General features: G+C 65.2%; 46 protein-coding genes and 1 tRNA gene. 23 read left to right on the top strand and 24 right to left on the bottom strand.

The window, feature by feature from the left end; genetic code table 11:
• The 4 genes from HMPREF0298_RS01400 to HMPREF0298_RS01415 form a co-directional block, all read left to right on the top strand.
• On the top strand, nucleotides 1-370 hold a 370-nt coding region (locus HMPREF0298_RS01400; protein WP_006839297.1), incomplete at its 5' end, for a type II secretion system F family protein.
• Nucleotides 367-570, top strand: a complete 204-nt coding sequence (locus tag HMPREF0298_RS01405) for a DUF4244 domain-containing protein (protein ID WP_006839298.1) — start codon at nucleotides 367-369, stop codon at nucleotides 568-570. The genes HMPREF0298_RS01400 and HMPREF0298_RS01405, both read left to right, overlap by 4 nt.
• A gap of 10 nt (nucleotides 571-580) precedes the next feature.
• Nucleotides 581-874, top strand: coding sequence for a hypothetical protein (locus HMPREF0298_RS01410; protein WP_006839299.1), 294 nt, complete (start codon nucleotides 581-583; stop codon nucleotides 872-874).
• Complete coding sequence (locus HMPREF0298_RS01415; RefSeq protein ID WP_006839300.1) at nucleotides 871-1,197, top strand: Rv3654c family TadE-like protein; 327 nt, start codon at nucleotides 871-873, stop codon at nucleotides 1,195-1,197. The genes HMPREF0298_RS01410 and HMPREF0298_RS01415 overlap by 4 nt, the downstream gene beginning before the upstream one ends.
• Here the strand turns inward: HMPREF0298_RS01415 and HMPREF0298_RS01420 are convergent.
• On the bottom strand, nucleotides 1,192-3,507 hold the full coding sequence (locus HMPREF0298_RS01420) for a DEAD/DEAH box helicase (protein WP_040422142.1): 2,316 nt from the start codon (nucleotides 3,505-3,507) through the stop codon (nucleotides 1,192-1,194). The two genes, HMPREF0298_RS01415 and HMPREF0298_RS01420, sit on opposite strands and share 6 nt — an antisense overlap.
• Nucleotides 3,508-3,692: 185 nt before the next feature.
• Here HMPREF0298_RS01420 and HMPREF0298_RS01425 point away from each other — a divergent pair, with 185 nt between their 5' ends.
• The gene (locus HMPREF0298_RS01425) at nucleotides 3,693-3,896 is read left to right on the top strand and encodes a cold-shock protein (RefSeq protein ID WP_006839303.1); all 204 of its coding nucleotides are present in this window, start codon (nucleotides 3,693-3,695) and stop codon (nucleotides 3,894-3,896) included.
• A gap of 46 nt (nucleotides 3,897-3,942) precedes the next feature.
• On the opposite strand, the gene HMPREF0298_RS01430 is transcribed toward HMPREF0298_RS01425, so the two are convergent.
• The gene (locus HMPREF0298_RS01430) at nucleotides 3,943-4,569 is read right to left on the bottom strand and encodes a DedA family protein (protein WP_006839304.1); all 627 of its coding nucleotides are present in this window, start codon (nucleotides 4,567-4,569) and stop codon (nucleotides 3,943-3,945) included.
• Between the two features lie 228 nt (nucleotides 4,570-4,797).
• Between HMPREF0298_RS01430 and topA the strand changes: the two genes are divergently transcribed.
• Nucleotides 4,798-7,686, top strand: coding sequence for a type I DNA topoisomerase (gene topA, locus HMPREF0298_RS01435; protein WP_050758238.1), 2,889 nt, complete (start codon nucleotides 4,798-4,800; stop codon nucleotides 7,684-7,686).
• On the opposite strand, the gene HMPREF0298_RS01440 is transcribed toward topA, so the two are convergent.
• Nucleotides 7,687-9,213, bottom strand: a complete 1,527-nt coding sequence (locus tag HMPREF0298_RS01440) for an adenylate/guanylate cyclase domain-containing protein (RefSeq protein WP_006839306.1) — start codon at nucleotides 9,211-9,213, stop codon at nucleotides 7,687-7,689.
• 57 nt (nucleotides 9,214-9,270) lie between these two features.
• Here HMPREF0298_RS01440 and HMPREF0298_RS01445 point away from each other — a divergent pair, with 57 nt between their 5' ends.
• Nucleotides 9,271-10,470 (top strand): DNA polymerase III subunit delta', encoded by a 1,200-nt coding sequence (locus tag HMPREF0298_RS01445; RefSeq protein WP_006839307.1) that lies wholly within the window; start codon nucleotides 9,271-9,273, stop codon nucleotides 10,468-10,470.
• Nucleotides 10,471-10,543: 73 nt separating this feature from the next.
• A tRNA-Thr gene (locus HMPREF0298_RS01450) sits at nucleotides 10,544-10,616 on the top strand.
• On the opposite strand, the gene HMPREF0298_RS01455 is transcribed toward HMPREF0298_RS01450, so the two are convergent.
• Together HMPREF0298_RS01455 and HMPREF0298_RS01460 are read right to left on the bottom strand one after the other, a co-directional pair.
• On the bottom strand, nucleotides 10,616-11,068 hold the full coding sequence (locus HMPREF0298_RS01455; RefSeq protein WP_040422344.1) for a DUF4442 domain-containing protein: 453 nt from the start codon (nucleotides 11,066-11,068) through the stop codon (nucleotides 10,616-10,618). The two genes, HMPREF0298_RS01450 and HMPREF0298_RS01455, sit on opposite strands and share 1 nt — an antisense overlap.
• 10 nt (nucleotides 11,069-11,078) lie before the next feature.
• Nucleotides 11,079-12,758: an AMP-binding protein gene (locus HMPREF0298_RS01460; protein ID WP_006839309.1), complete on the bottom strand. Its 1,680-nt coding sequence runs from the start codon at nucleotides 12,756-12,758 to the stop codon at nucleotides 11,079-11,081.
• Between the two features lie 178 nt (nucleotides 12,759-12,936).
• On the opposite strand from HMPREF0298_RS01460, the gene HMPREF0298_RS01465 reads away from it, so the two are divergent.
• The 3 genes from HMPREF0298_RS01465 to HMPREF0298_RS01475 are packed head-to-tail and all read left to right on the top strand — an operon-like array spanning nucleotide 12,937 to nucleotide 15,518.
• Nucleotides 12,937-13,770 carry a GDSL-type esterase/lipase family protein gene (locus tag HMPREF0298_RS01465; protein WP_006839310.1) on the top strand — a complete coding sequence of 278 codons (834 nt, stop codon included), beginning with the start codon at nucleotides 12,937-12,939 and terminating at the stop codon, nucleotides 13,768-13,770.
• A gap of 13 nt (nucleotides 13,771-13,783) precedes the next feature.
• Nucleotides 13,784-14,890: an S-(hydroxymethyl)mycothiol dehydrogenase gene (locus HMPREF0298_RS01470; RefSeq protein ID WP_040422146.1), complete on the top strand. Its 1,107-nt coding sequence runs from the start codon at nucleotides 13,784-13,786 to the stop codon at nucleotides 14,888-14,890.
• A 1-nt stretch (nucleotide 14,891) separates the two neighbouring features.
• Nucleotides 14,892-15,518 carry an MBL fold metallo-hydrolase gene (locus HMPREF0298_RS01475; protein WP_006839312.1) on the top strand — a complete coding sequence of 209 codons (627 nt, stop codon included), beginning with the start codon at nucleotides 14,892-14,894 and terminating at the stop codon, nucleotides 15,516-15,518.
• On the opposite strand, the gene HMPREF0298_RS01480 is transcribed toward HMPREF0298_RS01475, so the two are convergent.
• The 5 genes from HMPREF0298_RS01480 to rfbA form a co-directional block, all read right to left on the bottom strand.
• Nucleotides 15,515-15,877 carry a DUF2304 domain-containing protein gene (locus HMPREF0298_RS01480; RefSeq protein WP_006839313.1) on the bottom strand — a complete coding sequence of 121 codons (363 nt, stop codon included), beginning with the start codon at nucleotides 15,875-15,877 and terminating at the stop codon, nucleotides 15,515-15,517. The two genes, HMPREF0298_RS01475 and HMPREF0298_RS01480, sit on opposite strands and share 4 nt — an antisense overlap.
• The gene (locus tag HMPREF0298_RS01485) at nucleotides 15,874-16,572 is read right to left on the bottom strand and encodes a glycosyltransferase family 2 protein (protein WP_006839314.1); all 699 of its coding nucleotides are present in this window, start codon (nucleotides 16,570-16,572) and stop codon (nucleotides 15,874-15,876) included. Before HMPREF0298_RS01485 ends, HMPREF0298_RS01480 begins: the two co-directional genes overlap by 4 nt.
• A gap of 6 nt (nucleotides 16,573-16,578) precedes the next feature.
• Nucleotides 16,579-17,397: a glycosyltransferase gene (locus HMPREF0298_RS01490; protein ID WP_006839315.1), complete on the bottom strand. Its 819-nt coding sequence runs from the start codon at nucleotides 17,395-17,397 to the stop codon at nucleotides 16,579-16,581.
• An 11-nt stretch (nucleotides 17,398-17,408) separates the two neighbouring features.
• Nucleotides 17,409-18,755: an HNH endonuclease signature motif containing protein gene (locus HMPREF0298_RS11495; RefSeq protein WP_050758240.1), complete on the bottom strand. Its 1,347-nt coding sequence runs from the start codon at nucleotides 18,753-18,755 to the stop codon at nucleotides 17,409-17,411.
• Nucleotides 18,756-18,863: 108 nt separating this feature from the next.
• Nucleotides 18,864-19,727, bottom strand: coding sequence for a glucose-1-phosphate thymidylyltransferase RfbA (gene rfbA / locus HMPREF0298_RS01500; RefSeq protein ID WP_040422149.1), 864 nt, complete (start codon nucleotides 19,725-19,727; stop codon nucleotides 18,864-18,866).
• A gap of 64 nt (nucleotides 19,728-19,791) precedes the next feature.
• Between rfbA and HMPREF0298_RS01505 the strand changes: the two genes are divergently transcribed.
• Nucleotides 19,792-20,667: an SDR family oxidoreductase gene (locus HMPREF0298_RS01505; protein WP_006839318.1), complete on the top strand. Its 876-nt coding sequence runs from the start codon at nucleotides 19,792-19,794 to the stop codon at nucleotides 20,665-20,667.
• On the opposite strand, the gene HMPREF0298_RS01510 is transcribed toward HMPREF0298_RS01505, so the two are convergent.
• The 7 genes from HMPREF0298_RS01510 to HMPREF0298_RS01540 form a co-directional block, all read right to left on the bottom strand.
• Nucleotides 20,664-21,215, bottom strand: coding sequence for a carboxymuconolactone decarboxylase family protein (locus tag HMPREF0298_RS01510; RefSeq protein ID WP_245527424.1), 552 nt, complete (start codon nucleotides 21,213-21,215; stop codon nucleotides 20,664-20,666). The two genes, HMPREF0298_RS01505 and HMPREF0298_RS01510, sit on opposite strands and share 4 nt — an antisense overlap.
• Before the next feature lie 144 nt (nucleotides 21,216-21,359).
• Nucleotides 21,360-22,682, bottom strand: coding sequence for a dTDP-4-dehydrorhamnose reductase (gene rfbD, locus HMPREF0298_RS01515; protein WP_006839320.1), 1,323 nt, complete (start codon nucleotides 22,680-22,682; stop codon nucleotides 21,360-21,362).
• A 5-nt stretch (nucleotides 22,683-22,687) separates the two neighbouring features.
• Nucleotides 22,688-23,113: a hypothetical protein gene (locus HMPREF0298_RS01520; RefSeq protein ID WP_006839321.1), complete on the bottom strand. Its 426-nt coding sequence runs from the start codon at nucleotides 23,111-23,113 to the stop codon at nucleotides 22,688-22,690.
• Complete coding sequence (rfbB, locus tag HMPREF0298_RS01525) at nucleotides 23,094-24,083, bottom strand: dTDP-glucose 4,6-dehydratase (RefSeq protein ID WP_006839322.1); 990 nt, start codon at nucleotides 24,081-24,083, stop codon at nucleotides 23,094-23,096. Before rfbB ends, HMPREF0298_RS01520 begins: the two co-directional genes overlap by 20 nt.
• A gap of 11 nt (nucleotides 24,084-24,094) precedes the next feature.
• Nucleotides 24,095-25,285 (bottom strand): hypothetical protein, encoded by a 1,191-nt coding sequence (locus HMPREF0298_RS01530; RefSeq protein ID WP_040422153.1) that lies wholly within the window; start codon nucleotides 25,283-25,285, stop codon nucleotides 24,095-24,097.
• On the bottom strand, nucleotides 25,282-26,544 hold the full coding sequence (locus HMPREF0298_RS01535) for a M1 family metallopeptidase (protein ID WP_006839324.1): 1,263 nt from the start codon (nucleotides 26,542-26,544) through the stop codon (nucleotides 25,282-25,284). Before HMPREF0298_RS01535 ends, HMPREF0298_RS01530 begins: the two co-directional genes overlap by 4 nt.
• Nucleotides 26,545-26,652: 108 nt before the next feature.
• Nucleotides 26,653-27,804, bottom strand: coding sequence for an alpha/beta hydrolase (locus HMPREF0298_RS01540; protein ID WP_006839325.1), 1,152 nt, complete (start codon nucleotides 27,802-27,804; stop codon nucleotides 26,653-26,655).
• Nucleotides 27,805-28,275: 471 nt separating this feature from the next.
• On the opposite strand from HMPREF0298_RS01540, the gene lpdA reads away from it, so the two are divergent.
• The gene (gene lpdA, locus HMPREF0298_RS01545; protein ID WP_186366503.1) at nucleotides 28,276-29,688 is read left to right on the top strand and encodes a dihydrolipoyl dehydrogenase; all 1,413 of its coding nucleotides are present in this window, start codon (nucleotides 28,276-28,278) and stop codon (nucleotides 29,686-29,688) included.
• Nucleotides 29,689-29,760: 72 nt separating this feature from the next.
• Here lpdA and HMPREF0298_RS01550 read toward each other — a convergent pair whose 3' ends face one another.
• Both HMPREF0298_RS01550 and ramB read right to left on the bottom strand, forming a co-directional pair.
• Nucleotides 29,761-30,219, bottom strand: coding sequence for an SRPBCC family protein (locus HMPREF0298_RS01550; protein ID WP_040422155.1), 459 nt, complete (start codon nucleotides 30,217-30,219; stop codon nucleotides 29,761-29,763).
• A 21-nt stretch (nucleotides 30,220-30,240) separates the two neighbouring features.
• Nucleotides 30,241-31,644: an acetate metabolism transcriptional regulator RamB gene (ramB, locus tag HMPREF0298_RS01555; RefSeq protein WP_006839329.1), complete on the bottom strand. Its 1,404-nt coding sequence runs from the start codon at nucleotides 31,642-31,644 to the stop codon at nucleotides 30,241-30,243.
• Between the two features lie 355 nt (nucleotides 31,645-31,999).
• Here ramB and HMPREF0298_RS01560 point away from each other — a divergent pair, with 355 nt between their 5' ends.
• The 8 genes from HMPREF0298_RS01560 (at nucleotide 32,000) to HMPREF0298_RS11500 (ending at nucleotide 39,001) form a co-directional block, all read left to right on the top strand.
• Nucleotides 32,000-32,773: a succinate dehydrogenase cytochrome b subunit gene (locus HMPREF0298_RS01560; RefSeq protein ID WP_040422157.1), complete on the top strand. Its 774-nt coding sequence runs from the start codon at nucleotides 32,000-32,002 to the stop codon at nucleotides 32,771-32,773.
• 24 nt (nucleotides 32,774-32,797) lie between these two features.
• The gene (locus HMPREF0298_RS01565; RefSeq protein WP_006839332.1) at nucleotides 32,798-34,891 is read left to right on the top strand and encodes a fumarate reductase/succinate dehydrogenase flavoprotein subunit; all 2,094 of its coding nucleotides are present in this window, start codon (nucleotides 32,798-32,800) and stop codon (nucleotides 34,889-34,891) included.
• On the top strand, nucleotides 34,891-35,640 hold the full coding sequence (locus tag HMPREF0298_RS01570) for a succinate dehydrogenase/fumarate reductase iron-sulfur subunit (RefSeq protein WP_006839333.1): 750 nt from the start codon (nucleotides 34,891-34,893) through the stop codon (nucleotides 35,638-35,640). Before HMPREF0298_RS01565 ends, HMPREF0298_RS01570 begins: the two co-directional genes overlap by 1 nt.
• A gap of 77 nt (nucleotides 35,641-35,717) precedes the next feature.
• Nucleotides 35,718-36,089 carry a hypothetical protein gene (locus HMPREF0298_RS01575; protein WP_006839334.1) on the top strand — a complete coding sequence of 124 codons (372 nt, stop codon included), beginning with the start codon at nucleotides 35,718-35,720 and terminating at the stop codon, nucleotides 36,087-36,089.
• 75 nt (nucleotides 36,090-36,164) lie between these two features.
• Entirely contained in the window at nucleotides 36,165-37,466 is a 1,302-nt protein-coding gene (locus HMPREF0298_RS01580; protein WP_006839335.1) for a DUF445 domain-containing protein, read from the top strand.
• A 25-nt stretch (nucleotides 37,467-37,491) separates the two neighbouring features.
• Nucleotides 37,492-38,124, top strand: coding sequence for a CGLAU_01105 family protein (locus HMPREF0298_RS01585; protein WP_006839336.1), 633 nt, complete (start codon nucleotides 37,492-37,494; stop codon nucleotides 38,122-38,124).
• A gap of 27 nt (nucleotides 38,125-38,151) precedes the next feature.
• On the top strand, nucleotides 38,152-38,469 hold the full coding sequence (locus HMPREF0298_RS01590) for a DUF2516 family protein (protein WP_006839337.1): 318 nt from the start codon (nucleotides 38,152-38,154) through the stop codon (nucleotides 38,467-38,469).
• 4 nt (nucleotides 38,470-38,473) lie between these two features.
• On the top strand, nucleotides 38,474-39,001 hold the full coding sequence (locus tag HMPREF0298_RS11500; RefSeq protein WP_050758243.1) for a hypothetical protein: 528 nt from the start codon (nucleotides 38,474-38,476) through the stop codon (nucleotides 38,999-39,001).
• On the opposite strand, the gene HMPREF0298_RS01600 is transcribed toward HMPREF0298_RS11500, so the two are convergent.
• Genes HMPREF0298_RS01600 through HMPREF0298_RS01610 form a run of 3 tightly spaced genes read right to left on the bottom strand, consistent with a single transcriptional unit; the run spans nucleotide 38,985 to nucleotide 41,103 of the window.
• Complete coding sequence (locus HMPREF0298_RS01600) at nucleotides 38,985-39,761, bottom strand: LmeA family phospholipid-binding protein (protein ID WP_006839338.1); 777 nt, start codon at nucleotides 39,759-39,761, stop codon at nucleotides 38,985-38,987. The two genes, HMPREF0298_RS11500 and HMPREF0298_RS01600, sit on opposite strands and share 17 nt — an antisense overlap.
• A gap of 7 nt (nucleotides 39,762-39,768) precedes the next feature.
• A complete protein-coding gene (locus HMPREF0298_RS01605) occupies nucleotides 39,769-40,581 on the bottom strand; it encodes a hypothetical protein (RefSeq protein WP_006839339.1) in 813 nt (270 codons plus the stop codon).
• A gap of 30 nt (nucleotides 40,582-40,611) precedes the next feature.
• Nucleotides 40,612-41,103 carry a DUF2505 domain-containing protein gene (locus tag HMPREF0298_RS01610; RefSeq protein WP_006839340.1) on the bottom strand — a complete coding sequence of 164 codons (492 nt, stop codon included), beginning with the start codon at nucleotides 41,101-41,103 and terminating at the stop codon, nucleotides 40,612-40,614.
• Here HMPREF0298_RS01610 and HMPREF0298_RS01615 point away from each other — a divergent pair.
• Together HMPREF0298_RS01615 and HMPREF0298_RS01620 are read left to right on the top strand one after the other, a co-directional pair.
• Complete coding sequence (locus tag HMPREF0298_RS01615; RefSeq protein ID WP_050758245.1) at nucleotides 41,092-42,135, top strand: UDP-N-acetylmuramate dehydrogenase; 1,044 nt, start codon at nucleotides 41,092-41,094, stop codon at nucleotides 42,133-42,135. The two genes, HMPREF0298_RS01610 and HMPREF0298_RS01615, sit on opposite strands and share 12 nt — an antisense overlap.
• 8 nt (nucleotides 42,136-42,143) lie before the next feature.
• Nucleotides 42,144-42,767: a DJ-1/PfpI family protein gene (locus HMPREF0298_RS01620; RefSeq protein ID WP_006839342.1), complete on the top strand. Its 624-nt coding sequence runs from the start codon at nucleotides 42,144-42,146 to the stop codon at nucleotides 42,765-42,767.
• A 20-nt stretch (nucleotides 42,768-42,787) separates the two neighbouring features.
• Here the strand turns inward: HMPREF0298_RS01620 and HMPREF0298_RS01625 are convergent, their stop codons facing one another.
• Entirely contained in the window at nucleotides 42,788-44,491 is a 1,704-nt protein-coding gene (locus tag HMPREF0298_RS01625) for a long-chain-fatty-acid--CoA ligase (protein ID WP_006839343.1), read from the bottom strand.
• A gap of 38 nt (nucleotides 44,492-44,529) precedes the next feature.
• The gene (locus tag HMPREF0298_RS01630) at nucleotides 44,530-46,233 is read right to left on the bottom strand and encodes a long-chain-fatty-acid--CoA ligase (RefSeq protein ID WP_006839344.1); all 1,704 of its coding nucleotides are present in this window, start codon (nucleotides 46,231-46,233) and stop codon (nucleotides 44,530-44,532) included.
• Nucleotides 46,234-46,448: the final 215 nt, after the last annotated feature.

Raw genomic sequence — 46,448 nt, forward strand, 5'->3', positions numbered from 1 at the left:
CGACTCCTACGGCCCCGACAGCCCGGAGCCGCTCGCGCAGCAGTGGCGCACCGTCGCGGCTCTGTCCGCGCTCGGCGTCGAACCGGACAAGGCGTGGGCCGACTTCCACCGCGTGCCTGGTGGCGCCGAACTGGCCAGTCTCGTCGGGCTGTCGCACTCCTCCGGTACCGCCGTCGCCGCTGGCTGCGAGCGCATCGCTTCGCGCCTGCGCGACGCGGCCGCCGATGACGCGACAGCCAGAGCCGAACGCGCGGGCGTGCTCATCAGCATCCCGCTTACCGCATTTTTCCTACCCGCCTTCTTCGTCCTCGGACTCATCCCCACGGCAATCAGTCTGGGGACCCACCTCACTCAAGGAGCACAACCATGAACCGTCTTGCAGCATCACTTTTCACCCACATCCACACGAAACTGTCCAACGACAAGGGCATGAGCACCATCGAGTACGCCTTTGGCAGCCTCGCGGCCGCAGCCCTCGCCGGTGTTCTATACATGGTGGTCAACGGCAACGGTGTGACCTCGGCCATCGAGCGCGTCATCACCGACGCACTCAGCAACACCCCGGGCTAGGACTGCGCCCATGCTTTCCGACGACCGCGGCTCCGTCACCGTCGAAGCCGCACTCTCGCTCGCGGTGCTGGTGACGCTAGCGGCCGCGATTGTCGCAGGCATTGCCACCCTGGCCGCCTACATCTCCGCCGTCGACATTGCGGGCGCGGCGGCGCGCTCCCACGCCATCGGGGTCGATTTCACCCCGGGGCGCGGCACCGTCGAGGTGCACGAATCGGCGGGATTGGTGCACGTTACCGCGGTGGTCGACGCCCCGCTTACTCCGATGTCGGCCACGGCGACGTTCCCAGTGGAGTTCCGGTGAAGGCCCGGCACCTCGCTGGCGACGAGGGCTACGCCACGGTCACCTCCGCCGGGATCATCACCGCCGTGACCAGTCTTATGGTCCTCGTCGTGGGTGTCGGCGCGCGTGTTGCGGACAGCCACCGCGCCCAGCTCGCCGCTGACCTCGCCGCCACGGCGGGCGCGACCGCCCACTACAGCGGGGTCGACGCCTGCCGGGTGGCGGCGGAGACGGCAGCGCACAACTCCGCGCGCCTGCGCACGTGCGAGCTTATCGACGGCGACGTGACTGTCAACGTCAGCGTGTCCATGGCCACGGCGACGGCCCGCGCCGGGCCGCTATAGCGCCGACATGGTCACCAGCGCGCCGAGCAGCTTGATCGCCGCGGCCTTGTCCAGCGGCTGGTTGCCGTTGCCGCACTTCGGCGACTGCACGCAGGAGGGGCAGCCGGTGTCGCAGCCACAGGCGCGCACCGCCTCGTAGGTGGCGGTGATCCACTCGTGGAAGCGGGCGAAGCCCTCGTCGGCAAACCCGGCCCCGCCGGGGTGTCCGTCGTAGACGAACACCGTCGGCAAAAGGGTGTCCTGGTGCAAGGCGGTGGACACGCCGCCGATGTCCCACCGGTCGCAGGTCGCCAGCAGTGGCAACAGACCGATCGCCGCGTGTTCCGCGGCGTGCAGCGCCCCGGGGATCTCAGCGGGGGTGATGCCGAGCTTGTCCAACACCAGCGGGTCGATGGTGTAGGCGACCGCGCGGGTGATCAGGCGCTGCTCGGGCAAATCGAGCGGGATGTGTTCGGAGACCGTGCCATCCGACAGGCGCACCACGTAGCCGGTGACGCGGTCAACCACCTCGACGTCAACGCTGGCCAGCCACAACCCCGGCGAGAGCTGGCGCGGCTCGCTGGCCTGTGCCAGGATGCTGATCTCCGTGGTTGAGCGCGCGTGGGTGGAGTAGTCCGGCATGGCCGGGGAGGCCAGCGCGACGTAATCGTGCAGGTCGAGGGTGTCGATGACGTAGTACTCGCCCTGGTGGATGTACACCGCCCCGTCGTGGACCTGGCTCATTGCGCGCGATGCGTCAATGGTGCCCAGCAGGCGGCCGTCGGAAGTATCGACGATCATCACCTGCTCCCCAGCGCCACCTCGCAGGCTCACCGCGGCGTGCGCGGTCTCCGGGCTGAGCTCACCCTCGAGCCGCGGCACCGCGAACCACCCGGAATTTCTACGGCGCAACAAGCCGGCCGCGACGAGCTCGTTGACGACACCGGCGGCGTTGAACTCCTCAACGTCGGCCTCGGTCAGCGGCTTTTCCACGGCGGCGCAGTAAACGTGGTCGCGCAGGATGAAGGGGTTAGCGGGGTTGAACACGCTGTTTTCCACGGGCCTTCCCAGCAGCGCGGCCGGGTGGTTGACCAGGTAGGTGTCCATCGGCTCGTCGCGGGCGATCATCACCACCGCCGCCGACTGCCCGCGGCGCCCCGCGCGGCCCGCCTGCTGCCGGAAGGAAGCGACAGTGCCGGGAAAACCGGCCATGACCACGGCGTCGAGCCCGCCGACGTCGATACCCAGCTCGAGCGCGTTCGTGGTGGCCACGCCGAGCAAGTCCCCGTTGTCCAGCGCCCGTTCGAGCGCGCGGCGGTCCTCGGCAAGGTAGCCCGCGCGATACGACGCGATGCGCTCGGCGAAGTCTGCACGGCCCGCGACCACCAGGTCTTCGGCCGTGCGCATGGCGACGAGCTCCGCGGCGCGCCGGGAGCGCACGAAGGTAAGCGTCCGCGCGCCCTGCTCAACCAGGGTGGCCATCACGCCCGCGGCCTCGGTGGTGGCGGCGCGGCGCACGTTGTCCTCGATAAACCCCGGCTCCCACAAGATCAGCGTCTTGTCGCCGGTGGGTGCGCCGTCGTCCGTCACGGCCGTGACCTCGCGACCGCACAAACGCCCCGCCTGGCCAGCGGGATCGGCGGTCGTGGCCGAGGCGAAGATCAGCGTCGGGGAGCTACCGTAGGCACGGCACATCCGCAGCAGCCGGCGCAGCACGAGCGAGACGTGCGCGCCGAACACCCCGCGGTAGGTGTGGCACTCGTCGACGACGATAAAACGCAGGTGACGCAGCAGGCGCGCCCACCTGACGTGGTTCGACAGGATGCCCGCGTGCAGCATGTCGGGGTTGGTGAACACGAAGCGGGTCTGCTCGCGGATCCCGGAGCGCGCCTCGACGGGAGTGTCCCCGTCATAGGGGGCGGGGTTGACGCCGCCCAGGCCCGGCACCTCGCGCACCAGCCTGGAGGCGGACTGCAGCTGGTCGGAGCCGAGCGCCTTCGTCGGTGTGAGGTACATCGCGCAGGCCTGCGGGTCGGCGGCCAGCGTGGTCAGGACGGGGAGCTGGTAGCATAGCGATTTGCCTGACGATGTCCCCGTGGCGACGACGACATCGCGGCCCGCAAACGCCAGGTCCGCGGCCTCGCGTTGATGGGAATAGAGGTGCGTTATGGAGGCGTCGATAAGCGAGCTCTTAAGCTCGGGCGCAACCCAGCGCGGCCACGGCGCAGTGCGCGCTAAGGAGGCGGGGACCTGCTCGACGTGGGTGATGGTGGCGGACGGAAAACGCTCGCGGAGCTGGGCGAGGATTTCGGCGCCGAAGGAAAGAGACATCGGGACAAAAGAGTACGCCACAACATTCGACGGGGCGAACAATTCATGGCATAATGGTTGTTGGTCGCAGATTCTGTGCGCGCCTAGCTAGGTGCTCGCGAGTGTTTGTACGCGGGCACCAGGTCCATTTTTGGCCTGGTGGTTCCTCGACCGAGTTTCAACCACAATTTTTGAAAGGCACATCAATGGCTACCGGAACTGTCAAATGGTTCAACGCTGAAAAGGGCTTCGGCTTCATCGCTCCCGACGACGGCTCTGCCGACGTCTTCGTTCACTACTCCGAGATCCAGGGCAACGGCTTCCGTACCCTCGAGGAGAACCAGCAGGTCGAGTTCGAGATCGGCGACGGCGCCAAGGGCCCGCAGGCCCAGGCTGTCCGCCCGCTCTAAACGCTAGGCGCCTCTAACCCCCTCCGCGTGAGGGGGTTTTTGCATGTCAGAGCTTGGACACGCCGCGGCGCACGTCAAGCCACTCGAACAGCCGTACCTGGAGCTTCTGAATTCCGAAGCCAACTAGGGAGCCGAGTGTAACGCCTACGATCAAGGCCAGCAGCGGCCAGTCGGCGAACAGGGAACCGCCGAGGTAACCGACGCCGACGCTGAGGAACGCCCAGATGATCACGCCGATTGTGTCGTAGAAGAAGAAGGCGAACCAGTTGTAGCCCACCGAGCCGAGCACAATGGTTGCCACCCAGCGCGCCCAGGGAATGAAGCGCGCGACGATGATCGTGGCTCCTGCGCGGCGCTTCATGTTTCTGCGCACCCACGTGATCGCGGCGCCGGCCTTCGATTCCGGGTCGAGGCGGTTGACCACCTTGATAAGCCGGCTGCCGAGCAGGAAACAGATGTTGTCGCCGATGATCGCGCCGATCACCGCCGCGATGATCACCCCCACGGGGTTGGGCACGCCCACCGAGGCCGCGAACGCGCCCGCCAGGTTGAGCACCGTTTCCGAGGGAATGATGGGCGCGAGAGCGTCCCCGATGATAAGGAGCGTGACCAGCGGATAAAAGACAGGCATCTGCATCAGTTCCTCGAGGAAGCTGATGAAGGAATCGATCACCGTGGTTCTCCTTTCGGGCGGGTACACGCTGCGGGCTCGGTTAAACCTCCCAGCGATTCTAGTGTTCGGAGTTGACGTGTGCCTGGGAGGTTGCACCGAAGTCCCAAATTCTCTGATACAACTAAAAGAGTTTTACTCCTGCACTCGGCGCGGCCTGCCCGCCAACTCGCAAGAGACGTAATTAATAAGGTGCAGGTCGAGAAAGTGCGAAGTGAGGTGTCACCCAGCGTGGCGGAGAACGGCAAGACCCTCGTCATCGTCGAGTCGGCGACGAAGGCCAAGAAGATCCAGAAGTACCTGGGCAGCGACTACATCGTCGAGGCCTCCGTGGGCCACATCCGTGATCTCCCCGGCCGCGCCGCCGACATCCCGGCGAAGTACAAGAACGAGCCCTGGGCGAAGCTGGGGGTCAACCCGGAGGACGGGTTCGAGGCGATTTACGTCGTCAGCCCCGACAAGAAGAAGAAGGTCGCGGATCTCAAGGGGAAGCTGAAGGATTCCGACAAGCTCCTGCTGGCTACAGACCCGGACCGCGAGGGCGAAGCGATTGCCTGGCACCTGCTGGAAACGCTTAAGCCGAAGGTCCCCGTCGAGCGCATGGTGTTCAACGAGATCACCGAGTCGGCGATTCGCGATGCGGCCGAAAATACCCGCGAGCTCGACCACAACTTGGTCGACGCCCAAGAGACCCGCCGGATCCTGGACCGCCTCTACGGCTACGAGGTCAGCCCGGTGCTGTGGAAGAAGGTCATGCCGCGCCTGTCGGCGGGGCGCGTGCAGTCGGTGGCCACCCGCGTCATCGTCGAGCGCGAGCGCGAGCGCATGGCGTTCATCTCCGCCGAGTACTGGGATCTGACCGCCACGCTGAAAGGCTCCAGCGAGTTCGACGCGAAGCTGGTGAGCGTTGATGAGCGTCGCGTCGCCCAGGGCCGCGACTTCGACGACCGGGGCCACGTCAAGTCCGACGACGTGTACGTGGTCGATCAGGCCGCCGCCGAGGCGCTGGCCGAGGGACTCGAACACCGGGACATGAGCGTTGCGGACGTAGAGGAAAAGCCGTATTCGCGTCGGCCGTATGCGCCGTTCATGACCTCGACGCTGCAGCAGGAGGCGGGGCGGAAGCTGCATTTCACGTCCGCGCGCACGATGCGCATTGCGCAGCGCTTGTACGAAAACGGCCACATCACCTACATGCGTACGGATTCCACGGCGCTGTCGGCGCAGGGGCTTCAAGCGGCGCGCACGGCCGCGACGGAGCTTTACGGGGCGAACTACGTCACGGCGCAGCCGCGCACCTATGCGCGCAAGGCGAAAAACTCCCAGGAGGCGCACGAGGCGATTCGCCCCGCAGGCGAGCGCTTTTCCACGCCCGGCCAGCTGGCCAACTCGCTCGACGCCGAGGAGTTCAAGCTCTACGAGCTGATCTGGCAACGCACCGTCGCCTCCCAAATGGAGGACGCCCGCGGGACCTCGATGAAGGTCACGGTGGCGGGCGAGGCTGCTTCGGGGGAGAAGGTCGCGTTCGCCGCTACCGGCCGCACGATCACGTTACCGGGCTGGTTGCGCGCCTACTCCGACACCCAGGACAACGAAACGCACCTGCCTCAGCTGAGCAAGGGCGACGTCCTGACCACGGTGAAGATCACCGCCGATGGCCACTCCACCAACCCGCCGGCGCGCTACAACGAAGCCAGCCTCGTTAAAAAGATGGAAGACCTCGGCATTGGGCGACCGTCGACGTACGCCTCGATTATCAAGACCATCCAGGACCGCGGCTACGTGGTCGCCCGTGGCAACGCTTTGGTGCCCACGTGGGTGGCGTTTTCGGTCATCGGGCTGATGGAGAACAACTTCGACGCGCTCGTGGACTACGACTTCACCTCCTCCATGGAGGACGAGCTCGACGAGATCGCTCACGGCAACGAGAACCGCACGCGGTGGCTGAGCGGTTTCTACTTCGGTGATGCCTCAGCCGACGACAACATGGCTGACGCCATCGCCCGCCGCGGCGGGCTCAAGCACATCATCGAGGACAACCTCGAGTCCATCGACGCGCGCCAAGTCAACTCGCTGAAGCTTTTCGACGACTCCGCCGGGCGCGCGATCAACGTCCGCGTCGGCCGCTACGGCCCGTACATCGAGCGAGAGGTGGGCACGACCGCAGACGGTGAGCCCGAGTACCAGCGGGCGAACCTTCCCGAGTCCGCCACCCCGGATGAGATCACCCTGGAGATGGCGGAGAAGCTGTTCGCGATTCCGCAGTCGGGCCGCGAGCTCGGGGTCAACCCCGCCAACGGCCGCACGGTGGTGGCCAAGGAGGGCCGTTACGGCCCGTACGTCACCGAGCTCGTGCGTGACGACGAACGCGCCACCGCCGAAGCCAACGCCGAGAAGGTCGTGGCGAAGGAGCGCGCGGATGAGGATGCCCAGCGCGCCGCGGAGGGAAAGCGGGCGAAGAACTGGGAGACCAAGACCGCTGCCGCGCAGAAGGAAAAGCGTGTGGCCGCGCTCATCGACGAGCAGCTCAAACCCGCCACCGCGTCTTTGTTTTCGACGATGGAGCCTGCCGAGGTCACCCTTGACGAAGCGTTGCAGCTTCTCAGTCTGCCGCGAGAGGTGGGCGTGGACCCGGCGGATGGGGAGATGATCACCGCCCAGAACGGCCGCTACGGCCCGTACCTGAAGAAGGGCAGCGACTCGCGCTCGTTGTCGAACGAAGAGCAGATCTTCAGGATCACGCTGGATGAGGCGCGGCGGATCTACGCCGAGCCGAAGCGCCGGGGCCGCGCCGCGGCGAAGCCCCCGCTGAAGATGCTGGGCGATAACGACGTTTCCGGCAAGCCGATGAGCATCAAGGACGGCCGCTTCGGCCCGTACGTCACCGACGGTGAAACCAACGCCTCGCTGCAGCGCGGCGACACCCCGGAAACCATGACGGACGAGCGCGCCAACGAGTTGCTGTCAGCGCGTCGAGCCCGCGAGGCGGACGAGGGGGCGGCGACCAAGACAACTGCCAAGAAGGCAGCCAAGAAGGCGGTTAAGAAGGCAGTGAAGAAGGCAGTGAAGAAGCCCGCGAAAACCACCAAGCGCGTGGTCAAGGCGAAGCGGAGGAGCTAGCTAGTACCTGTCCGCCAGTGTGGAGCGCACGGGGCGGGCAAGCTGCGTCATCTTGTTGCGCCCGCGCAGCTCGATCGACTTCATCAGCGTCCAGCGCTGCTGCTCAACCTCGTTGGCGGCGCGCAGGGTCGCGGCGTTGGTGAGCACCCGACCCGGGGAGTTTTTGGCCAGGTCCGTCAGGCGCGCCGCGGCGTTTACGGCGTCGCCGATGACGGTGTACTCAAACCGGTCGGAGCCGCCGATGTGGCCGGCGACGACATGGCCCGAGGCGACACCGATGCCGGCCTGGAGCTTCAGCCCGCGCAGTTCTTGGCGCAGTTCGCGCGCGGTTTGCAAGGCGTGGGAGGTGGCGTCGTGAAGCGCTGTGGGCGCGCCGTAGACCGCGAGCGCCGCGTCGCCCTGGAACTTGTTGATCACTCCCTTGTTGCGGTGCACGACCTCGACGACGATGGCGAAGAACTCGTTGAGCGCGGCGACGACCTCCTCGGGTGAGTGGTTGACCGCGAAGGTGGTGGAGCCGATGACATCTACGAACACAACCGCGGCCTTGCGGTCCTCGCCTCCGAGCTCGGGTTTTTCCTCGAGCGCGCGTTGCGCGACCTCGCTGCCGACGTAGCGGCCGAAGATGTCGCGCACCCGCTGGCGCTCGTTGAGCCCGCGCATCATTTCGTTGAAGCCGGCTTGCAGGACGCCGATCTCGGAGCCGTCGTAGATGTCAACCTGGGTGTCCGATTCGCCGCGGCGGACCCGGTTGATCGCCTCCTGGAGCTCCTTGATCGGGTCGACCACGCCCATGATGGCGAAGATGGTGCCGATGCTGCCGGTGGCGAGCGCGGTAAGCGAGAGTGCGGACACCGCCGGCATGAGTTCACCGGGGGTGTTGGTGAAAAACCCGCTGCGCTGCGCCCACACCAACAGGAGGATTCCGATCAGCGGGATCGCGGTGGTGGTGAACCACGTCATGTACAGGCGCGTCTTGATAGGCGGCTCGAGCGTCGAGTCCTCGAAGCGCCGCGCCAGCGCGGAGGCCGCAATGGGGCGCACCAGGCGCGCGGCCTGGACGTAGGTCAACAGGGCGACCACGAGGCAGGCCATGAGCGTGGAGATGAGAACCACGATGGTCAGGCGGGCGTCGATACGCGATGTGGCGATGGTGGCGATCGCGATGCCGATCAGCCACACCCCGACCACAATCACCGTCTGCAGCATCGGGATGCGCAAAACCAGGTTGCGGACCATGTTGGGGTCGTGGCCCTCCGGCGCGCGCTGCCACTCCAAGACGGGCCTGAACAGGAAGAACGTGACCACCACGCCGACGAGGACAGCGAACGCGGCGTAGGCGATGCCGAGGACGCCGAGCCCGCCACCGGTCATGGAAAGCTGCTCGACCTCGGCCATCGGGATGAAGTAGCGGATGAACGTCATGATCGCGATTCCGCCGAGCACGTTGGTGCCCAGCACGGTCAGGGCATACAGGGGCCACGATGTGCCCCAGAGCCACTTGAAGCCGCGCCAAATTCTGTCCACGTCGACCTACTTTAGTGGGATCGCGATTGGTGCGGGGCAGGTAGTATTGTTGCAGGCGTGACTAGGGCAAGCGTGAGCGAGCGCCTCGCGGACATTCCCCGGGTGCGCGAGACGATCCTGCGCGCGGCCGAGGCGGCGCGCGGCGCGGGGGAGAGCTACGCCATGTCGCACGCCTGGCTGTTCACGGGTCCTCCCGGCGCGGGCCGCTCCACCACGGCTGTCGCCTTCGCCGCCGCGCTGGTGTGCACGGACCCCGATGTGGTCGGCTGCGGCCGCTGCGACAACTGCCGCGCCGTATTCGCCGGCGCCCACACCGATGTCGTGCACATTGTGCCCAAGGAGCTAGTGATTTCCGTGGAAACGGTGCGCGGGATCGTCAACCAGGCATCGCGCTTGCCGACGGTCGGCGCGTGGCGCGTCATCATCATCGACGAGGCAGATCGCTTCTCGACGGCCGCAGCCGACGCATTCCTCAAAACCGTCGAGGAACCCCCCGCGTCGACCGTGATCATCTTGTCGGCGCCATCGACCGACCCCGAGGACTTTTCCACCATGCTGCGCTCGCGCTGCCGCCACCTTTACGTCCCGGCGCCGTCGGAAAGTGAAATCGTGCGGTTGCTGACCCAGGAGGAGGGGGCGAGCGAGGAGGTCGCGCGCCTGGCTGCCGCGGCCTCGCTGCGCCACATCGGCCGGGCTCGCCGGCTCGTGCGCGAGTCCGGCGCGCAGACCCACCGCGCGCAGGTGATCAACCTGGCGGAGCTGGTCTTCCACGGCGATGCCGCGTTCAAGGCCGTGGGCGCACTGGTCGCCGCCGCCGATAAGGAGGCCGTCGCCGCGCACGCGGAGGCCGACAGCGAGGAACGCGCCGCTTTAGAACGCGCCCTCGGCATGGGCGCGAAAGGCAAAGGCGCGGCGAAAGCGCTGCGGGGGGTCGCCTCAAGCGTCAAGCAGCTGGAGACGCAGCAGAAGGCGCGCGGCACGCGGCGCACCCGCGACGTCCTCGATCTCGCACTGGTGGACCTGGCCGGCATCTACCGCGACGCGCTCGTCCTGGCCAGCGGCGCGCGGGTCGGGCTGACCCACCCCGACTTCGAGGGGCTGTCCCGTGAAATCGCGGAACGGGTGAGTGTGGAGGGCCTCGTCGCCTGCCAGGACGCCATCGCGCGGTGCCGGCAGAGCCTAGACCAGAACGTGACTCCGGTGATTGCGTTCAACGGCATGATCGGCCGCATTCGCCAGGCCTGCAACGTGAAGTGACCTGCGGGTTTTCGGGGAGGGGCGACCTGGGTTAAGCTGTTGTACCGGTGCGATTGCTCCGTGCAATCGCCCGGCCACCTTAGCTCAGTCGGTAGAGCATCTCACTCGTAATGAGAAGGTCGCGAGTTCGATTCTCGCAGGTGGCTCATTTTCTTTTTCGGCGGTAGTACACCTGCCTACGCACATGCGCGACGACCTCGCCCGCCTCGCTGGTGACCTCGGTATCGAACCAGTGCAGGTACTTTGATCCGTCGGCCGTCTTTTCCTTGATCAGATCGTAGGTTTCGTCGGAGATCTCCATCACCGCCGTGATGGTTCCCTTTCCCGGTTTCAGGAATCTCACCTCGCCCGCGACATCCCACACGGTGTACTCCTTGCCCAGCCGTGCCATCGAGGCGAGCATGAAAAACGGGTCGGTCATCGCCATGATTGTGCCGCCGAAGGCGGTGCCCACGGCGTTGCGGTTGAACTTGGTCAGCGTGTGGTCCACCACCACACGCGAGCCGTCGTCGGCGAATTCGCGAACCCGGATTCCGGCGCCGAGAAACGGCGGCCAGAAATTCATGAACCTGCGCAGTGTTTTTGCGGAGAAGTGCATGGCGTGCACTCTACCGCTCGTCATCGCGTGTCGATGCCGGCAGCAGGCGCGACACCACCTTGCCTGTGGCATTGCGCGGCAGCTCGGTCACGAAGTTAATGTCTCGCGGCACGGAGTGATCGGCGAGGTTGAGACGGACCCATTCACGGATTGCGTCGGAGGTCAGGGCATCTCCTGCCTCGTCGTCAGTGGGGACAACCCACACGGCGACGCGCTTGAAGGTGTCCTCGTCGTCAACACCTCCGGAATGGATCTCATCGATGCCGGGCATGCGCTCGAGAACCTCGGTGACGGACTGCGGGTGGACGTTTTCCCCGCCGACAATGATCATGTCGTCGTTGCGGCTGAGCACGTGGAGGTGCCCGTCGGTGTCGAAGTAACCCAGGTCGCCCATCTCGATGAGGCCGTCGATCTCCACGATGGGGGTCTGGGGGTTGGAATAGCCCTTCAACGCAGTTTCGTTAGTGAGGAAGATCCGCCCTACCTCGCCGGGCTTGGTTTCGCGCCCATTGTCGTCGTAAATCCGCAAGATCGTGCCCGGAGGAATGCGGCCGGCGATGGTCGGATCCGCCGCGACCATCTCCGCGTTGGCACAGGCCGCCAGGGCCAGCTCGGTGGAGCCGTAGTAGTTGGCCAGGATGGGCCCGAAGCGCTCGGTCATGCGCTCCACCAGAAGCGGTGTCAGCGCATTTCCGGACGAGGCGATGAACTTCAGGTTCGAGGTGTCGAACTTCTTGTTGCCGGGGATGGCGAGCATCTGCTTGAAAAAGATCGGCGAGGACACCAGCCCGTCACAGCGGAAGTCCTGGATCTGGCGGAACACTTTCTCTGGGTCGAAGACGCGCTGGGTGATGATGGTGTTGCGCAGCGCGAGCGAGACATTGACCGCCGACCAGCCCCAGGTGTGGAACATGGAAGCGGTCAGTTGCACCGTCATCCCGGATCGCCACGGCACGGTGGAGAGGTACCCGCCGATCACGAACGGCAGGATGGGCTCCGGGCGGAGGATGCCCTTCGGCACCCCGGTGGTGCCCGAGGACATCAGGACGATGTTGCCGTGGGAGGGGAAAAGCGGCAGTTGCGGTGCGTTGTCGGCCTGCTCCACCCCTTCCGCGATGCGGGCGAGGGTGGGTTCGCTCCCGTGTGCCGTCGTGGTGTGTGCCCAGATGACCTCGATGTCGTCCATGTTCGCAGGGATCCGGTCGGCGAATTCGTCGTCGATAAACAGCACGTTGATGCGGTTCTCCGCGAAGATGCCGGCGAGCTGCTCCGGGGAGGAACCGACGTTGAGCAGGAACAGGTGCCCTCCGGTGAGGCCTTTCGCACCCATGGGTATGACCACGCCGCGGCCGTTGCGGGCCATCACCGCAACACGGAGCTCTTCCACCCCCCGGTCGCGCTTGCGAGCGAGGAGCCACGTGGCCACAGCGCGGGTCTGATCGCGTAGCTGGCGGTAGCTCAGGACCCCGTCGTCGTCGATAAGCGCGTTGCGCTCTGGGCACGCAGCGGATGACTGCTCGATCTCGCGCGCCGTGGTGAAGCGGTAGCGGCTGTAGAGGGGGAGAACCTTGAAAAGCGCGGCGGGGCTGCCTTCCGGCGACAACGCGCCCGCGCCGATGCCGGCCCGGAGGAGGCGCACCAGCGACGTGGTGGTAAAGGTCACGCGCTGCATTGGGTTCAGGGTGGGCATTGGCTTCTCTTTTCCGTCGGTGGTGCCAGTGCGTGTTCACCACCTTATCGTTGATACCGTGCGCGGTCTGGACTTTCGCCAGGGTGGGGGTTAACGCTGTAACGCTGACACGGTTGGCGGCGATACTCTAGGATGCAATAGAAATGCCTGTGACGTTGTAGTTGTAGAGGAGTCCTGCATGCTCGCCCGTACCATCCGCCTCCGTGTAGTGGCCGTGTGCGCCACCGCGCTCGCTGCCTTGTCCATGGCGCACGCTCCCGCGAACGCGCAGCAGCGCAACATGGTGATTTTCGGGGACTCGGTCATCTCGGACCCGAACGCTCCGCAGTGGTTGGCCGGCAAGCTCGGGCTCGACCCGCGCGGGTCGTCGGGTGTCGGCACGTGGTGCCCGCAGAGCCCGACGAGCTGGGGGCGGCAGGCGGCGGCGCAGCTCGGGCTGGCGGCGTCCGATTACTCCTGCACGGGTACGGTGACGGTCTCGCCCGGCCCGCAGCTGTATACCCAGGTCGACCGTGCATTGTCCGACGGTGCGCTGAACCCGGGCACGGCCCGGGTGATCATCACGACCGGTTTCAACGACACCTACAACAACGAGGGCCGTCCGGATGCTGACGTGCGCCGCGACTTTGTCAACTACATGATTCCGCAGGTCAGCCGCATCCGTGCCGCCGCGCCGAATGCGCGGATCCAGTTCGTGGGTTACCCGAAGATCACCTCCGGCGACAAGGTGTGCCTGTTCCACATCGCGCCGAACGTGTCGGACTGGACGTCGTTCGCGCAGATCCAGCGCTGGGAGGATCAGGCGCAGTGGATGTCGGTCGATGCTGCCCGGGCGACGGGCACCGAGTTCCTGGATGTGAAGCCCTCGACGTGGAACAACAACATGTGCGCCCCGGACGATCAGCGGATGTGGGCCGGGTTGGTCGATTTCTACGCAGGTCCCGGCAATTTGCCGATCCACGTGAACCAGCGGGGCCACGATCACGTGGCCCGCGTCATCGCTAACTCCTAGTCGCCTCGTTACCATTGGGGGTACGAGCGAAAAAGTACAAGGAGTCATTGCACACGAAAAAGGTAGCCCCGTCGAGGTGGTCGACATTACCCTTCCGGAGCCGGGGCCGAACGACGTTATCGTCAAGGTGCAGACCACCGGAGTCTGCCACACCGACCTCGCCTACCGCGACGGGGACATCGAGGATGCCTTCCCCTTCCTGCTCGGTCACGAGTCGGCCGGCATCGTTGAAACGATCGGCGAGAACGTCACCCACGTCGAAGTGGGCGATTTCGTGGTGCTGAACTGGCGCGCGGTATGCGGCGAGTGCCGCGCCTGCCGCAAGGGCGACGTGAAGAACTGCTTCAACACCCACAATGCGTCAGCACGCATAACGCTTGACGACGGCACCGAGCTGACCCCCGCCCTCGGAATCGGCTCGTTCGCCGAGAAGACCCTGGTGCACGAGAAGCAGTGCACGAAGGTCAACCCCGAGGAGGATCCGGCGGCCGCCGGCCTGCTCGGCTGCGGCATCATGGCCGGCCTGGGCGCGGCGGTAAACACCGGCGACATCCAGCTCGGCGAGTCGGTCGCCGTGTTCGGCCTTGGCGGCGTCGGCCTGGCGGCCGTGGCCGGAGCCAAGCTGGCCGGGGCGTCGACAATTATTGCCGTCGACCTTGACCAGCGCAAATGCGATGCGGCCATCGAGCGCTTCGGCGCGACCCACGCGGTGTGCTCCAAGGGCAAGAGCGAGGACGAGGTGATCGACGCCGTGCGCGAACTTACCGACGGCTTCGGCCCGGACGTCACCATCGACGCCGTCGGGATCCAGCCGACCTGGCGCCAGGCGTTCTACTCCCGTGACCTTGCCGGGCGCATGGTCATGGTGGGTGTGCCCAACCAGACCGACCACGTCGACGTGCCCGCTATCGACCTCTACGGCCACGGAGGCTCGATCAAGCCGGCCTGGTACGGCGACTGCCTGCCCGAGCGCGACTTCCCGACCTACGTGGACCTGCACATGCAGGGCCGCTTCCCGCTCGGCGAGTTCGTTTCCGAGCGCATCGGCATCGGCGACATTGAGGACGCGTTCGCGAAGATGAAGCGTGGCGACGTTCTGCGAAGCGTGGTGGAGTTCTAACATGTCTCTGCGAATTGAACACGTACTCACGTCCGGTGTTTTCCGCCTCGACGGTGGAGAGTGGGACGTGGACAACAATGTATGGATCGTCGGCGATGACCGCGAGGTCTACATCATCGATGCCGCGCACGATGCCGAGACCATTGCCAAGGCCGTCGGCGACCGGAAGGTCAAGGGCATCATCGCAACACACGGCCACAACGATCACGTCGACGCCGCCCCGCTTTTGAGCAAGCTTGTCGACGCCCCCGTATACCTGCACCCGGGCGACGACATGCTCTGGTACGAGCAGAACCCGAACGAAGCGTTCGTGAACTTGGGCGATGGCGACATCTTCTCGATTGCCGGAACGGAGCTTAAAGCGATGTCGACCCCGGGGCACTCGCCGGGCTCGGTCGTGCTCTACGCGGAGGAGGCCGGCGTACTGTTTTCCGGTGACACGCTTTTCCAGGGCGGCCCTGGTGCGACGGGGCGTTCCTACTCGTCCTTCGACACGATCATTGATTCGCTGCAGAAGCGCGTCTTGGATCTTCCCCCTGAGACGATCGTGCGCACCGGCCACGGCGACCACACCACGATCGGCGAGGAAGCCCCCCACCTCGAGGAGTGGATCAAGCGGGGCTACTAGCCTTCTTTCGTTACAGCGCCGTGGTTCTCAGTGCTGGGAACCACGGCGTTTTGCAGCGCGATGGCCCGGGCGAGGCGGGCGTAGCGCAGCTCCTGTTCGCGGAATCGCGTCCAGGCCGAGATCGTGGTGAAGAAAAACGCCATGATGAGCACGTAGAGCATGAGGTCGGTGCCCCGGTCCACGCCGAGCCAGTTAGCCAGCACGGTGACGTCATCGGGTCGCAGGATTGCCCAGATGGCGGCCACCATGAGCGCGGCGAAACCGATTTTCACCCATGCCTTGGCGTTGGCCTTCTTGCGGTTGGTAAAGAAGTAGAACGCGACCGCGAGCGCGGCCGCGAGCAGCAGGACCTGGATCACGGGAGCCTCCTTGCCACGATGCCGTCGGCGAGAATGTTCACGCCGTTGATAAGAGATTGCCCCTTGCTCATCGAGTATTCCGTGTAGAGGATGTCTACGGGTTCCTCGGTGACGCGCCAGCCGTTGGCGTCGATAAGCGCGACGATCTCGGAGGCGTGCGACATGCCGTTCATCCGAATGTTCATCTCGTCTGCGACCTTCTTATTGAAGGCGCGGAGCCCGTTGTGGGCGTCCGAGAGCCCGAGGCGTCGCGTGCGGGGAGAGAGCAAGACAACGGTCTTGAGTACCACGCGCTTGATCAGCGGCACCTGGGTGGTTTCCTGGCCGGCGAAGCGGGTGCCCACGACGATGTCCACTGGCTCGGTGCGCAGGCGCTCGAGCATCTTCACCACGTCTTTGACTTGGTGCTGCCCGTCGGCATCGAAGGTGACGAAGTACTGCGCACCGGGCTGTGCGCGGGCGTACTCGATGCCGGTCTGGATCGCAGCGCCCTGCCCGAGGTTGACGGGGTGGTTCACCAGGTGCGCGCCCGCGGCGTGGATCGCGGCGGGCGAGTTGTCCTTGGAGCCGTCGTTCACCGCGACGATGTGAGGAAAAGTCTCGCGGGCATGCTCGATGACCTCCTGGATGACTGGGCCCTCGTTGTAGCAGGGGATCACCAGCCAGGTGTCGGAGTAGTCCTGGATTTCGCTCATGGTGGCCTAAACGTTACTAGCTGCGGTGAAAAGGCGGGTATATACGCGTGTCAACAGCGTCATCGGGAGCAACCGGTAGGTCGTTCGGGCGGCGAGGTTGAACCTAGCGCGCCACGGGCCGACGAGCCCGTAAGAAACTAACCGGGCCTGCATCTCGCGCTCGGCGGCGAACATCTCGCGGCCCGTGCGCCGCGCGAACTGCTCCGGGCTCACCCGGAAGTACGTCAGCGGCTCGGGCATGTTGTGGAGTCTCTTGCCGGCGGCGATGAGCCTGGCCCAGAGGTCGTAGTCCTCCATGAAGTGGACGCCCTGGTAACCGCCGACCTCCTTGATCGCGGCGGTGCGCAGCATCACCGAGGGGTGATTGAGCGGCGAGTTGATCAGGGCGTATTTCGCGATTTTTTCGTGGGTTTCCGGCATCGCGCGCACCGGGCCGGCATCGAGATCGGTCGCGCCTGAAAACTCGCGTACCGCAGTGCCGAGCGCCGCGATATCTGGGTGAGCCTCCATAAATGCCACTTGTTTTTCTATCCGCTCCGGGTGCGCAATGTCGTCGGTATCGAGCCGCGCGACGTAGTCGGAGGTGATTGTCTCCAGTCCCGCCTGCAGCGCGGGGCCCAGTCCCACGTTGTGAGCAAGCGTGACGACGCGCACATTCTCAGTCCCCTCTGCCAAGCGCTCCACATCGTCGGAGACTGGCCCGTCAAAGACGACGACGACCTCATCGGCGGGACGGGTCTGCCGGGCGAGGGAGTCCAAGGCCTGGCGGAGTTCCCCGGCGGGGGTGTTTCTGTAGGCGGACAAAAGCGCAGAAATCGTGGCCACGTGGCCGTATCCTACGCGAGCGGGTCGGGATAGGGAGGTTCAGTGTCGTCCGGTTCGGGCGGGATCCACGAGAGGTCTTCTGGTTGCGGTGGGTAGTCGAAGGTGAGGTCAAATTCCTCCTCAAAGTGCTTGATTTTCGCCACCGTTGCGCCATCGTCGGCCCCGGAGTCGTATTCGTCGCAGGCGGCGTGGCACGCCGCGTTGAACCGGGCGATGTGGGCGCGACGGGCGCGCACGCGTTCGCGGGTTGTTGCCCACCTGGGGTTGGTCGGGGTGAGGTTGTCCCGCAGGATTCCCTTGGCCTCGCTGGTAATCCAGGTGCCGTCTGCGAAAAGCCAGATTGTTTCACCCGTGGCGGGGTCTGGGATGTAAAACCCCCGCTTATCTGTCTTGAAATTATGATGCCGTTGGCACAAGCAGTGGAGATTGTCTGGGGTTGTTTCGCCTCCCTGGCCGTAGGGGATGCGGTGGTCGAGCTGGCAGCGCTCAGCGGGGACGTGGCAGCCGGGGAAGACGCATGCGCCGTCGCGCGCCCTGACAAAGGCCGCCATCTTCTTGGTCGGTGTGTAACTATCGGTGTGGGCGCTGGAGGCGTCGTCAAGCTGGGTGATCTTGACGTTGCCTTCGCCGAACAGGTTGAGGTAGGAGTCCCCGAGCCAGCCGAGCCGCGGGGAAAAGGTTTCCTCACCGACGGCGTAGACGCGCGTGGTCGCGTGCGTTTCGGGCGCGAGGTGGCCGGTGAGCAGTTTGATCATGGCGTCGGCGAGGCCGAGCTTGTGTTCTCGGGCCGTGGCGCCGACGAACGCGTCGACGCTGGCCATGGTCGCGGCGTCGGCGGTGAGGTTGAGCGCTGTCGTGCCGTCGGCACCGGGGAAGAAGCGTGCGGTGGGTGCCAGGGGCTTCTCGCGCTGCCGGCGCTTGACAGGGTTGAAATCGACCGAGGGATCCACCTCGGCGACGAGGCGGCGCAGTCTGCGGGTGACGCTCCACACGCTGGGCAGGGCGGTGCCGAGGCGGGTGGAGGTGAACATGTCGACCAGGAGGTCGTCGAAAAGCGCGAGCGTGCGCGCGGTTGTGTCGGGGGCGAGCACGCTCAAGGTGCGGTCGATCGCGGCGAGCCGGGGGACGTCGAGAAGCTGGCGCTCGTTCTGCAGCGCGCGCAGGCGAGGCAGGTCGCGCAGGCGACTGTAGCCGGCGACCCCGGACTCGACGAAATGTTTCCCTCGCCCTGTGATTGCCATCAGTTCCGCGATTTCAATGTCGTAGTCGCTGTCTATGCTGTGGACGGTGTCCAGGCTGTAGCTGCTGAACACCATGAACTCGCCCTCGATGATGAGCCGGGCGCCGTCGCGTCGCATATCGTTCGTCGCTGAATTTCCCCCGTTTATAAATGCCAGTGTAGTGAACATATATTCGATACTCAAGGGCATGAATGGAGGTTATGTGACAAATTTAGAAAATAGTACCTAATCGCGAGCGGCGTCGATGAGGTAGCGGCCGTAGCCGGACTTCAACATCGCGCGCCCCAGCTCGGCAAGCGCGTCCGCCGAGATCAGCCCCTCGCGGTACGCCGCGACTTCGGGCGAGCCGATGACCGTGCCCGTGCGCTTCTGGATCACCTCCACGTAAGCGCTGGCCTCGGTCATCGAATCGATCGTCCCGGTATCGAGCCACACGTCGCCGCGCTCCAAGCGGTGGACCTTAAGCGCCCCGCGGTGCAGGTACTCCTCGTTGATCGAGGTGATCTCGAGCTCACCACGAGCGCTCGGGGTGATCGATTTCGCGATGTCAACCACACTGTTGTCATAGAAATAAAGCCCCACTACGGCAAAAGGCGACTTCGGGGAGGACGGTTTCTCCTCGATCGAGGTCGCCATCCCGCGCTCGTCGAAGCTGACGACGCCGTAGCGCTGCGGGTCGGAGACCTCGTAGGCGAAGATTGCGCCGCCCGAAATCTCGCGGATCCCGCCGAGGATGCCGTCGAGGCCCGCGCCGTCGAAGATGTTGTCGCCGAGCACAAGGGCCACGGAATCGTCGCCGATGAATTCCTCGCCGATGATGAACGCCTGGGCCAGCCCCTCGGGCTTCGGTTGCACGGCGTAGTCAATCATGATGCCCCAGTCGGAGCCGTCGCCAAGCAGGCGTCGAAAAGCATCTGCGTCCTCTTGGGTGGTAATCACGAGGACCTCGCGGATGCCGGCGCTGATCAGGGTGCTTAAGGGGTAGTAGATCATCGGCTTGTCGTAGATCGGCATGAGCTGCTTCGAGATGCCCTTGGTAATGGGGTAGAGACGCGTGCCCGAGCCGCCCGCGAGGATGATGCCTTTCATGAATCTCCACATTAGACACCGAGTTTTCCTATGGTGGGTGAAACTACACAGCAAAGGAGCGCCCATGTTCGGTACCCGCCACTACGCCGTCGTCACCGGTGCCGCCTCCGGCATCGGACGCGCCCTCGCCCTCCAGCTGGCCGATCTCGGCTGGCGGCTTGCCATCAGCGATATCAATTCCGCCGGGCTCGAGGCCACCGCGCGCGATTGCGAGGCGCGGGGAGCCGAGCTTATCGACGCCTCCGTGGTCGACGTCGCCGACGCAGATGCCGTCGATTCCTGGGCGAGTGGACTTGCTCAGCAGCACGGACCTGCCCACACCGTCCACCACGTCGGAGGCATCTCCATCTGGGGCAGGGTGGACACGATGCCGCTTGAGAAGTGGCGCACTCTTATCGACGTCAACCTCATGGGCACCATCCACGTGGCACGCGCCTTCACCCCGGCGATGATGAAGGCCGGCCCGCTGCCCAGGCAGGAGCAACAGGAAATCGGCCCCCGCCGATTGGTCTGCGTCTCCAGCTCCGCGGGCATCCTCGCGCTGCCCTGGCACGCGGCGTACTCGGCATCCAAGGGAGGCGTGCTGGCGATGTGCGAGGTGCTGCGCTTGGACCTCGCCCCCTACGGCATTAGAGTGCACGCCGTCGCGCCGGGCGCGGTGGACACCGGGCTGGTGCGCACCATTGACGTCGACGGGGTGGACATGGACAACCCCCGGGTACGCAAGGCGCGCGAGCTTTTCCAGGGCCACGCCATCTCGCCGGAGAAGTGCGCCGAGATCATCCTTCGCGGCGTGGAGAAGAATAAGCCGCTGATAACCACCGGCGCAGATGTGGCACTGGCGCGCTGGGCGCAGGTCAACGCACCCTGGCTCTACGCAGGAGCCATGCGGGGGATCAACCGCGCGTTTCGGTGGGTGGCGAAGGACGCGATGCTCTAGCGCTTCTCGTCCAGGGGTACCTGGAGGACGTCCATGACGGTTGCCAGGCCGTCGTAGTTGGTCACGAGTAACAGCAGGGCTGTGATCTCTTTGTCGCTGAGGTGGTCGCGCAGGCGCTCCCACACCTCGTCGGTGATCTGGCGGTGCTCGATGAGGTCATTGGTAGCATCCAGGATCACCCCCGTGCGACCGGTGAAGCCGTGCTCGGGCCGCTTGACAGCTTCGATGTCGGCGTCGCTGAGGCCGAAGCGCTTGCCCATCGTGGTGTGGTGCTCGAGTTCGTAGCGGGAATCGCGCAGCGTAGCGACGCGCAAGATGACCAGCTCGGATTGCCTGCGCGGCAGGATACCGAAGGGCATCAAGGAGCCGGAATAGAGCAGCCACGGTAAAAAGTTGCGCCTCGCCCGGCCGACCGCGCCGAATAGGTTCAATGTCTTCGTCCCTTGTACTTGCGCGCCGATGCGGTTGGCCAACCGCGCGAGCAGGGCGATGTCTGTGCCGCGGCCGGGACCCGGGCGGGTGGATGAGGTGATGGGCATAGGCTTCATACTTTCCACCATAAAACAATAGGAAAGCTCTCGCCCCAGATGCTGACCAGTACATGCTTGCCAGTCGGGACATCCGTACCTCTGGGCCTTTCGTTAATCGACTGACAAGCATGTACTGGTCAGCATTTGGCGGTTCGGGGGGCATCAGCGCGCCGCCAGATAGATCGCCAACGCCGCGCGCCAGTTCCGCGGTGAGAACCCGGTTCCCTTGATCTTGTCCAGGCTTAAGGTGGATTCCTTCGGGCGGGGTGCTTCGGGGCCGTTGAGCTCGGCGTACTGGGCAGTAGTCACGGGGGTGACGTCGGAGGGGTCCGCGCCCACCCCGATGAATACGCTCATCGCGATCTCGTCGCGGCCCACCGCATCGCCGTCGGAGGTGATGTTGTACACGCCATACTCGGCCTTTGTCGACAGCAGATGCGCGATGCCGTGCGCCAGATCGTCGGCATGCGTGGGCCTGCCGCGCTGGTCGGCCACCACGCTGGGGCTCACACCCTTGTCCGCGAGCCGGGCCATGGTGTCCATGAAGTTCGCGCCCTCACCGAACACCCAGGAGGTGCGGATGACGTAGTGGCGCGGCGTGGCCCGGGCGGCGGTTTCACCCGCGCTTTTCGACGCCCCATAGGCGCTGAGCGGCGATGGCAGCTCGTCCTCGGTGTGCTCTGTATTCAACCCATCGAAGACGTAGTCGCTGGAGACGTGCACCAGGGTCAGGTCGTGCTCGGAGGCGATGCGGGCAAGCTCCGCCACAGCGTCCGCGTTGACCGCCCACGCTGTGCCCCTTTCTGTTTCCGCCCCGTTGACGTCGTTGTAGGCGGCGCAGTTGATGATCGCGCGGTACTCGTTCCAATCGCGCGCCGGCGGATGAGTGATGTCGAACTCGGCCCGGGTGCAGAATTCCGCCTCGCGCTCCGAGTAGACCTTGCGCAAGGCCCGGCCGAGCTGCCCGTTCGCGCCGGTGACAAGGATTTTGCGCGGCGGCACGGTGGGGGCGTCGGCAAGCGGCGGGTGCTTTTGGTCCGCCTCAGATAACTCGGTGGGCTCGAGCGGCCAGTCGATCTCGCGGTAGGAGCAGTAGGCGTACGCGCCATTCGGGTTGTAGCGGGCGTTGACCAGGTAGGTGTAGGTGGTTGCGTCCTCGAGGGCCTGGAAGCCGTTGGCCACCCCGCGCGGGACGAACACCGCGGTGTCCGGGCCGATCTCGACGCCGAACTTCGTCGCGAAGGTTTCCGAGCCCTCGCGCAGGTCCACCCACGCAGCAAAGACGCGCCCGGTGGCCACGGAGACCCATTTGTCCCAGGGCTCGGCGTGCATGCCGCGGGTCGCACCAACCCGGGCGTTGAAGGAGATGTTGTTCTGCACCGGGCGCAGCCGCTGGCCGGACCAGTTTTCCTTGAACCAGCCGCGGTTGTCCGCGTGGACGTCGAGCGGGTGGATTTCCAGGCCGTCGATGGGGGTGGGGTTCATGGGAGTCAAGTGTAGGACGAGTAGCGGACGGGGCTACCGGACCGCTGCCCAAAGTACTCACCGCAGGACCACGCAGCGGCTGCATCGAGGCGGTCGAGGCAGCTAATCTCCCGAGTCGGTTCGTGGGCCAGTGCGATGGTATTGCCGACGATCATGACCAGGGTTACCAGCGTGAGAAGAATCGTGATCGCGCTGGCGACTGTGCGGACGTGCCGGGAACGTGCCGTGGCGCGGACCCCCGCCACGGCGATGACGCTACCCGCCAGCGCAATTACGTAGCCCGCGATCCGTGCCGCCACCTCGGCGGGCACTGCGAAGCACGAGGTGCTGGCGCACTGCTGCCACGGCTTCCAGACGGTCAGGACTGTGATCGCAATGCCAGCGAGCGCGACGATCGAGCCAAGGATGATTCTATTGTCCGTTGTGCGCATATCGCTTCTCGACGTCCCCTTTTACGTCCCGCCACCAGTTTTCATGCTCGGCGTACCACGCGATGGTGCGTTCTAACCCGGTGCGCAGCTCCGGGGCGTGGTGGGGCTGCCACCCGAGCTCGCGGGTGAGCTTGGTGGCATCCATGGTGTAGCGCTGGTCGTGGCCGGGGCGATCGGCGACGTGCTCGTACGTGCCGCCCATGATCTCGCAGATCATCTCAACGACCTGCTTGTTGGTCACGTGTGTGCCGCCGACGCCGATGTTGTACGTCTCTCCGATCTTTCCCCGCTCCAAGATGGCGAGCACGGCGTCGTTGTGGTCGTCGACGTGGATCCAGTCGCGCACCTGCGCGCCGCTGCCGTAGAGCTTGGCGGGGCGGCCGTCGAGAATGTTCGTGATCTGCCGCGGGATGAACTTCTCTATGTGCTGGTACGGCCCGTAGTTGTTCGAGCAGTTCGAGATCGTCGCCTTGATACCGAAGGAGCGCACCCAGGCGCGCACGAGGTGATCGGAGCCGGCCTTGGTTGCCGAGTACGGGCTCGACGGGTTGTAGGCGGTGGTTTCGGTGAACTTCTCGTCCCCGCCAAGCGGCAGGTCGCCGAAAACCTCATCGGTGGAAATGTGGTGGAAGCGCACCCCGAAGCGTCGCACGGCCTCCAGCAGCGTGAACGTGCCCACCACGTTGGTGTGGACGAAGGGGGAGGGGTCTGCCAGCGAGTTGTCGTTGTGGGACTCGGCGGCGAAGTGGACCACGGTGTCGCTGTCCGCCACTAAGCCGCCGACAAGCTGGGCGTCGGTCACCGAGCCGTGGACGAATTTCACGTCGAGTCCGTCCAAGTTGGCGCGGTTGCCGGCGTAGGTGAGCGCATCGAGGACGGTGATGTGCACCCCGGGGCGTCGCTCACGCAGCAAACGGACGAAGTTGGTGCCGATGAACCCGGCGCCGCCGGTGACCAGAACGCGTTCCATGGGTCAAAACCCTACCGACGTAGACCTATTGCATGCACCGCGGCTCCGGCAAGTGGGCCTGCGTACAGGGCCGCGCACACCGAGGTGACCACCCCGTAGGGCAGGGCGAAAAGCAGCGCGAACGCGACGACGGTCGCGACCACCCAGCCGGCCACGTACACGCCGTGGCGCTCGGTGGAGAGCACGGCCACGCCGGTGATCATCAGCGCGCCCATGAACGCCGAGGCGAAGGTGAGCGCGCCCAGGGTTAACCCCGGGACGAAAAATTCCGGCTCGAAGGCGAAACGAAGGATCGCCGGCCCGAGCAACCAGGCGGCGGCGAAGCCAACAGCGCCCAAGCCCAGCACGGCGCCGATCGGGGCGACAAGGGCGGCGTGGATGCGCTCGCGCTGCTCCACGAACCGCACCACCAACGCGGACTGGAAGCGCTGCAGCGGCACGAGCACGGGGGCGCGGGTAAGCAGCACCGCGTTGATGATCGCGGCGACTGCAGTGCCCCCGCCGAAGGGGAAGGCGGCATTGACGGCGACGGGGAAGCCCGTGATCAGCGCCGCCGAAGCCCCCGAGGCGACCATCGCGGAGGACACCCGGCGGGAAAACACCGCGCGATCCACGTCCAGGGCCACACGGATGCTGTTTCGCGCGGCCTGGGAGGAGCCGAGGATGACCAACCAGCTCGCTGCGCCGATTACCGTGATGATCGCGAACGCCCACAGCGACCACCCCATCGCCCACGCCACGACGGCGAGGACGAGGCGCACGCCGGAGTCGAGCGCGACCATCGCGGCGTACTGGTTCCACAGCCCAGCCCCACTCAAGATCCCGGATAGCGCCGCCTGGAACACGTAGCTGACCAGGCCGAAGGCAATAAGGATGGTGGCGGGGGCGGGTGCCACGGGCACGACTTGGTGCATGAACAGCACGCCGCCGACGGCCGTCGCGACGGCGATCAGCGCGGCAACCAGCGCCCCGACCCGCCACGGGTTAGCGGAACCGTGCGCACCAGATTCCCGGGCGCCGGCGACGGCGCGGGTGGTCTCGTGCGTCAGGCCGTCGATAAGCCCGGTGGCGGCGAAGAACAGCGACCAGAAAGCGGCGAAGTAGCGGTAGTCCGTCTCCGCGGGCAGGACGCGCTGGGCAACCCAGAGCACCGCGAAGCCGCTGATTGCGGCGAAAAGAGTGGCGAAGGAGAGGCTTCTCACGGGCACTCCGGAAGCTCGGGCCGGTTAATCCAGGCGTCGATAACCCCCTCGACATCCGCGCCGGGGGCGTGGGCCTTCAGCGCGTTGACCAGGTCGAAGGGCTCGACGACGCTGTGGGCGTTCTTGGCCACGTAGCTGCGCACGGCGCTGAAAAAGGCGGCGTCGCCGACGAGGCGTCGTAAAGCATGCAGCGTGATCGCGCCGCGCTTGTACACGCGGTCGTCGAACATGTCGCGGGGGCCGGGGTCGGCAAGAGTGAAACTCTGCCGCGTGAGCCTGCGGTAGTGCTGGCGCACGCTGACATCAACCGGGGTGCCTTGGTGATCCGCCCACAGCCACTCGCAGTAGCAGGCGAAACCCTCGTTGAGCCAGATGTCGCTCCACTGGGCAACACCCAGCGAGTTGCCGAACCACTGGTGCGCCAGCTCGTGGGCGATCAGTCGCTCCTCACCGCGCAGGTGGTTGACCCCGAAAATCGACATCGCGGCCGCCTCGAGGGGAATCTCCAAGTCGTCCTCGGTAACCACCACCTCGTAGCGTTCAAACGGGTAAGGCCCGAAAGTCTCCTCAAAAAATTCCAGCATCGCCTGCTGCTTTGCAAAATCACCCGGGCCGACGTTGTACGGTAGCCACGCGATCACATTGCGCCCGAGATCGACCCGGGAGTACCTGCCAACCTGCACGGTTGCCAGGTAGGTGGGCATGGGCCTGGCGGTGGGGTTGGTGATCACCGTGTAATCGCGATCCGCGCGGACGTTGAAGGAGTAGGTTGCTTTCTCGTCCGGGGTGTCGTCGCAGGGGAACCAGGTGGGCGCGCCGTTGGGCTGGCTGGCAACCAGCGAGCCCTCGGTAAGTTCTTCCCAGCCCAGCAGGCCCCAGGGGGTGCGGCGCGGGCGCGGGTTGCCCCCGTAGCTGATAACCAGTTCGAACTCCTCGTCCACGGCGATCGCCTCGGCAAAGCTGATGCGCAACTTGCCGTGCGACTGCTTGAAGCGCCGCACGCGGATATCCCCGCCCGTGAGACTGCGGGAGGTCACCCGCCGTGCCACCATCGACGGCTGCAGGTCGAGAGTCATGTGGTCGAGTTCGCGCCAGTTGGTCAGCGTCAGCGTCGCAGTGCCTTCGAGGCGGTTCGGGCCGACCTTGTAGGTCAGATCGAGGTCGTAGTGGTGGACGTGGAACCCCAGGTTGAACTCCACGCCCGTGTAGGCATCGACGGTGCCGGGAACGGGAGTTGAGCGCAGCCTGTGGTTTGTCATCGTCGCAATAGTGTACCCCCGCCTGTGGGCCAACGACGACGCCCCACCCCTGGCCACGAGGTCATCCCGTGGGCTGGGGTGGGGCGTCGACTACCGGCTGAGAAAGTCTTACATGTCGAAAGCCGGTGCGATGGTGCTGTACCAGGACTTCTCGATGTCTTCGCGCCAGTACGGCCACGAGTGGGTGCCGACGTTGCGGAACTCGTACGTCGCCGGGATGCCCTCGCTCTCGAGCTTGGCGCGCAAATCGTGCGAGCACTTGTTGATGGCAGCTTCGATCACGCCGCCTTCGACCTGCAGAGTGGTCGCGCCCACGCTCGCGGCGGGTGCAGGTGCGCCCTGGCCGATGAGGTAGCTGACCTGATCCGAGCGGCCGGCCAGGCCGGTCGCCGTGGAGATGTAGAGCGCGGTGCCACGCAGCTTATCGGCGTTGAGCAGCGCGTCGTTGTAGCGGTTGTACTCGCCGCCCATCGGGCCCCACATCTGCTCCGGGGTCACCGTCTTGAAATCGCCGGTACCGGAGGCGCGGTTGATGGTCACGCGGGCGAAGTTGTAGGCGTGCGGGGAGGAGGTTGCGGCGCAGCCGGAGAAGGAGGCGGCGGCGTCGTAGAAACCGGGGTTGTGCGCTGGGAGGACGAGCGCGGAGGTACCGGACATGGAGAATCCGACAATGGCGCGGCGGTTGTCGGCGTTGAGCGTTTTCTCGATCGGGCCGGGGAGCTCCTTGGTCAGGAACGTCTCCCACTTCTGGGGGCCGTTGATGTAGGGCGACTTGACGTTCTCGTCGAGCCAGTCGGTGTAGTAGGTAAACGCGCCGGCCTGCGGGATGACCACGTTGACACGCTTGCCCGTGAAGAAGTCCCTGGTGTCGTACATCTTCAGCCAGTCGGCGTTCTGCTCCGCGCCGCCAGCGCCGTTGAGCAGGTAGATCGTCGGAGCGTTGTTCACGCGCTCACCATTGGCATCGGTTGCCGGGATGACGGCGACCGGAATGTCGCGCTCCATCGACGGTGAAAAGACCTTGTAGGCCAGGACACTTTTGTTGTCGACCTGTTTGATCCAGTCCTGGGGCTTTTTGGTGGAAACCACCAGCGGCGGCTCCGCGTTGACATCCCACGGCTTGACCTCGCCGACCGCTGCACCGTCGGCCACATGCTCGGGGGTCACATCTGCGGCGTTGGCGGCGGGGGTCAGCGGTGCTGCACCAAGGGCGAGCGACAACGCTGCGGTGGCAGCGAGAACGGAGCGCTTGAGGTTCATGTGTTTCCTTCGACTTTCCTTGACAAGAAGCTTGCAATAACGAGCACGCTGGTGCGGGCCTACACCGTAGGCATCGCTGTAAACTTAACCGACGTTTCACAACAATTCGACCCCAGTGAGCAACAAATTGCTATTTTGGTCAAAATTGTTACCAAATTGGCTTAGAGTTAGCGCTAAGCTTTCGCGTGGCTCCGGTGGCGCTACCCAGACACCGTCGCTACACCGTGTAACAATGACCGCCGCAGCTCCGACGTCGATGTCGAAGACCAAAAACCCCCAACACCTACCGAAGGAACACCATGAACCTGCTCGAAATCATTCAGCTCCAGATCAACGAGGTCCTCGGCCAGCTCATCCACGCAGGATCCTCGGCATCATCGAACCTTTCGCTGCAACTGGGCTGGTTCTAAGCCCTACCCCCAACTTGCGCCCGACAGACGCTGACTCAAAAGTCCACGTATTCTGTTGGGCGTGAGTAACGAACATTTTGACGTTGTTGTCCTCGGCGCTGGCCCCGGTGGCTATGTCGCCGCCATCCGAGCTGCCCAACTGGGCAAAAAAGTTGCTGTCGTAGAGAAGAAGTACTGGGGTGGTGTCTGCCTGAACGTGGGCTGCATCCCCTCTAAGTCTTTGATTAAGAATGCCGAAGTGGCTCACATCTTTACCCGTGAGGCCAAGACCTTCGGCATCAAGGGTGACGTGGAGTTCGATTACGCGGACGCACACGAACGCTCCCGCAAGGTCTCCGAGAGGATCGTCGGCGGCGTGCATTACCTGATGAAGAAAAACGAGATCACCGAGATCCACGGCCTCGGCACCTTTAAGGACGCCTCCACCATCGAGATCACCGAGGGCGACGACGCTGGTAAGACCGTCACGTTCGACAACTGCATCATCGCCACGGGTTCCGTGGTGCGCACGTTGCCGGGCATCGAGCTGTCCGACAATGTCGTCTCCTACGAGGAGCAGATCCTCAACCCCGAGGCCCCGCAGAAGATGGTCATCGTCGGCGCCGGCGCGATCGGCATGGAGTTCGCCTACGTCCTGTCCAACTATGGCGTTGAGGTCACCGTCGTCGAGTACATGGACCGCGTCCTGCCCAACGAGGACAAGGACGTGTCCAAGGAGATCGCCCGCGCCTACAAGAAGATGGGCGTGAATCTGCTCACCGGCCACGCCACGACCGCGGTGCGCGACAACGGCGATTCGGTCGAGGTGGACATCGCAAAGAACGGCTCGGACAAGACCGAGACGCTCACCGTTGACCGCGTCATGATCTCCGTCGGTTTTGCCCCGCGCGTCGAGGGCTTCGGGCTGGAGAACACGGGCGTGGAGCTGACCGAGCGCGGCGCGATCGCCGTCGATGACCGCCTGCGCACCAACGTCAAAGGCATTTACGCCATCGGTGACGTCACCGCGAAGCTGCAGCTTGCCCACGTCGCGGAGTCCCAGGGCATCATCGCCGCCGAGACCATTGCGGAGGCGGAAACCCTCGAAATCGAGGACTACATGATGACCCCGCGCGCGACCTTCTGCAACCCGCAGGTTGCCTCCATGGGCTACACCGAGGAGCAGGCCCGTAAGAACTGGCCGGATCGCGACATCAAGGTCGCAATGTTCCCGTTCTCCGCCAACGGCAAGGCGATCGGCCTGGCCGAGTCCGCCGGCTTTGCCAAGCTGATCACGGACGGCGAGCACGGCGAGATCCTCGGCTGCCACCTCGTCGGCGCGAACGCCTCCGAGCTCCTGCCGGAGATTACCCTGGCCCAGCGCTTCGATCTGACCGCAGGCGAAATCGCACGCAACATCCACATTCACCCAACGCTCTCGGAGGCCCTCAAGGAGGTCGCCCACGGCGTCGAGGGGCACATGATTAACCTCTAAGCGCCCCTTGACGACGCCAAAGGGGCCCGCCGAGTAAATCGGCGGGCCCCTTTGTGTCTTGAGACGTCGTAGTTAGCTACCGGACACGGCTGCGGCCAGCGCGTCCAAGCTGGTCTCCAGGAAGTCGTCGTCGAACGACTCAGACATCGACTTAACCTCGCTGCTCTCGATCTCGGAGCGGTCGTAGGTGATCTTCACCCGCGTTGCGTACGGGCCCTCGGGCTCGAGCTCGTAGAGCCACTTGGCGCCCACCTCGACACCGGCGGTGGTGTTTTCCAGGTTCTGCCACCCCACGACCTTGTTCTCTTGGAGGGCGAAGACCTTGTTGCGGGTCTGGTAATCGCCGTCCTCCTTGGTCATGTTCATGGTGAAGGTGTCGCCCACGGACTGGAAGCGCTCGGCCTGATCGGCGGAGACGACCATTCCGGAGTTGTCCGTTTCAGCGTGGCGCTGCGGGTTGGTCAGCAGGTCGTAGATGTCGGCTGCGGGGGCGTCGATGACTCGGGTTGCGGAATTAGTTGAAGTACTCATAAGCCCCATTGTACGGATTTATCAGTACGGGGCGATCGAGGTCGTGTGCGGGTCAACTTCAATTCCGTGCTGGATGGAGGGGAAGGCACGCTGCGCGCAGGCCTCGCGTGGGCACACGCGGCACCCCGCTCCGATCGGCGTCGCCTGGGAGACGTCGTCAAGCGCCATGCCCTCGGCGTAGATGGTGCGCTCGGCGTGGCGGGTCTCGCAGCCAAGGCCGATGGCGAAGAGCTTTTCCGTCTCGCGGAAGTGGAAGCGGTGGTGGCGCACGGTGCGTGCCACCCACAGGTAGGTGCGCCCGTCCGGCATCGTCGCGTGCTGGCGCACCGTTTCGCCGGGGCGGGTAAAGGATTCGTAGATCCCCCATAGCGGGCACGTCCCGCCGGAGGTGGAGAAGTGGTAGCCGGTCGCGGATTGGCGCTTGGAGATGTTGCCGGCGCGGTCGACGCGCACGAAGGTAAACGGCACGCCGCGCATGTTCGCGCGCTGCAGCGTCGACAGGCGGCTGGCCACGGTTTCGTAGCCGACGCCGAAGACGTGGCAGAGGTAGTCCACGTCGTAGCCGTTCTTCTCCGACTCGAAGTGCACGAGGGTATACGGCAGAAGGGTCGCCGCGGCGAAGTAGGCGGCAATGCCGCGCCTGGCCAGGTTCTTGGAGGTCTCCGAGGTGAACGGCTCGGCGTCGACGTGGGCGTCGATAAGCGAATTGGCCTCAAGGAAGCTGAGGGCGGAGGCGAGGCGGAAGGCGCGCTGGCCCGAGGACAGGATCGGGGAGAGCGAGAGCGCGCCCGCATCGAGGTCGAGCTGGTGCAGTACCCCGGACTCCGACGGGATGGTGCGCACGTCAACACCGTGCGCTTGCGTGATGTAGCGGGTCAACTCGCGCTCGGTGGCATGGATGCCGAAGCGCTGCACCCCAATGCGCCCCGCCAGCTCCTCGGCACGGTGGTCAATGTCGTCGAGGTAGTTCTGGCGCGAGTAGAAGAAGTCACGCACCTCGTCGTGGGGCATCGTCAGCGTTTCCGGGCTGGACACCCGCGAATCCAGAGCCAGCGTGAGCTTGTCGCGGGCGTTGGAGTAGCGGCGGTGCATCTCGACGACGGACCGGGCGATGGAGGGGTGGCGGTAGACGAGCTCGGAAAGCTCCTGGAGTTCAACGTTGGCCGCGCCCAACTCCTGGTCCGCCACGACGTCCTTGAGCTCGGCGAGGAGCCGGGAGTCGTCGTCACGCGAGAAGAAGGTGGCGTCGACGCCGAAGGCCTCGGTAATGCGCTTGAGTACGGGCACGGTCAAGGGGCGCACGTCGTGTTCGATCTGGTTGACGTAACTTGCGGAGAGCTCGAGAGTCGCAGCCAGGGAGGCCTGGCTGAGGTTTCTCTCCCGGCGCAACTGGCGCAGCCGTGAGCCGACGTAAGTCTTGGACATAATCAGTATCTAATCACTGTGCAAAGATTCGTGCGAAGGCCTTGCGAAAAATCTTTACAAACAAAAGTTTGACACCCTTCGGGGTGACTGTCCAGTGGGTCAGCGCATGCGCGGGCACGGATGTGTTCAAGGTCACAGTGTCGGTGTTAAAGGTGTGTCTGGTGTGGCGGATGAGTCGATCGCAAGGGTAGAAAATGCTGCACGCAGGGGTACGAAACCCTTACGAAACCCCCCGCAATGCACACAGTTTTCGCCGGTAAAACCCGCCGCACCTGTGGGTAGCGTCACCCCCACCACCATTAAGTAGGTAAAGGTCGGGCGCATTTCGTAGAGTAATAGCGACACTGGAGGTGCCATGACTGTACAAAACGCAGACCGTGACGCAATTCGCCACGGAAAAATTACCGAAGCGCCGCTGCGCGAGCGGCCATCCGTCCCAACCTGGGCACTGAAGATGATCATGGCCGTAACCGGCCTGCTCTTCGGCCTGTACGTTCTCGGCCACATGGTCGGAAACCTCAAGATCTTCATGCCGCTGCATTCGAACGGCGTCGCCCCGATTGATGAATACGGCCACTTCCTGCGCACCATGGGCGAGCCCATCCTGCCCTACAGCGCCCTGCTCTGGCTGATCCGCATCGTCCTGCTCGCTGCACTCGTGTTGCACGTGTGGGGCGCGTTCGCCCTCCGCGGCCGTTCCTCGAAGTCTCGGGGCAAGTTCAAGCGCACGAACCTGATGGGCGGCTGGCAGTCCACCGCCACCCGCTCGATGCTGATCACCGGCGTCATCCTGCTGCTGTTCGTCATCTTCCACATCCTCGACCTCACCCTCGGCCAAGTCGTTGCTTCCGACGAGTTCGTCCACGGCGCGGTGCGCAACAACCTTCTGGCCACCTTCGCGCCGGGCCGCTGGTGGGTCGTTGCAATCTACGTCATTGCAAACCTCGCCCTGCTTCTCCACCTCACCCACGGCGTGTACCTCGCGGTCTCCGACCTGGGCTGGCTGGGCAAGCGCGGACACGCCGTCATGGTGGTCCTCGCCTACATCCTCCCGGCGCTCGTGGTGATCGGAAACATCATCATGCCGCTGGCGATCTCATTCGGCTGGATTCCCGGCTTCTCAAGGTAGACGGCTGACAAGGAGAATTACATTATGACAACCGCTCACAACCCGCAGGCAGGCAAGCAGGCCGCCCCGGCTGAAACCCTCGACGCCGGCCAAGGCGACGCAACCGCGACGAACCAGGCAAGCCAGTTCCGCCAGCCCGAGTCCAGCGTGCCGGGCGTGACGCCGGGCCTGATCCTGGCCAACAACGAGCCGGACAGCGCCAAGGTCCGCATGAAGGACATGTGGCAGTGGCAGAAAGACCACATGAACCTGGTCTCCCCGCTCAACCGCCGCAAGTTCACCATCCTCGTCGTCGGCACCGGCCTGTCCGGCGGCGCCGCCGCAGCCGCGCTCGGCGAGCTCGGCTACAAGGTCAAGGCGTTTACCTACCACGACGCTCCGCGCCGCGCCCACTCCATCGCGGCGCAGGGCGGCGTCAATTCCGCCCGCGGCAAGAAGGTGGATAACGACGGCGCGTACCGCCACACCAAGGACACCGTCAAGGGCGGCGACTACCGCTGCCGCGAGTCCGACTGCTGGCGCCTCGCCATCGAGTCTGCGCGAGTGATCGACCACATGAACGCCATCGGCGCACCGTTCGCCCGCGAGTACGGCGGAACCCTGGCCACCCGCTCCTTCGGCGGCGTGCAGGTCTCGCGCACCTACTACACCCGCGGCCAAACGGGCCAGCAGCTGCAGCTGTCCACCGCGTCCGCACTGCAGCGCCAGATCCACCTCGGCAACGTGGAGATCTTCACCCACCACGACCTGATGGACCTCATCGTGACTGAGGGCGCGGACGGCCAGGGCAAGGGAACCTGCCGCGGCATCGTCACACGCAACCTGATCACGGGCGAGATCACCCCGTTCACCGGCCACGCCGTCATCCTCGCGACCGGCGGATACGGCAACGTCTACCACAAAACGACGCTGGCGAAGAACTCCAACGCCTCGGCCATGATGCGCGCCTACGAGCGCGGCGCCTACCTCGCGTCGCCCTGCTTCGTCCAGTTCCACCCGACCGGCCTGCCGGTGAATGCGAAGTGGCAGGCGAAGACGACCCTGATGTCGGAGTCGCTGCGTAACGACGGCCGCATCTGGACGCCGAAGGAAAAGGGCGACGAGCGCGACCCGAAGGACATTCCGGAAGAGGAGCGCGACTACTTCCTCGAGCGCCGTTACCCGGCGTTCGGCAACCTGGTGCCGCGTGACGTCGCGTCGCGCGCCATTTCGCAGCAGCTCAACGCCGGCTACGGCGTTGGCCCGCTGCGCAACTCCGCGTACCTGGACTTCACCGACGCGATTGACCGCCTCGGCGTGGACACCATCCGCGAGCGCTACTCCAACCTCTTCGAGATGTACGAGGACTCCACGGGTGCGGATCCGTACCAGGAGCCGATGCGCATTGCCCCGACGGTGCACTTCACCATGGGCGGGCTGTGGACCGACTTCAACGAGATGACCTCCCTCGACGGCCTGTTCGCCGCCGGCGAGGCGTCGTGGACCTACCACGGTGCCAACCGCCTGGGCGCGAACTCGCTGCTCTCCGCGTCCGTCGACGGCTGGTTCACGTTGCCGTTCACGGTCCCGAACTACCTGGCCAACCACCTCGGCGAGGAAGTTCTCGACATTGACGCGCCCGAGGTCCACGCGGCGGTCACCCGCACTCAAGACATGATTGAGCGCCTGATGAGCGTCAACGGCCCCGAGCCGCACGGCCCGGAGCACTTCCACGAGCAGCTCGGCGACATCCTCTACGAGCACTGCGGCGTGTCCCGCTCGGTGGAGGGCCTCAAGGCCGGCATCGAGAAGATCCGCCGCCTGCGCGAGGACTTCTGGACCAACATCTCGATCCCCGGCACGCCGAACGACATGAACCAGACGCTCGAGGCCGCGATCCGCCTGGCGGATTACATCAACCTCGGCGAGCTGATGTGTGTTGACGCGCTCGACCGCGACGAGTCCTGCGGCGCCCACTACCGCGACGACCACCTCACCGAGGACGGCGAGGCGCAGCGCGACGACGACAACTGGTGCTTCGTCTCCGCGTGGGAGCCCGCCGGCAAGGATGGCTTCATTCGCCACGCTGAACCGCTCTACTTCGATTCGATCCCTCTGATGGCAAGGAACTACAAGTAATGAAACTGACACTTGAGATCTGGCGTCAGGCCGGACCCGATACTGACGGAAACTTCGAAACCGTCCAGGTCGACGACGCGGTGGAGCAGATGTCCATCCTCGAGCTTCTCGACCACGTGAACAACAACTACGTCGAGGCCGGCAAGGAGCCGTTCACCTTCGCCTCCGATTGCCGCGAGGGCATTTGCGGCACCTGCGGCGTCACCGTCAACGGGCGCCCGCACGGCGCCGGGCAGAACACCACCGCCTGCCTGCAGCGCCTGTTCAACTATAAAGACGGCGACACCCTGCGCATCGAGCCGTTCCGCTCGGGCGCGTTCCCGGTGATCAAGGACCTCGCGGTCGATCGCTCCGCGCTGGACCGCGTTATGCAGCAGGGCGGTTATATCTCCGTCCAGGCCGGTACCGCTCCGGACGCCGACACCTTGCACGTCAACCACGAGACCGCCGAGCTCGCGCTCGATTACGCGGCCTGCATCGGTTGCGGCGCCTGCGTTGCGGCCTGCCCGAACGGTGCTGCGCACCTGTTCACCGGCGCCAAGCTCAAGCACCTCAAGCTGCTTCCCCTGGGTAAGCAGGAGCGCGGCAAGCGTGCCCGCCAGATGGTCGACGAGCTCGAGACCAATTTCGGCCACTGCTCGCTCTACGGGGAATGCGCGGACGTCTGCCCCGCGGGGATTCCGCTGGACGCTGTTGGTTCGATCAACGCCGAGCGTGCGCGCGCAGCTTTCCGCGGCAAGGACGACTAAGAGTGCCCTATACTGGGCAACAGAAGCGCTAGATACTCGAAGCGGCAGCTTGAGAACTAGAGAAAAGGACACACCCCATGGCAAACACCACTGAGTCGGTCGCAGATATCCGCAGCGAGAGCTTCCCGGATTACCAGCAGCGCATCGAGGATGCCTACATCGAGGGATACGACCCGGTCTCCCTGGGCGCCCCGCACTCCTCGCTGAACACCCACGCCCTGTGGATTGCCATGGGCCTGATCCTCGCCGCTCTGTTCGGTGTGGGTCTCGCCGTGTGGGGTGGCGCCGCGATGGTCTGGGGCATGGGGTCGGAGTCGAACATCGGCTCCCGCCTGCTGATTCTGGGCCTCATTGAGTTCGCCGCGACGATGATCTCCGCGGTCGTGCTCATGTTCGTGGCCCGTCGCGGTTACAAGGACTACCGCACCCGCACGGGCCGCGTTAACTAACACCGTTGATAAACTCCCCGCCTCCGCTGGCGGGGAGTTCTTTCATGTCACCGGCCAGGTGCTTTAATCAAGTGCATGGCACAACACGCGCTAGACCGGCAGGGCGCGATCGCCTTGCCCACCCCGGACAATGAGTCGCAGCGCCGTCGCGTCCTGCGCAACCACAAGATTTTCGTCACCAGCTTGCTCGGCGTGATGGCGGTGATTTTCCTGTCGTGTTCGTGGTGGCAGTCCCAGGGCACGGCCCCGGGTTGGGTCGGGTACGTGCGCGCCGCGGCGGAGGCCGGGATGGTGGGCGGTTTGGCGGACTGGTTCGCCGTCACCGCGTTGTTTCGCCACCCACTGGGTCTGCCCATCCCGCACACGGCGATCATCCCGCGAAAGAAGGACCAGGTCGCCGGAGCGCTGGGCGATTTCGTCAGCGAGAACTTCCTCAACGCGCAAACGATCACGGACAAGGTGGTTCAAGCGGAGGTTCCCCAGCGGGTCGGTGCCTGGTTGGTGCAGCCGGACAATGCTGAGCGGGTCTCCGAGCATGTCGGCGGGTTCACCGTCCGCTTGGTGCAGTCCATCGACCCCGCCGAGGCCGAGCGGGTCATCAACACCCACGTGATCAACCGCTTCGCAGAACCGACGTGGGGCCCGCCGCTGGGCAGGGCGCTGGAGGGGCTGGTCAACGACGGCAAGGTCGAGCCGATCGTCGACGACGTCATCTCCTGGGGCCGCCGCAGGGTCGAGGGCATGGAGGAGGTTGTGGTCACCATGATCGACGAGCGCATGCCGAAGTGGGCGCCGAAGTTTGCCAAGGACATGGTGGGGGAGCGGGTGTACCGCGAGCTGGTGGAGTTCATGCGGGAGGTCGACACTGCCCCGCAGCACGACGCGCGTCGCGCCGTCCGCCGACACATCAACCAGTTCGCCCAGGACCTGCAGTTCGACCCGGACATGATCTTGCGCGTCGAATCGATCAAGGCCGACGTGATGGGCTCGAACGCCGTGAGCTCCGCGGCGGGCGGGCTGTGGGCGCAGGTTTCGCAGGCGCTTATCGACGCTTCCTCCAACGCCGAATCCCCCCTGCGGCGCAAGCTGGTGTCGCTGTGCATCGAATGGGGCGGCAAGCTGCAGACGGATCCGCAGGTGGCGCACAGTGCGCAAACCCGGCTCGCCGCCGTGACGAAGTACCTCGCGGAAAACGGCGCGGGCGAGATCGTCAACATCATCTCCGAGACCATCGCGCGGTGGGACGGGAAGGAGGCCAGCGACAAAATCGAGCTCATGGTGGGCAAGGACCTGCAGTTCATCCGCCTAAACGGAACAGTTGTCGGTGCGCTGGCGGGCTTGGCCATTTACACTGTGTCTCAACTGCTCTTTGCCTAGCGTTCCCCACGAAAGTGAGACCACGATGACTTCCAACAACAACAACTCGATCATGGACAGCCTGCGCAGCGCGGGCGAGGCATGGCTGGCCGCCGGCTCCGCAGTAGGCGGCGTCGTCAGTGAATTCGCTGCGAAGCTGCGCGAGGACCGCAGCGCAGTGGAGCCGACGGGGGCGCATGCCGCCGCCGACACCACCTCGCAAGAGGGGTTGCTGCAGCAGTTGCGCGGCGCCGTCGACAACGCGCGCGGCGCATTCAACTCCGCAGACAGCGACAGCGACTTCCGCGCGGCCGCGACGACGTTCGCCGCCGATGCCGAGGCCATTTTCCGCGACGTCGCGGGCTCGGTGTCCCGTGCCGGCAGCGCTGCGGTGCAGTCCGACCAGGCAGACGAGGCGAAAGCTGCCTTCGGCAGCGCCCTGAGCGAGGTGAAGGAGACTTTCAACCAGGCGGTAGCGAATGTGCGCAACCGCGCCGAGGAATCCGACGTGGATGCGGAAGGCGTTGTCAAGGATCTGCACGAGCGCCTGGACACGCTCATTGCGAAGGTTTCCGAACAGGTCTCCCGCCCGGATTCGGGCCACGAGGAGCCGGAGGATATCATTGACGGGGAAGTAATCCGTGATCAAGACGGCAACAACGGTGATAGCGCCGTTTAGCCTAAACCCAGAGGGAGTGCCCCGCGCATGATGGAACTCAGCACTTTCGGTTCGGTGGGCTTCATCCTCGCCTTACCGGCGTTAGTCCGAAATCTGCTGTTCATGCTCGTTGGCGCCGCCGGCATCGTCGGTGCCTTGCTGGCGGCCACGACCCGCGAGGACGCGTTCGAGGCAGGTGGGCGCCAGAGCAAATGGGCGTGGGTCGCCATCGTCGGCGGCGCCGCGCTCGTGTGTCTGCTGCGCTTCCCCTTCATCTCGTGGTTCGGTGCGGTCGCGATCGGAGTGTACTTTTTCGACGTCCGCCCGCACCTGAACAACATCATCCGCGGTAACCACGGCTGGTGAACTAGTGGACGACCTTGAATGGCTGGCCACGCGGACGGGTAGCACCGCCCTCGGTGGCTGGCCTTTCGCTGTCTCCCCGGGGCACCAGGCGGGCGTGGTGGTCGAGCCGACGCGGGTGCAGGCGGCGAAACGCACCGGCGTGCCCGTCATCGCGGTGGTGGGTTGGCCCGACGGGCGCCACCACAGCGTGATCAAGGCGGCGGAGGCGCGCCTGGCCGTTGAGATGGGCGCGGCCGAGGTGTGGCTCGCTGTCGACGCGGACGCCGAGGGCGATAACGGGGTTCTGGCCGACGTCCTCGCCGTGAGCCAAGCCGTCGAGGCCCCCGCCCGGCTCGGGCTTCTTTACGATGCCCGTGCTTCGGTGATTCGCGCTGGGGAGCTGGTGGGCGCTGACAAGCTCGTGTGCCCAATTGACAAGGATCTTCCCCCCACGGCGCTGGACGTGGCCGCGATCGGGGTCGAAGACAGCGTCGAGGCGGTCGTCGGCGCGCTCGAGGCCGGCGCCGCGGTGGTGTTTACAGAGCCTCGCTGATCTGGTTCAGGTTGACATCGTGGCCGTTGAGCGAGACCAGCAGGCCACCGTCGATGACAGTGACGTCGCGCACCCGCATGGGGCCAAACACGGCGTCCTGCATGCCCACGCGCAAGGCCTCGGAGAGGCGCTGCGCAACCCCGCCCGGCAAATCGATGCCGAACAAGCTGGTGGAGTCGGCGGTGAAGGTGAGGCTGTCGCCGTCCCGTTGCGGGCGCAGGTCGATCCCGGCGAGCCCGTTGTTGAACTGGATGGTCACAGTTCCGGTTTCGGGGTTCGACGTCACCCCGGAGATGTTGACCACATCCTCGACGATCGCGGCGGGCAGGCCGTCGACCTGCGAGAGGGCCGTGGATACCTGCTGCTGCAAAATGGCTTGGATAAACGCGTCCGGCAGCTCGGTGGTCACATCGAGGGTGTCGGCGACGAAGCCCCCGTCGGAGCGGCGGACCTTGTCCACGTTGATCGTCGCGGCGGGCTGGCCCGTAAAAGAATCCCCGTCCAGCACCAACGTTGAGGGAACCGAGAGGGCCATGTGGGGAACAGTGCCGGCCAACAGGCCGAGCGTGAGCGGCTGCGACCCGAACGCGACCTGGGGGTCAGCCGTCGTCGGAACGGGGGCGGCGGCGGCAAACTCGGACTCAATCCGGTTTGACACATAGGCGCGCAGCCCAAATTCCGCGACCAAGATCAGGATGAGGATTACCGCAAGTACTCCGACGAAGATTTTCCAGGCGAGCGAGCCTTTGGTGCGTGTCATGCGGCCATCATACGTCCACTGCGACGTGCTCCCAATCGATCGTTAGCACATTGTCCCGGAGCCTGCGCCGAATGGGGTGCAGCGGCCACCCGTGACCGATGAGTTCGTCGCGGGCGCGGTCCCACCGGACCCGGGGACCGTGCGGGGCCCAGCCGGCGGCATGGTCCCACGCCGCGTCGGCGGCCGAAAGCAGCTCGTGGATCTTCTCGCCGGGGACGTTGCGGTGGATGAGGATCTTGGGAAATCTCTCCGCGACATCGGAGGGGCGGGTCACGTCATGCGGGTCCCAGGCCAGGGTCAGGGAGCGGGGGCCGGTGGCGTCGAGAAGCACCCACGCTGCGCGCCGGCCCAGCTCGTCACAGGTGCCCTCGATGAACAGCCCGCCCGGGGCGAGGCGGGAGGTCACCGCCTCCCACACGCCAGGCACGTCCGCGACATCGTACTGGCGCAGCACGTTGAATGCGCGCACCAGGTGCGGGGTGTAGCCGGCGAGCTCGAACCCGCCGAGCTCAAAGCGCACACCGTCGCGCGGCGTGAGGACCCTATCGGGGTGGATCTCCAAGCCCACGACCTCAACGTGCGGGTTGATCTGGCGCAGCCATCCGGCCCATTCCACGGTTGTGGTGTGCGAGGCGCCGTAGCCCACATCCAGCGCGAGCGGGGCGGGCACGGACCTCAACAGCTCTCCCACCTGTGGATTGAAGCGGGTCCAGCGATCCGAGCGGCGCAGCCGGTTGACTCCCGTGGTGCCGCGCGTGATCACGCCAAATGGCCGGTCGCGCCCAGACTGCGCGCGCAGGTTGTGGGCGTGACCGGCCATAAACGGTTAAAAGGCGGGGGGGGGGAGAGCTTAGAGGTTCTCGCTGATCCACTGCTCGGTGAGCTTGGCCTCGTTGGAGAAGATCTCCTCGAGCGCCTCGCCGACCTTCGGCTCGAGGGCGGCGCCCATGAACGGGATCGAGACCTTGGCCTCGTTGGCGTAGACGAGGGTGGTCTGCTCGCCGGCGCCGGTGAGCACGATGTCGCCGGAGAAATCGACCGGGGTGCCCTTGACGTCACCGGCGTAGTCGAGCTTCGCGGTTTCGCCCTCGAGGGCGCCGATGTTCACGGTGCGCTTGAGCTTGAGGTCTTGGGAAATCATCGCCTGGGCGGCCTCGGGCAGGATCGTCTGCGGCAGGACCTCGAAGAGGACAACGGAAACGCCGTTGAACTCGTTGAGGCTGCCCGGCTCCGGGGAGAGGTTGGCCGCGATGAACTCCCAGTATTCCTTGGTGCTCAGCGCCTGGTGCACCTTGGCGGCGGGGTGGTTAATGGTAACGGTTACTTCGCTGTGTGCGGTCATGGGTCACAGACTACCGTTAAAGGGGTGTCTGATTCATCTTTTGCCTCGCTTACTACCTTGCGCATCGGCGGCAGCCCCCGCGATCTCGTCCGTTGCACGAGCGCAGACGAGCTCGCCGAGACGGTCGCGCGCCTCGACTCGGCGGGCGACACGCTGCTCGTCGTCGGCGGGGGCTCAAATCTTGTCGTTGCGGACGGCCCGCTCGACTTGACGGCTGTCATCGCGGCGAACGAATCGCTCTCGCTTGTCGACGCCTCCACGCTTCGCGTGGGCGCCGGCACTGTCTGGGATGACGTGGTGGCTTTTGCCGTGGAGCACGGCCTGGGTGGCATTGAGGCGCTCAGCGGCATCCCCGGCTCCGCCGGCGCCACCCCCGTGCAAAACGTGGGCGCCTACGGTGCGGAAATCTCCGACGTGTTAACGCGCGTGCGCCTGTACAACCGCGAGACGGGCGCGGATGAGTGGGTGCCGGCCGAGTCGCTGGATCTGGCGTATCGCTACTCCAACCTCAAGTTCACGGCCCGGGCGGTCGTCCTCGAAATCGAGCTCCGCCTCAAAGAAGCGGAGCTGTCCGCGCCGCTTAGACACCTCGGCGGGCAGCGTTTGCCCTTGGCGCAGGCGCGAGAAAACATCATCGCCACCCGACGGGCCAAAGGCATGGTGCTCGACGCCGAAGACCACGACACCTGGTCCGCGGGGTCATTTTTCACCAACCCGATTGTGCCCGCGCCGCTTGCCGACGCCATCGCCAACGACACCGGCGGGGACACCATGCCCCGCTTCACCCAGCCCGACGGCCGAGTCAAACTCTCCGCGGCATGGCTGATCGAGCGCGCCGGGTTCCCGCGCGGCTACCCGGGCAACGGCGCGCCGGCGCGGCTGAGCTCGAAACACACCCTGGCACTGACCAACCGCGGTGATGCCACTGCGGAAGACATCGTGGCGCTGGCCCGGGACGTCAGGGCGGGCGTCGACAAGCGATTTGGCGTTGTCCTCGAGCCGGAGCCCGTGTGGGTGGGGGTGGAGATGTGAGATCTCCCATGAAAAGCTCGGCGACGCAGCGACGCCTCACGGTTGTCCTCTTTGAGGGATTCGAGCTGCTCGACGTTTTCGGCCCCCTCGAACTTTTCGCTCATGTCCCCGCAATGCGAATCGAGCTCGTGGCAGACAAGCCCGGTGCCGTACGCAGCGCTCAAGGCATCGACGTGATTGCGGAGCTCGGTCACGTAGACGTCGAAGATCCCGACATTCTTATGGTGCCGGGAGGCATCGGGACAAGGAAGTTGGTGCTCGACAAGGCTTTTCTGTCCTGGCTATACGAGGTCGGACAACGTTGTCAGGTCGTGTCATCGGTGTGTACCGGGTCGGCGCTCCTAGCCGCCGCTGGGCTGCTTGAAGGCTATCGGGCGACGAGCAACAAGCTCGCCTTTGAATGGGCAGCTTCGTTCGGGGATCAGGTTGTCTGGGAGCGCGAGGCCAGGTGGGTAGAAGATGGCTCCCGCTGGACATCATCGGGTGTCACTGCGGGCATGGACATGAGCGCCGCCTTGATCCGGCGCATCTTCGGGCAGGAAGTTGAAACCGAGGTGGTCACGCGCATTGAGTACCAGCCGCATCGCGACAGCACGAACGACCCGTTCTTCGCTGGGGCGAAGGAGCGTTAGGCGGGGCGTCGAATAGCGACTTAGCCCCCGAGCTGGGCTAGCAAGTCCGCCTGGACCTCGCGGCGGCGGATCTTGCCCATCGGGTCGCGGGCGAGCTCCTCGAAGTGGTAGAACGTGCGCGGCACCTTGTAGGCGGTGAGGTGCTTCTTCGCGTAAGCGCGCAAGCCCTCGGAGTCCAACTTGGCACCGTCGGTGAGGGTGACGCAGGCAACGACATCCTCGGAGCCGTCCGGGCGGGGCCGGCCGACGACGGCGACATCCTCGACGTCTTCGTGCGCGCGGATGACCTCCTCGACCTCGGCGGGGTAGACGTTGAACCCGCCGGTGATGATGAGCTCCTTGATACGCGAGACGAGCTTGATAAAGCCGTCCGATTCCATCACCCCCATGTCGCCGGTGCGGAAGAATCCGTTGTGGAAGGCCTGCTCGTTGGCCTCGGGGTTGTCGATGTAGCCGCCGAACACCTGCGGGCCGCGGGCGAGGATCTCGCCGGCCTCGCCGTAGGGCATGTCCTCGTCGAGGTTGTCCGGGTTGGCGATGCGGATGTCGGTGTCCGGGAACGGCACGCCGATGTAGCCGGGTCGGCGCTCGGCGCTTTCGGGGTTGCCGATGAGGATCGGCGAGGTTTCGGTCAGGCCGTAACCCTCCACGAGACGGCCGCCCGTGAGCGCCTCCCACTCGTCGATGACCGCGACCGGCAGGGAGGCGGCACCGGAGAAGCCGATGTTGAGGCAGGACATGTCCACGCCCTCCTCCTTCGCCTGCGCAACGATGCGCTCGAACAAGGTTGGCACGCCCGGAATGAAGGTGGGCTTGTGCTTCTTGATCGCCGACATGATGAGGTCGATCTTCGGCGCCGGCAGCAGTATCACCTCGCCGCCGATTTTCATCGGCAGGGTCAGGGAGAACGTCAGGCCGAACGAGTGGAAGAACGGCAAAGTGGCCACCATCCGTTGGTCGCGGTCCTGGAAGTCCTTGACCCACGCGATGCCCTGGATCACGTTGGCGCACAGGTTGGCGTGGGTGAGCACTGCCCCCTTGGGGCGCCCCGTCGTTCCCGAGGTGTAGAGAATCAGCGCCGGGGTGTCGGGGGACACCTCGGCGGGGGTGAGTTGCTCGGCGTTGTTTGCCAGCGCGGAGCCAACCAGCGTCTCCCACGGCACGGTGGAGGTCGCGGGCGCGGTCAGCTCGGCGCGCGTCTCGCGGAGACGCTTGAGCGGCAGGCGCAGGGCAAGGCGCAGCGGCAGGGGCATCGCGCGCGTCATGTCGACGCTGATCACGGTGGTCACGTCTGTGTCGTCACGCAGCTCGTTGACGGTGCCGGCGACCTTGTCCCACACGATGGCTACCCGGGCGCCGTGGTCGGCGAACTGCGGGCGCAGCTCGTCGGCGGTGTAGAGCGGGTTGTGCTCGACAACGACCGCGCCGAGCAGCTGCGCGGCGTAGAAGGCCACCACGTGCTGCGGACAGTTCGGCAGCATAATTGCCACGCGGTCGCCCGCCTTCACCCCGAAAGATGCAAGCCCGGCGGCGGAGCGGCGGACCTCACTATCAAGCTCCGCGTACGTCATCGCGCGACCGAAGAAACGGGTCGCGGTCTTCGACCCGTTCGCCGCGATGTTGTCGGTGTAGAACTGAGTGACCGTGGCTGTGCCGTAATCCAGGTTGGGGGCGGTCCACTCCGTGTAGGAATCGAGCCAGGGTTTGTCTGCGTGAGAAGCCATGCCCCCAAGTATAGGGACGACGGTCACCGCCCCGTAGCTTAGTGCTTCGCGGTGCCCTCCTCCAGCATTTGCAGCAGGGTCTTCTGCACCTGCTTGCGGCGGATCTTGCCCGTCTGATCGCGGTTTAGGTCCTCGAAGTGGTAGAAGGTGCGCGGCACCTTGTACGGGGTGAGGCGCTCGCGCGCGTACGACTGGAGACTATCCGGGTCCAGTGGCGCACCCTCGTGCAGGGTGACGCAGGCGACGACATCCTCGGAGCCGTCGGGGCGCGGGCGGCCGACGATCGCGATGTCGTCGATGTCCGGGTGGTGCTTGAGCACCTGCTCCACCTCGTCGGGGTAGACGTTGAAGCCGCCGGTGATGATCATCTCCTTGATGCGGGCAACCAGGCGGATAAACCCGTCTTCCTCCATCACGCCCATGTCCCCGGTACGGAAGAAGCCGTTGTGGAAGGCCTTTTCGTTGGCTTCCGGCTTGTTCAGGTAGCCGGAGAAGACCTGCGGGCCGCGGGCCAAAAGCTCGCCCGGCTCGCCGTCCGGCATGGTCTCGTCGGGGTTATCCGGGTTGGCGATGCGGATTTCGGTGTCGGGGAAGGGCACGCCGATGTAGCCGGGCCGACGGTTGCCGTCGAGCGGGTTGGCTGTGAGGATCGGCGCGGTCTCCGTCAGGCCGTAGCCCTCCACCAAACGGCCGCCGGTGACCTTCTCCCACTTCTCCAGCGTGGCGGTGGGCAGCGTCGCCGCGCCCGAGAAGGAGTAGCGGATGGACGTGATGTCCTTGTTGTTGTCGATGGCCCAGTCGGAGATGCGTTCGTAGAGCGTCGGCACGCCCGGCAGCATGGTCGGCTTCGTCTTCTCGATCGCGGAGAACATCAGCTCCGGCTTCGGCGCGGGCACGAGAATGGACTGTGCGCCCACCGCAAAACCGATGGCGAAGTTGAGCGTCAGGCCGTAGACGTGGAACAGCGGGAGCACGGCGAAGATGCGCTCGTCCTGCTCGCCGAAGTTGCCGAACCACTCCAGGCCCGCGACGACGTTGGCGTTGATGTTGCCGTGCGTTAGCGGCGCGCCCTTTGGCGCCCCCGTGGTGCCGGAGGTGTAGAGGATGAACGCGATGTCATCCTGGGTGACGCACACGTCCGCGCGCTTCGGCTCGTTGCTCAGAAGCTGCGCGAACGGGATGGTGCCCTCGGCCGGGCCGGTCAGCTCCTCGCGCTTCTTCTTGATCGAGCCCAAAGGAAGGCTGAGCACCGTGCGCAGGTGCCACGGCATGGCGTCGATCATGTTGACGGTGATGACCTTTTCAAGCTGGGTCGTGCGCGCCAGCTCCTTGTACACCGGCGCGGCCTTGTCCCACGCGATGACGACCTTCGCACCGTGGTCGTCGAACTGATCCTTGAGCTCGTAGGCGGTGTAGAGCGGATTGTGCTGGACAACCGTTGCCCCGAGGCTGTGGACCGCGAGAATGGAAACGACGTGCTGCGGGCAGTTCGGCAGAGCGATGGCCACGCGGTCGCCCTGTTTGACGCCGAGGCCGCTGAGTCCGGTGGCGACGCGGCGGACCTGGTCTTCGACCTCGCCGTAGGTGAGCTCCTTGCCCATAAACCACGTGAACTTCTTGTTGCGGTGCTTTGCTACCGCGTCGTTGAAACGGGAGACGAGAGTGTCATCTCCGTAAGACAGCTGGCGGTCGGTCCACTCCGCGTAGTGCTGCAGCCAGGCCTTGTTTTCAAAAGCTCCCATAGCGAGCGCGCTCCTTGTATGTCGTTGCCGTTGATTAGTTCATTCTACCTAAGGTCTCTGGTACATCTTACAAGCTCAGTGTGGGGCGTGTGTAGGAAATCCGCGACATATCTTTGTCGGCCACGTACAAAAGAGCCGGTGCTGTGCACTGAAGCGTCCTGGGTTTAGTTCCGCTTCTTTTACGGCCCTGTGTTGATGGGCTCGGTGAGATAGTG

The sequence above is a fragment of the Corynebacterium lipophiloflavum DSM 44291 genome, from assembly GCF_000159635.1.
GTDB classification, from domain to species: Bacteria; Actinomycetota; Actinomycetes; order Mycobacteriales; family Mycobacteriaceae; genus Corynebacterium; species Corynebacterium lipophiloflavum.

Bases quoted from the DNA above. Each gene is read 5' to 3' on its own strand.
- HMPREF0298_RS01600 (WP_006839338.1), bottom strand. From the start codon at position 39,761: ATGACACGCACCAAAGGCTCGCTCGCCTGGAAAATCTTCGTCGGAGTA.
- HMPREF0298_RS01475 (WP_006839312.1), top strand. From the start codon at position 14,892: ATGTCTCTGCGAATTGAACACGTACTCACGTCCGGTGTTTTCCGCCTC.
- HMPREF0298_RS01455 (WP_040422344.1), bottom strand. From the start codon at position 11,068: ATGCACTTCTCCGCAAAAACACTGCGCAGGTTCATGAATTTCTGGCCG.
- HMPREF0298_RS01575 (WP_006839334.1), top strand. From the start codon at position 35,718: ATGGCAAACACCACTGAGTCGGTCGCAGATATCCGCAGCGAGAGCTTC.
- rfbA (WP_040422149.1), bottom strand. From the start codon at position 19,727: ATGAAAGGCATCATCCTCGCGGGCGGCTCGGGCACGCGTCTCTACCCC.
- ramB (WP_006839329.1), bottom strand. From the start codon at position 31,644: ATGTCCAAGACTTACGTCGGCTCACGGCTGCGCCAGTTGCGCCGGGAG.
- rfbD (WP_006839320.1), bottom strand. From the start codon at position 22,682: ATGAACCCCACCCCCATCGACGGCCTGGAAATCCACCCGCTCGACGTC.
- HMPREF0298_RS01420 (WP_040422142.1), bottom strand. From the start codon at position 3,507: ATGTCTCTTTCCTTCGGCGCCGAAATCCTCGCCCAGCTCCGCGAGCGT.
- HMPREF0298_RS11495 (WP_050758240.1), bottom strand. From the start codon at position 18,755: ATGCGACGCGACGGCGCCCGGCTCATCATCGAGGGCGAGTTCATGGTG.
- HMPREF0298_RS01535 (WP_006839324.1), bottom strand. From the start codon at position 26,544: ATGACAAACCACAGGCTGCGCTCAACTCCCGTTCCCGGCACCGTCGAT.
- HMPREF0298_RS01485 (WP_006839314.1), bottom strand. From the start codon at position 16,572: ATGAGCGAAATCCAGGACTACTCCGACACCTGGCTGGTGATCCCCTGC.
- HMPREF0298_RS01560 (WP_040422157.1), top strand. From the start codon at position 32,000: ATGACTGTACAAAACGCAGACCGTGACGCAATTCGCCACGGAAAAATT.
- HMPREF0298_RS01605 (WP_006839339.1), bottom strand. From the start codon at position 40,581: ATGGCCGGTCACGCCCACAACCTGCGCGCGCAGTCTGGGCGCGACCGG.
- HMPREF0298_RS01580 (WP_006839335.1), top strand. From the start codon at position 36,165: ATGGCACAACACGCGCTAGACCGGCAGGGCGCGATCGCCTTGCCCACC.
- HMPREF0298_RS01630 (WP_006839344.1), bottom strand. From the start codon at position 46,233: ATGGGAGCTTTTGAAAACAAGGCCTGGCTGCAGCACTACGCGGAGTGG.
- rfbB (WP_006839322.1), bottom strand. From the start codon at position 24,083: ATGGAACGCGTTCTGGTCACCGGCGGCGCCGGGTTCATCGGCACCAAC.
- HMPREF0298_RS01520 (WP_006839321.1), bottom strand. From the start codon at position 23,113: ATGCGCACAACGGACAATAGAATCATCCTTGGCTCGATCGTCGCGCTC.
- HMPREF0298_RS01510 (WP_245527424.1), bottom strand. From the start codon at position 21,215: ATGAAGCCTATGCCCATCACCTCATCCACCCGCCCGGGTCCCGGCCGC.
- HMPREF0298_RS01550 (WP_040422155.1), bottom strand. From the start codon at position 30,219: ATGAGTACTTCAACTAATTCCGCAACCCGAGTCATCGACGCCCCCGCA.
- HMPREF0298_RS01590 (WP_006839337.1), top strand. From the start codon at position 38,152: ATGATGGAACTCAGCACTTTCGGTTCGGTGGGCTTCATCCTCGCCTTA.
- HMPREF0298_RS01570 (WP_006839333.1), top strand. From the start codon at position 34,891: ATGAAACTGACACTTGAGATCTGGCGTCAGGCCGGACCCGATACTGAC.
- HMPREF0298_RS01505 (WP_006839318.1), top strand. From the start codon at position 19,792: ATGTTCGGTACCCGCCACTACGCCGTCGTCACCGGTGCCGCCTCCGGC.
- HMPREF0298_RS01425 (WP_006839303.1), top strand. From the start codon at position 3,693: ATGGCTACCGGAACTGTCAAATGGTTCAACGCTGAAAAGGGCTTCGGC.
- HMPREF0298_RS01405 (WP_006839298.1), top strand. From the start codon at position 367: ATGAACCGTCTTGCAGCATCACTTTTCACCCACATCCACACGAAACTG.
- HMPREF0298_RS01585 (WP_006839336.1), top strand. From the start codon at position 37,492: ATGACTTCCAACAACAACAACTCGATCATGGACAGCCTGCGCAGCGCG.
- HMPREF0298_RS01610 (WP_006839340.1), bottom strand. From the start codon at position 41,103: ATGACCGCACACAGCGAAGTAACCGTTACCATTAACCACCCCGCCGCC.
- HMPREF0298_RS01410 (WP_006839299.1), top strand. From the start codon at position 581: ATGCTTTCCGACGACCGCGGCTCCGTCACCGTCGAAGCCGCACTCTCG.
- HMPREF0298_RS01625 (WP_006839343.1), bottom strand. From the start codon at position 44,491: ATGGCTTCTCACGCAGACAAACCCTGGCTCGATTCCTACACGGAGTGG.
- HMPREF0298_RS01460 (WP_006839309.1), bottom strand. From the start codon at position 12,758: ATGCCCACCCTGAACCCAATGCAGCGCGTGACCTTTACCACCACGTCG.
- HMPREF0298_RS01465 (WP_006839310.1), top strand. From the start codon at position 12,937: ATGCTCGCCCGTACCATCCGCCTCCGTGTAGTGGCCGTGTGCGCCACC.
- HMPREF0298_RS01565 (WP_006839332.1), top strand. From the start codon at position 32,798: ATGACAACCGCTCACAACCCGCAGGCAGGCAAGCAGGCCGCCCCGGCT.
- HMPREF0298_RS01620 (WP_006839342.1), top strand. From the start codon at position 42,144: ATGAAAAGCTCGGCGACGCAGCGACGCCTCACGGTTGTCCTCTTTGAG.
- HMPREF0298_RS01540 (WP_006839325.1), bottom strand. From the start codon at position 27,804: ATGAACCTCAAGCGCTCCGTTCTCGCTGCCACCGCAGCGTTGTCGCTC.